The sequence below is a fragment of the Limosilactobacillus panis genome (assembly GCF_019797825.1).
GTDB classification, from domain to species: domain Bacteria; phylum Bacillota; class Bacilli; order Lactobacillales; family Lactobacillaceae; genus Limosilactobacillus; species Limosilactobacillus panis_A.
In genome coordinates this window covers 2,015,875-2,071,550 of record NZ_CP081855.1, presented here as the reverse complement: position 1 = coordinate 2,071,550, position 55,676 = coordinate 2,015,875, and the positions used below count along the sequence as shown (strand labels likewise).

Genomic DNA, 55,676 nt, shown 5'->3' with positions numbered 1-55,676 from the left:
AATAATTCCTCCTAATATTTAAGTCCAACGGGTATTTTATCATTCTCTAAAAAAGTTTTCCACAGGGTAGTCGATGGAATAAAAAATTTACACAACTCTGTGTGTAATTCATTGTTATAGGATGTGGAAAAGGTGGAAAGAAGCAGATAAATGATGGCTATTAACAGCTGGCTGTGGATAACTCATTGCTGTTATAGCGGTGATTTATCGACCTTTCAACAGAAATTAACAGGCCTGTGGATAACTTGATAACAGGGTGTGAATTTGGGGATGACCAGTGCAATTTCCTGTGTAAAAATTATCCACAGGGGGAGCTTTTACACAGTGCTGTGGATATTTTTTAACTCTCTGTGGATAACTAAAAAAATTAAATAAATTTTGGCCGTTTATTAATCCTGAAAAATATGTTATACTGCCAAAGTATGTTTGAAGAAAGATTAGAAACAATCCCATTTATAAAATAGGAGGTGCAATCGCATGAAGCGCACGTTTCAACCAAAGAAGCGTCACCGTGCACGTGTCCATGGCTTCCGTAAGCGCATGAGCACCAGCAATGGCCGTAAGGTATTAGCACGTCGGCGTCAAAAGGGCAGAAAAGTATTATCTGCATAACCACGGCCACTTTTATAGTGGCTTTTTTTATTGTATAGGGGCGGGCAAGCAATTCAGCGAACAACGATCGTTGGCGTTGTTGTTTGCCGGGCCCTTTTTTAGTACCGAAACAAGTAAGGCTGGAGATTAGACATCATGAGAAAGTCATACCGAGTAAAAAAGGAAAGTGAGTTTCAACGGGTTTTTGAGACTCACAATTCCGTTGCGAACCATAAATTCATCATTTATCAGATGGCTAAGCCAGGCCAGAAGCATTTCCGGGTCGGAATTTCAGTTGGGAAAAAAATCGGTAACGCGGTTCACCGTAACTGGGTTAAGCGGCGCATTCGCCAGACCCTCTTAGAGGTAAAACCCCAATTGCGGTCAGATGTTGACTTTTTAGTGATTGCCCGCCCGGCTGCTGACGGTTTGGAAATGGCAGAAATAAAGAAAAACCTGGTTCACGCTTTGAAGCTGGCCAAGTTAATTAATGAAAAGTGAGGAACAATAGCGTGAAAAAGAAGAAAAAAGCCCTGAGCTTAGCGGCTGTTGCTAGCTTAACAATGCTGCTGGCTGCATGTTCTAACAAGCCGGTAACGAGTCACAGCACCGGATTTTGGGACCACTACATCGTTTATAACTTCTCGCAGTTTATCATCTGGCTTTCCAACCACACCGGTGGCTACGGGATGGGGATCATCATCTTTACAATCATTATTCGGGCCCTCCTCTTACCACTGATGTTCTACCAGACTAAGTCCATGATGAAGACCCAGGAATTAACACCAAAGTTAAAGGCCATTCAAAAGAAGTATTCATCACGTGACCGGGACTCCATGATGAAGATGCAAGAAGAGACCCAAAAGCTGTACAAGGAAGCGGGTGTCCACCCGATGGCCTCAATGTTACCGCTCATCATCCAGCTGCCAATCATGTGGGCCCTGTACCAGGCAATCTGGCGGACCCCTGAATTGAAGCATGGGACCTTCCTTTGGCTGCAGTTAGGGCACACTGACCCTTACTATGTAATGCCAATTTTAGCGGCGGTCTTCACCTTCATTAGTTCCTGGCTGGGAATGGCCTCCATGCCAGAGAAGAATAGCATGACAACGATGATGACCTGGTTCATGCCAATTATGGTATTCTTTATGGCTCTTGGTTTCTCGTCCGCCATTACCCTTTACTGGGTGGTTTCTAACGCCTTCCAAGTTGTCCAGACCCTATTAATTCAAAACCCATTCAAGATTCGTAAAGAACGGGAAGAAAAAGAACGGGCTGAAAAAGCGCGGAAGCGGAAGTTAGCCAAGGCTAAGCGGCGGGCCTACCAAAGTAAGCGTAAATAGGTAAAGCCCCCAACTTAAATTTTTAATATTAAAATCACGACCTAGTTCAAAAAACGGGGTCGTGATTTTTTTTTAATAAACAATTACTGATAAACGCTTGTCAATAGGCCCCACACGGTGTTCCTTGTGAGTAGCCATGCCGCTTGGCCCACTCCTTCAGGTAGGCCTCCTTCTTCGGCCCCATCTTAGCCAGGACCAGCACGTTATTGATTTAGTTTTACAGAAGTTTCCGGACCAGTTTACTGACGAACGGGCCGTCCGCAATCACCTCTATACCGTGGTCGCCCAGGGCTTTGTTCGCTACCGCTGGCTGTTGACCTACTTATTTGGGGCCAGCCCGGTGGCCGAGGCGGGCTACTTTGATAAGGATGACTTCCTGGCTTACCCCCTCCGTAGCATTCGACAGAGCAAGTATGGTTTTGGAACCAAGTTCAAGGGGGACTACACCAACCTGACGGCCTATATTAACCGGATTGAAGAGGGGGTTAAGCAGGGAATCCTGACATCAGACTACGAGTTCCACGGCCCCGTGCGCTTTAAGGGGAACCGTAACCTAAAGGAATTACCGAAAAAGGGGATTGAGTACCTTAAAAGGGGATTGAGTACCTTGAATTGCGGATGCTGGACCTTGACCCGAGTAGTTCGGTAGGGATCCGCACCGGGACCGTTCGTTTTATCCGTCTACTGGCAAGTTACTTTATCATGCACCCGGCGATGAAGGAATCAGAAGTTGCCCCCCTGCTTGATAAGGCCACTCAGATGAACCAGATTACGGCGGCGGAGGAACCGACCGCCCCGAGTAGGTACCAGGCGACCGCATTAGCAGTCATTCGTCACCTGGAACACTATGCTAACCAGATCCAACTGGGGCCGGAGTATTCGGAAATCCTAGAGGACCTTGAGGACCGGGTGGTGAACCCGATGACAACACCGAGTGCCCGCCTGTTGAACTATGTTAAGGACGGGTCACTGGAGGAATATGCCCTGCGTCGGGCTCAGCGTTACCAGCGGGCCGCCTTGGAGACCCTCCACCCCTTCCGTGGCTTTGAGGACGGCCGGATTTATACTGCAGATGAGTTACGTAAAGAATTGGCTTGGTAAGAGAAAGCATCAGAATGCCCCGTAACATCAAGGTTACAAGGAGCGCTCTGATGCTTTTTCCCATTTTAAACATGCTCTAGCACGGTCCACAAAGAGGCCTTTAGCACGCGGATTTTCGGGTACTAAAGGCCTCTTTACTGATACTATTAATTATTGTCTAGCGGCAGCAGCCCGTTGGATGAGGTCGGAAAATAGGTTCTGAGAATACTGGTAGTGCTTAAACATATTTTCTGGGTGCCACTGAACAGCTAAGACCTGGTCATTGGCCGTTGATTCGACCGCCTCGGGCACCTGATCGTCGGCAACCGCGGTGACGTGGAGGGTTGGGGCAATCTCATGAAGGGCCTGGTGGTGACGGGAGTTGACGTAGGGGCGGCGGCCGACCAGGTTGAACAGGCGGCTGTCTTCATCAACGGTAACGTGGTGGGAAGGCAGGTTGCCCGGAGCGTCCTGGGTGGGCATGCTTGAGCGTCTTTTTGGGGTCTTCAGAAAGGTCCTGGTAGACCGACCCCCCAAAAGCAATGTTGATCAATTGCATCCCCCGGCAAATGCCCATGACCGCCTTGTCTGCGGCCAGGGCTTGCTTTAAGAGGGCAATCTCAAACAAGTCCCGTTTCCGGTAGGTCGTGCCCAGTTGCTGGTGAGGTTCTTCATTGTAAAAGGTCGGGTCGACATCGGCACCGCCGGCAAAGATAATGCCATCAAACAGGCCTAGGTAATCTACGGCTAATTCAGGTTCAACAATCGGAAAGATGACGGAAACCCCACCAGACTTAACGATGGCTTCAATCAACGGGCGGGGCGCAAAGGCGGCGTTTCGCTCGTTGATAATGTTGGTTGCTTCAGTTAAGGTATCAGCAGGAATGGCAATTCGTGGTCGCATAGGCGCCCTCCTTTGTTTCTAATCAAAATTTAATGTTTATTATATAATGAAAATACGGACCCTGCAAAGGATGTATTTCCCGGGAAATGAAATTTTGAAAAGGTGGTATCCTTAATAAAGGATACTAATTCGGGGAGGAAATATTTATGGTCGTTTATACGGGCAAGACAGTTAAAGAAGCGATTCAAGTTGCCAGTCGGTCCCTACACAAGCTAGAAAAGGAATTAAAGGTCGAAATCATCGACCAGCCGCGGAAGGGATTTTTGGGAATTGGCCGGCGCCCAGCAAAGATTGAGGCAACGGTGAAGCCACCCGTTGTCAAAAAGGTGACAACCACAGTTAAGACACCAGCAGTCAAGAAGCCGCAAAAAAATGCGGGAATGCAGGCACCAGTCGCCAAGGAAGTCGACGTCCCAACTAACGATGGCAAACGGGGAAGCGACCAGGACCCGGCCGTGATTGCAGCCCGGCACGAAGCCAACGTTCGCCACACCAGAAATACCGGACAGCAGCTGACCGTTTACCTCAAGAAAGTTTTTGCAACACTGGGCATTGAGACTAAACCCGAAATCAGCAAGGTGGCCGCCCATGCAATCACAATTGACATCAAGACGGGACAATCTGGTAAGGTGATTGGCCACCACGGCCGGCGGATCAACGCGATGGAACAAATCAGTGCTGCTTTTATGAACTACCACGGGGCCCCCAAGACAGCAGTCATTTTAGACACGTCTAACTATCGTCAACGGCGGCAAGCAGCCCTCCACGAAATTGCGGAACGGGCGGTTACCGAGGTGGTTGCTAGTGGCCAGGCGGTTTACCTGGACCCGATGCCGGCGCGGGAGCGCAAGCAATTGCACCGGGAATTAGAGGACAACGACCACGTACGGACGTATTCACACGGTCGGGACCCCTACCGGAGCGTTGTAATTGCGCCTAAGGACTAGTTTTCGATTGACAATCGGTCACGAAGAATTTAGAATATGGGCGATTATAAAAATTGAGTTGTTAAAGTAGTGAAAGTGCTTTGACCATGTTTGCTGTAGCTGACGTGGACTAGCACTTTTTTTAGTGAAGGGAGCATCGACTAGTGGCGAATAGTGAAAATGATACGATCGCGGCGATTTCAACCCCAGTTGGTGAGGGTGGTATCTCAATTATCCGGATCAGTGGGGATGACGCGATCCCAGTGGCCCAGAAGATTTATAAGGGAAAGAACCTGGCCAAGGTCCCGACCCATACGATTAACTACGGGCACATCATTGACCCCGATACCAAGGAAGAAGTAGACGAGGTCATGGTGTCGGTAATGCGGGCTCCGAAGACCTATACCTGTGAGGACGTTGTTGAAATCAACTGCCATGGTGGCCTTTTAGCAACTAACCGGATCTTGCAGCTGGTCTTGAGTTACGGTGCCCGGATGGCCGAACCCGGTGAGTTTACCAAGCGGGCCTTTCTAAACGGGCGGATTGACCTTTCCCAGTCAGAAGCGGTCATGGACCTGATCCGGGCCAAGACTGACAAGTCGATGAAGGTGGCCTTAAACCAACTTGATGGGGATCTCTCCCGGCTGATTCGCCACCTTCGTAAGGATATTCTGGATGTCCTCGCCCAGGTCGAGGTCAACATTGACTATCCAGAATACGACGCGGTAGAGGAAATGACCACAAAGATGTTGAAGGAAAAGGCCATCGACATCCAACAACGGATTCAGGCCCTTTTGAAGACGGCCAAGCAGGGTAAGGTCTTAAGAGAAGGGCTGGCAACGGCCATTATTGGCCGTCCCAACGTTGGCAAGTCCAGCCTGCTGAATTCCCTACTGCACGAGGATAAGGCCATTGTGACTAACGTGGCGGGAACGACCCGGGACGTCATTGAGGAATACGTCAACGTCAACGGGGTCCCCCTCAAGCTGATTGACACCGCAGGAATTCGCCACACGGAGGACACGGTCGAAAAGATTGGGGTCGAACGGAGCAAGAAGGCCCTCGATGCGGCCGACTTGGTCCTGCTCCTCATCGACAGCTCATCCCCGTTGACCGCAGAGGACCGGGAACTGTTGACCGCTACCAAGGACAAGAAGCGGATCGTGATTCTTAATAAGACGGACCTGCCGCAGAAGGTCGACTTAGCGGAACTGAAGCGATTAATCGATGGCGCGGCCCTGGTGGAAACTTCGATTGTTAAGCATGAGGGGATGGACAAGCTCGGGCAAAAGATCAGCCACATGTTTTTCAACGAGGGGATTGAGAGTGGCCAAAACACGGTAATGGTCACCAATGCCCGCCACATTGGCCTCCTCCACCAGGCCAACGACGCTTTAAACGATGTGTTGAAGGGAATCAACGACGGGATGCCAGTTGACCTGGTCCAGATTGATATGACCAGGTGCTGGGACCTCTTGGGAGAAATCACCGGTGACTCTTACCAGGATGAGCTCCTTGATCAATTATTTAGCCAATTCTGTCTAGGAAAGTAGGGAAGATTGTGAAGTCAAGTGAATCATTGAAAACCTCAGATGCCGTCCAGTATGAAGGCGGTACTTACGATGTCATTGTTGTCGGTGCCGGCCATGCCGGAAGTGAGGCGGCCCTGGCGGCGGCCCGGATGGGGAACAAAACCCTCCTGATTACCATTAGTCTGGAAATGGTCGCTTTCATGCCATGTAACCCGTCCGTCGGGGGACCCGCCAAGGGAATCGTGGTCCGGGAAATCGACGCCCTCGGTGGTGAAATGGGCCATAATATCGATAAGACTTACATCCAGATGCGGATGCTAAATACCGGTAAAGGCCCAGCTGTCCGGGCATTACGGGCCCAGGCAGACAAGCACGCCTACCACCGGCAGATGAAGTTAACCATGGAACGGGAACCAAACCTGACTCTTCGTCAGGCAACCGTAGACCAACTAATTGTTGAAGACGGTGTCTGCAAGGGGGTAGTCACCAATACCGGTGCCCGCTACCATTCGAAGACCGTTGTTCTGACGGTGGGAACGGCCGCCCGGGGAAAGATCATCATCGGTGAATTGCAGTACCAGTCGGGTCCTAACAATTCGAAGTCTGCAGTTAAGCTTTCCGAAAACCTAGAGCAGCTTGGTTTTGACCTGGAACGGTTCAAGACTGGGACACCGCCGCGGGTCAACGGGAACACCATTAACTTTGACGAGACGGAAGAGCAGCCGGGGGATGTCGAACCGCACCACTTCAGTTTCGATACCCCAGATAGCAAGTATATCGCCGTTTCCGACCAGCTAGCCTGCTGGTTGACCTACACCAACCCGACGACCCACGGGATCATCCGGGCCAACCTGAACCGGGCGCCAATGTTCTCCGGTGTTATTAAGGGAGTAGGGCCCCGCTACTGCCCATCGATTGAAGACAAGATTGTGCGCTTTGCCGATAAGTCCCGTCACCAGGTCTTCTTGGAACCAGAAGGCCGGGATACGGACGAGTACTACCTCGACGGGGTTTCTACTTCGATGCCCGAAGAGGTCCAGCAAAAGATTGTGCACTCCATCAAGGGACTGGAGAAGGCCTCACTGATGCGGCCGGGATACGCCATCGAGTATGATGTCGTAGCCCCTTACCAGTTGCACCCGACTTTGGAAACGAAGCTTATCAAGAACCTCTACACTGCTGGTCAGACCAACGGTTCTTCCGGTTACGAGGAGGCGGCTGGACAGGGAATCATCGCCGGGATCAACGCGGGACTCCGGGCCCAGGGCAAGAAGCCGTTTGTCCTCAGCAGGGCCGATGCCTACATCGGGGTCATGATTGATGACTTAGTTACCAAGGGCACTAAGGAACCGTACCGTCTACTGACGAGTCGGGCGGAATACCGGCTAATCCTCCGCCATGACAATGCCGACTTCCGGTTGATGGAAAAGGGCCACGCGATTGGCCTGGTTAGTGATGCCCGCCTGGCAAAGATGGAAGCTAAGAAGAAGCAGGTGGCCGACGAAATTAGCCGGCTGAAGGCCATCAAGTTCAAGCCGAGTGATGACCAGGTTAACGACTTTATCGAAGCCCACGGTGACAACCGCTTGAAGGATGCGGTCACCGCGGCCGACTTCATCAAGCGCCCCTACGTCAACTACCAGACCCTCCTGCAATTTATCCCGGCCCCGGCTGAAAAGCTGGACCGGCACGTAATTGAACAGGTAGAAATCCAACTCAAGTACGCCGGCTACATCAAGAAGGAAGAGCAAAAGGTTGAACGGATGAAGCGGATGGAAGCCAAGCGGATTCCAGACGATATCGATTATGAAGACATCGATGGTCTGGCAACGGAAGGTCGTCAAAAGCTGGAGAAGATTCGGCCGGAAACTTTGGCCCAGGCTTCCCGGATCTCCGGGGTTAACCCTGCTGACCTAGCAATTTTGAGTGTCTACATTCGTCAGGGGAAGTTCTCCAAGAAGGACCACGAAAAATAATTTCCCGGGAAATAGAAGCTGAAAAAAGCAACAGAGTGCTCCGTATGGCTAGTATAGGACGGAACGGGTCAATGATTGTCCGTAATCAATAGACTTGCTTCGCGGCGCTAGCCACTAGGAGCACGCTTTTTTCGCGATTACTATGTAATATTCGGAAAGCTGAATGAGACTGGTGAGAAAACAAAATTTCCTCCCAGCTTCTTTTGGGCTTACGTGGATCTTAATATCTGGTGAAACTAAGGATGAAATCCCTTGATGTTGGGTTGAGTATGTTATAATTTAGTTTCGAGCTAATCCATGACGAAATATTTTAATTCTGAAGAAAGAAGAGGGACTTTACAATGTGTGGAATTGTTGCGTTTGTTGATAACGAAAAACCACAACTAAAAGATACTTTAATCAAAAAGATGAAGGATCGAATTATCCACCGGGGCCCCGATGCCGAGGGGCAGTACGTGGATGACGACGTGGCCCTCGGCTTCCGGCGGCTCAGCTTCATTGACGTGAAGTCTGGTAACCAACCCATCTTTAACGAAGACAATACTAAAATCATCGAATTTAATGGTGAAATTTACAACTTCGAAGAGTTACGGGCCCAACTGATTAAAAAGGGCCACACCTTTACCACCCACGCCGATACGGAAGTAATCCTTCATGGTTACGAAGAGTGGGGGAGAGACATCTTGCAAAAGCTGCGGGGAATGTTCGCCTTCATCATCTGGGACACGAAGAAGAAGGAGATGTTTGGTGCCCGGGATCACTTCGGCATCAAGCCGCTCTACTATGCTCAAATGAATGGGACCTTCTTTGTCGGTTCTGAGATCAAGGCCTTTCTTGACCACCCGAACTTCAAGATGGAGTTGAATAAGCGGGCACTGAAGTCCTACATGACCTTCCAATACAACGTTACCCAGGAAACCTTCTTCAAGGGTGTTTTCCGTCTGCCAGAAGCCCATTACTTCACTTATAAAGACGGTAAGTTCGATATGGAACAGTACTGGGATGAAGACTTTGACCCGAAGAAGGAGAGTTTTGACGAGGCCGTTGACAATATTGATGACGTGGTCAAGAACTCCGTTAAGGCCCACACCTTTGCTGACAAGGGGATCAAGGTTGGTTCCTTCTTGTCTGCTGGGGTTGATTCAAGTCTGGTAACCGCCCTGATGCGGCCAAATAACACCTTCTCAATTGGGTTTGACAGTGGCTACGATGAGACTAAGCAGGCCCGTGAATTGGCTGCCAAGCTGGACCTCAAGAACACCGACAAGCTCCTGACTGATGAGGAGGCCTTTAAGACCTTCCCACTGATCCAGTACTATTTGGACGAGCCCGACTCTAACCCATCGGTCGTGCCGCTTTACTTCTTAAACAAGTTGGCTAAGGACAACGGCTACAAGGCCCTCCTGTCCGGTGAAGGGGCCGACGAATTGTTTGCGGGATACACGGCATACGGCTTTAACACTAAGGTTAAGTTCATTCGCTGGATCACTGACCAGCTGAAGAAGCTACCGAAGGGAAAGCGTTACAAGCTCGGTGAATGGCTGGAAGGCAAGCACTTCCACGGGTCCGAACACCTCTACCGGAACCTGGCCCCGGCCCGGGAGACATTCATTGGCCAAGCTTACATCTTCAGTCCGGAAGAAGCGAACGAATACCTGAAGCCAGAATACCAAGATGGCCCATCTATTGTCGACCTGCTCAAGCCACTCTACGACAAGTGTGACGAAAAGAAGGACATGAACGAAGTAGCAAAGAAGCAGTACGTTGACTTGCACCGCTTCATGCCTGGTGATATTTGCTTAAAGGCCGATAAGATGAGCATGGCTAACTCCGTGGAGATCCGGGTGCCACTCCTTGATAAGGAAGTAATGAAGGTTGCGCAAACGACGCCAACCAACTACCTCTTTAACTACAAGGGGACTAAGTGGGCATTCCGGATGGCCGCCAACCGTCACCTACCTGAGGAATGGGCAACTCGACCAAAGCTTGGCTTCCCAACCCCAGTTCGGGAATGGTTACACGAAAAGAAGTACTATGAAATTGTGCGGAAGATGTTTGAGCAGGATTTTGTTAAAGAGTTTTTCGACCAGGACAAACTGTTGAAGCTGGCAGATGACAACTTTGCGGGCAAGATTGACGGCCGACGGAAAATCTGGACAGTTTACACCTTCTTAATTTGGTACAAGCTGTACTTCATTGATAACTTCAAACCTGATGAATCAGGAATTGACAAGGCCAAGGCAACGGCTGCTGAAGCTTAAATAACATGGCTGGGTTTAATCCCGGCCTTTTTTGTTTAGGTGCCATTCACATTTAACAGAAAAAATGAAATAATATAGTTTTAAGAGAGAAAATCAAGAGGGGGCAATAATATATGGAATTGCATGTTACGCCTGCACTAACGCTACTGCGCGAGCACCATTTATTGGAACATATTAGTAACTTAACTGATTTTACCGCCACGAATGTATCCTATGATTCGCGGAAGGTGACGCCGGGAACCTTATTCTTTTGTAAGGGCAACTTCTTACCAAAGTATTTGACGATGGCTAAAGAAAAGGGTGCTATTGCCTACGTTGCTGAACAAGAATACCCTGAAGGCGGTCAATTACCGGCAATCATTGTTAATGATGAGCAGAAGGCAATGGCTTTGCTGGGAGCGGCCTTTTATGGCTACCCGCAAAATGACCTGCAGATCATCGCAATTACTGGGACGAAGGGGAAGACCACAACGGCCTATTTTGCTGACCATATCCTGGCCCACGCGACAAAGGACCACGTGGCGCTCTTCTCAACGCTTGACCGGGTATTAGGCAATCAGCCGGGCGACCGATTCAAGTCAGACCTAACCACTCCTGAATCTTTAGACCTCTTTCATGATATGCGGGCGGCAGTTAATAACGGGATGACCCACCTGGTGATGGAAGTATCATCACAGGCTTACAAGAAGAACCGAACTTATGGCCTCCACTTTGATGTTGGTATCTTCTTGAATATCACGCCGGATCACATTGGCCGCAATGAGCACCCAACCTTTGCGGACTACCTCCACTGTAAGGAACAGCTGCTGGTTAATTCGAATGTTTGTCTAATCAATGCCGAAACCGATCACCTAGCTGATGTTTACTATGCGGCCAAGACTACAACCCAGCCAGAGAATATCTACCTCTTTGCTCGGCATGGGGCGGACGTCGATCTGCCAGAGGGAGCAGTGATTGACTTTGAGTACCGCAACGACCTAGAGGACCTCCACGAGAGTGAGTTTGAACTGCGGGCCTGCTCAAAGAAGGGGCAGCGGTTTGCTCTTAACGAGCGTTACACGACGAGTGTTCCCGGTGATTACAACGAAGGAAACGCTGTTGCGGCAATTATTTCGACGGTCTTAGTGGGGGCTAAAGCAGATGATGCCCTAGCCACCCTTGATCACGTTCACATTAAGGGCCGGATGGAGATGCAGAAAACCCAACGCCATGGGACGATTTACATCGATTATGCCCATAACTATGCCAGCCTGAAGCGGCTTCTGGCCTTCTTAAAGCGGCAAACGGATGCCGGTAAGGTGACAGTTGTCTTGGGGGCCACTGGTGACAAGGGGATTTCCCGTCGTAAAGGATTCGGGAAGGCCCTCTCGGAAGAGCACCCCGACCGGATTATCCTTACGACTGATGACCCTGGTTTTGAAGACCCGATGAATATTGCCCGGGAAATAAATTCCCATATTGAGCATTCACAGGTCGGCAAGGTCCAATACGAAATGGACCGGGCAACTGCCATTAAAAAGGCGATTGACAACAGCGGAAATGATGATATTGTTGTTCTTGCCGGGAAAGGTGAGGACCCTTACCAAAAGATCAAGGGTGTTAACACCCCGTACGCGACTGACAGTAAAATTGCCGCCGATTATGTTCGGCAAATTGAAAAATAATTTACAGGAGAGGCACAGGTTATGAAAGCATTTCGTGAAACGATGAGCTGGATTGTTCCCATCGTTATTGGATTATTAATCGCACTGCTGATTAAGCAGTTTGTTTTTCAAATTGTCCGGGTTGATGGACCATCAATGGAGCCGAACTTGGTTAACAATGAGCGGGTCTTCTGCCTGAAGACCGCAAAAATTCGTCATGGCAGTGTCGTTATTTTCGATGCCAACGGGGTGGATCCCCAGGTTGCCCAGAAGACGGATTATGTGAAGCGGGTGATTGGGTTACCCGGTGACAAGGTGCGGTCAAAGAACGGTAACATTTATGTTAACAACAAGAAAATTGACCAAAACTACATTAGTAAAGACCAACGAACCGCGGGAACGGGGAATTGGACTTTGAAGAGCATTTCCGTCCAGAACAGCTGGTTAAAGCATAACGGAGCAACGAAGGTACCAAAGGGTGAATACTTCGTCTTGGGAGACCACCGGAGTGTTTCCAATGATGGTCGTTACTGGGGCTTTGTTCCGAAGAGTAAGATCGGTGGAGTTGTCAAAGTGCCTTCCTGGTCTGGTAATAAGACAATGCGTCAAAACGTCAATAAGGAGTGGCAACACTTCTACGATAAGTAAACTAAAGGTGTCGCCTGTTTGTTAGATTGTTGTCTAATAAGCAGGCGGCATTTTTTGTTGTGGCTTGTACCTGAAATTTTTGGGTGGTGGGGGAAGGCCCCTTTAAAAACTATTATTAGTCCAAAATTAAGACGTTTTGACATATCCATCTTAATTTTAAATGAAAATATTACTTTTAAAGAAAGGAAATCGCTATAATAAAAGCCAAAGAGGTGGCAGTGATGGCTAATAATAAGAAGGTAGTAGACAGGTTAGTCCGTTTTAGACAATTATCCTTTATTCAAATAATGCAACGGACGATGGTGACTCTTTTCCCGGTGGCTTTAATTGGTAGCTTTGCGGGAATTTTAAGCTATGTCTTCTTTTCCCCAAGTGGCTTTTTGGGGAGTGTCCTTTACGTCAAATACTGGCTTTTTCAATATCATTTTTTACAAAACCTGTTTGGCGACGTCAGTGTTGTTACCGTTGGCTTTTTAGCGCCTTATGCAACATTTGTTAGTGCCCAATTAACTGTCCACCAACACCACCGGGAAATTCCGGCGACGGGAATCATTGCAATGGCCTGCTACGTTCTGATTTTTTACCATAGTATTCGACCTAACGGTAATACTATCGATATGCGGTACTACACAGCTAACTGGTTCGTGGTGGGGGTTATCATTGGTTACCTGGTGGGGCTGATATTTGTAAAATTTGGCCACCAGACTTTGATTAATAATTTTGATGTTAAAAGTAACGATATCCTAAAAAGTACCTTTACCAACCTGGTTCCTATCCTGTTAGCCCTGTTTATTGCCTTTTTATTTCACCTTGGCTTTGCCCTAGCAAGGGTATGGGGACTTGATACCGTGATTAACGAAACAATAACCGCCGCCATGGACAGCCATAGTAATTACGCTGTGACCATGCTGATAGCGATTTTAGCAACGGCTTTGACCTGGTTGGGCTTTGCTGAGTCCATCAACATTTCTAATGAGATGTTTAAAAGCGAACTCTTTACCAACCTTAACTATGCTTTGACCCATAAGACAAGTCTGAATGTTCCCCACCCCTTTACTCCCGCGGCCTTATACAATGGCTTTGGCCAGTTTGGCGGGGTCGGGTTAGCCCTCGCGTTATTGATTGCAATTCTGTGGGTTAGTCATCACGAAAACCAGCGGGCGGTTACCAGGGCTAGTGCTGTTCCCGTCTTTTTTAATACTAACTTACCTTTAACGATGGGGTGTGTGGTAATGCTTAACCCTATTTATGTTCTTCCCTTTGTTTTCTTGCCCCTTCTCAATATGGTCCTGGCAAGTGGGCTGATCATGTTTCATATAATTCCCCCGTTGGTTTATCCAGCACCGTACGGAACCCCAGGGATACTTGCGGCCCTGATTGAAACAGGAGGGAGTTGGTGGGCCCTATTTTGGTCACTAGCTTTACTGGTGGTCGATGTGCTGGCCTACATTCCCTTTGTCAAACTAGCCGACCAAGTTGAAAAACGGTTGGCAATTCAACGAAAAGCAGGTGGAAAAGATGAGAAGGACTAGCCGCCGGCGCTGGTGGGTAATAATTTGTTTTACCCTCGCAATCGGCCTTTTTGCAATACTGGCGGGCCGGTGGACAAAACACAATGTGGATTTAATGGAAACGCGGCAACGGTCAACCATGTCACCGGTTATTATGATTCCCGGAAGCAGTGCGACTGTTAACCGCTTTGATACCTTAGTGCGGAAGCTCAATGCCCTCGACCACCAGAACCATAGTCTCTTGAAGGTAAAGGTTTATAATAGTGGGCGGATCACTTACACTGGTAAAATTCGGCCACGTGACCGGGAGCCATTTATCGTTGTCGGCTTTGAGAACAATCACGATGGCTATGGTAATATCAAACTCCAGGCGAAAATGTTTAGTAAGGCTTTTAACCAGTTGAAGGGCCATTACGCTTTTAATAATTTTAAGGGGATTGGTCATTCGAACGGGGGCCTTATTTACACCTATTATCTTGAGCACTACTTTAAAGAACGCCAGATTAAAATTACTCGTCTGTTGACCATTGCCAGTCCGTTTAACTTTGCGGAACCGACGAACCGGAAAACGGAAATGCTCCGCGAATTTGAAAAAAACCGGGACGAGCTCCCCAAGAACATGGTCGTCTATTCGATTGCGGGTTCGGAAAATTACATTCAAGATGGCCTCGTTCCGGTTAGCAGTGTCGAAGCTGGTAAATATATTTTCCAGGGTGTTGTTAAAAATTATACTCAGGTTACGGTAACGGGAAAGTTAGCTCAACACTCAGCGTTACCGCAAAATAAACAGGTTATTGTACTCATCCGCCGGCACGTGTTAAAACATCAACACCCCCACCCAAATCGGGGGATGCCGCCGACAAATAACAATAATGATTGAAAATTAAAACTCCTTCAGCCTTTATTTGCTGGGGGAGTTTTAATATTTTTTATCATCGTGATATATTTTATATTGTGAAAGCGCTTTAATTCTGCTGAGCTATAATTGTAGAATGATTCACAAGTCCTAAGCAGGAGGTAGTTTATTATGGTAATTGATAAGCAGCAGCTATTGCAAAAGCACCCTGATATCAAGGACTTCCTGGACCTTAAACCGACCTTATGGTTGAATCCGCATGCCCTTTCAAATAATCAGATTTGGCAGCATGAACAGTTTACGATTGAGGATATTGAGGCTGCTGATGCAGACCTGCACCGCTACGCACCATTGCTGGAAAAGGTCTTTCCGGAAACGGTCAAGACCCATGGAATCATCGAATCACCGTTGGTAGCGGCTGATAAGATGGGACAAGTCCTTGCTACAAAGCAGAACTTCAATGGTCACCTACTGGTAAAACTTGATTCTGAGTTGTCGGTTGCCGGATCAATCAAGGCCCGGGGAGGAATGTATGAAGTCCTCAAGTTTGCTGAAAAATTAGCCTTAGAAAACGGCATTATTGAAGATAAAGCTGACGATTACACTAAGCTCGCTAGTCCGAATGCCCGGTAACTCTTTAATCAGTATAAGGTCCAAGTTGGTTCAACCGGGAACCTGGGCTTATCGATTGGGATTACCGCTGCTGGCCTTGGCTTTAAGGCGATTGTCCACATGTCCGCGGACGCAACCCAGTGGAAGAAGGACCTTCTGCGAAAGAAAGGGGCCAAGGTGGTCGAATACACTGGTGATTACAACACGGCAGTTGCCCAGGGGCGGCAAGAATCAGATGCGGATCCCCATAGCTACTTTGTTGATGACGAGAAATCTGCCACCCTCTTCTTGGGTTACGCAGTGGCGGCCCTGCGGATGAAAAAGCAACTTGCCGATCTTAATATTAAAGTAGACAAGGACCACCCGATGTTCATTTATAGTCCATGTGGTGTTGGTGGATCACCAGCGGGTGTTTGCTACGGAATGAAGATTCTCTTTGGTGATGCCGCCCACACATTCTTTATTGAACCGACCCACTGTCCAAGTGTCGGCCTCGGAATGGCAACCGGCTTAAACGAAAAGATCAGCGTTACGGATGTGGGAATTGACGGGAAGACCGCTGCCGATGGCTTAGCCTGTGGCCGGCCATCCGGAATCGCGGGACGAATCATGAAACCAATCTTAGCAGGGGACGTTACGGTAGATGATGCAAAGCTCTTTGACTACATGCGGCTTCTTCATGACACCGAAGGCCGCATTATCGAACCATCTTCCTGTGCAGCCTTTGCCGGGCCGGTAATGTTATATAACACGGCGGCCGGGAAGAAGTACATGGCAGAACATGGCCTAACTCCTGAAATTATGAAGAACAGTATCCACGTTGCCTGGGCAACCGGGGGAAGTAAACTTCCGGAAGACGTTGTTAAAAAATACCTAAATACCCACCTGGATTAATTCAAAGTGACCTCACCGGCGACATTGGTGTTAAAGAACTTGGCAACGGCCGCGACATCCATCCCTTGCCCAAGGGCCCACATCAGTTTAGTGATTGCACTCTCGGAGGTCATGTCGTGGGCACTGATGGCCCCTTGTAGGAGTGCTTGCTGGCCAACCTCATACTTTGTTAAATCGCTCCGTTCATACAGGCATTGACTGGAGGCAATTACCGGAATGCCCCGTTGGATTAGTTTACCAACGGCAGCGACCAGGTTGCGCCGGATATAGGTCATGCCGCCAAGTCCATATGCCTCAATCACGATTCCGTGACAACCGCTCTGTGCCATTGCGTGGAGAAGGCGGGGGTCAAAACCAGGAAAAAGCTTAACCAGAGAAACGTTTGCGTCGATGTTAGTGTTTAGTACACACTGACCGTTGCTGACCTTCTCTGGTTTTTGGATTTCAAAGCCGTCTGAGGTAACTCTGGCGACAGGGGGAACGTTGACACTCTCAAAGGCATTGAAGGAGGTTGTCCGGACCTTGACGCTACGGCAGCCAAGGATTACCTGCCGTTCAAAGGCCAGGTAGATTCCCGGGGCGCACTTGGCAGCGGCCGCAAACGCAACCTGCAGATTACCAGGAGCGTCACTCAAAATAACGTTCATCGGTACCTGACTACCTGTCAGGACAACGGGGAGATTGATATTTTGCAACATGAAGGTTAGCATCGAGGCGGTATAGGCCATTGTGTCTGTTCCATGTGAAACAACAATTCCGTCGTAGTCGTTACGGTACTTGTAGATTTCCCGGGCAATCAGTTTCCATTCCTCCGGCTGAATGTTGGACGAGTCGAGTTCAAGAATGTCCTTGACAACGATCTTATAGGGGATGCGCCCGAGCATCTTAAGCAGGGCCTCGCCAGATTCACCGGGTACCAGGCCAGAATCAGAGACGACGGAGGCAATCGTGCCCCCGGTTGATAATAGTAATAATTTTTTAGTGGTCATTTTTTCACCAACTTATCCTTTTTAATTGATATTTTAGTGAGCAATTATTCAGGTGACAAGTCCTAACTTTCCCCGACACTAGCGAATGGAATATGGTAAATTAGGTATTAAGAAAAACCGAGGAAGGAATCGTGGATGTTTTACTTTATTACTAGTCGTCAGGACATGTTAACCTCAGCGATTGAGCTGGCTCAGGTGCGGCGGCTCAAAATCTTTGATTATTTGAAGCAGCCAGCCAAGATTGTTACCTTAGAATATAACCATGCTCACTACGAAGTGGAAAAGAAGCTTGGTATTACTGGGCGGGTAATTAATCTTTTCCAGTATTTTCAACAGTTACCGTATCAAAAAGTGGGAAATGACCAGGTAATCATTGATAAAATCTTGCACCAACCGGGATTTACAGTTCAAGATTTTGTGGCCAAACGCGACGGTAAGGAGCGCATTAAGGTTGTTTTGAACGGTAACCGTCTTTACTACGTTGACTATTTGGACCGCTTTGGTTTTACTGACCGGCGGGACTTTTATGACCAGGGTTGCTTATCCTATACGGAGTTCTTTGAAGACCGCGCCCGGGTGGTAACGCGTCAGTACTATGATGGTCAGGGACGTGTAAAGCTGGTTTACCATTACCGGGGTGGTGAAAACAATATTGCCGTGTTGACCCTCATCCAGTTGAATAACCAGGGGAGTACACACCAATTTGATAACGAGATGGCCCTGCATGCTTACTTTTTGGACCGTTTAATAGGGGAAACGGCGCACCCCGTTTTAATCAATGATCGGTCGGACGCCGATTTTGCTGCCTTCAAGTTAATGAAAGGACACGTGCCATGCTACCAGGTCTTTCACTCTACCTATACTGTTGATGGACAACCCGATAGTAAATTATTTGAAGTCTATGAACCTTTGGAAAAGATGCTTCAGGAGGGGCAAATCAGCGGCCTGATCTCGGCAACCAAGCGGGAAGCCCGGGATGCGGCCCAGCGATTTAAGACGTCTGCTAGTTACGGTATTCCCGTGACCTACTTGACTGACAAGCAGCTTAACAAGCAGATTCCGTTCAGTAAGCGACGACCGGGTCAACTGATTGCCGTGGCCCGGTTGACGAATGTTAAGCGCCTGGACCACATCATCAATACGGTTATTCTTCTCCATGCGAAGTACCCCCAGGTTGACTTGAAGATTTACGGCTTCGATGATAGTTGGGATAATTACGCAACGTCTAATTCACTGAAGCGGTTGGTGAAGACCCGACAGGCAGGAGAATACGTCCACTTCTGCGGTTATCAGCATGATCTGACGAAGGTTTACGAAACGGCCCAAATTGAGGTACTAACCAGTTCGTACGAAGGGTTTGCAATGGCCCTTCTAGAAGCCCAGGGACACGGCTGCCCAGTAGTTAGCTATGATATTAACTACGGACCCGCCGAAATTATCAATGACCAGGTCAGCGGGCGGTTGTTACCTGCGGGGGACCCTCACGCCTTGTACGTTACCCTGGAAGAGCTATTGACCAATCCTGCTAAATTGGAATATTATGCTAGCCATGCGCAGGCGGCGGCTGCCAAGTTCTCCTTTACTAACGTTACCCAGCAGTGGGCTAACTTCTTGAACAGTGAAGGGATAAGAGAATAATTTAGAAAAGGACCCGAAAAACGGTGAAGTTTTCCGGATCCTTTTTCTACGGCAGAAAAATTTCCGCGAGCTGGTGCAGAACCGCCTGGTCATTGTTGGTGCCGATAATCTGAGTTGCGGCCGCCTGCACGTTGGCCGGGGCGTTTCCCATTGCGTAACTTGTGTTGGCAAGGTCAAACATCTCCAGGTCGTTTTCCCCATCACCAAACACGGCCAAGTCTGCTGGGGTCAGATGCCAGCGCTTGAGAAGGAGCTTGAGGCCATAGGACTTATCCATTCCCGGGATAATCAGGTCCACCGCGCCATAACCACTGGCAGTTGCCCGGACGATTCCCGTAAACCGGGTGTTGATGTTGTGGATGAGGGTCGCCTGCTGGTCGTGGGGGACATTCAGGGCGAATTTGAAGATAAAGTCATCGTCAACGTTATTCACGTCGTCAACGGTCTTGATCCGGGTGTAGAAGTTGGGAATGATCCGCTTAAAATTGTCGTCAGCTCGGTTCAAAACATAGACGTACTGGCGGCCACTTGCGCAGTAGTTGATTCCGGGGAGGGTGTCCAAGTATGTCGTGATCTTACGGACATTTTCTGCTGATAAGCGGTCGCAGGCGAGCTCCTCGTTTTGGTCAATGGTCAGCACACCATTTTCTGCAACATACGCAAGCTGGTCGGCCTGGTCAGGGAAAAGGGACCGCAGAAAGTAATACTGGTCCCCACTAGCGATAATTAAACGGGCCCTCTGCGCTTGCATCGCCGCATAGACTTGAGCGAAAAGCTTCCGGTCATACGTCCGGTCCTGACGTAGAAACGTCCCATCAATATCTGTTGCCACTGCGCGAATCATACCGATTCCTCCTTAAATTACTTGTTTACTAATATCATACCGGTGGGGACGACAAAAGTAAAAATAATCGCAACGATACGCGACAGTACTGTACTCTGAAACATAATTATCAAAAAATTGAAATTTCGTGTCGCTTGGGCTTGGCAGACATGAGCTTGATTGCACCAACGGCAGTCAGGTAGTCAATTGCTCGCCGGGTCTGAGCCTTTGTAATCCCCTTTTGCTTATTATTGTCAATAATTTCATTGTCCCGAATCCCCAGGGCGGTCTGATATGAGAAGAGTTTTGACTGGGCAAGCGAGAATAATACCTGACCGACTAGCTCAGGTGATATCTTTTCAGGAAAATGTGCTTGGTGGTGTTCAATCCACTGACGGATTTCCCGTTTGGCATTGTCTAGTTTTGTCATCGATTGACGTAAGTTAACAAGGTTCTCTTGCTGCTGACTCACGAGAATATCAAGAAGGGACTCAATAAAAGAGGTTAAGTCGGCACGGTTCTCCGCATTATCGGCTTCAGTGAAGACCTTGTAGTAGTGCTGGACGTTTGCGTGAATGGCCGTTGCCACTGAAAGGCCAGTAAAGCGGTCAAACTTGCTGGAGATATAGGAAGAAAGTAGGTACCGTCCCATCCGTCCATTGCCGTCTAGGAACGGGTGGGTGTTTTCAAAGAAGAAATGGGTGATGAGGGCCTTAAAGAGAGTGGGCATATGATCGTCATTCATGAACGTAATCAACGTGGTCAACGCCTGCTGGATTTTACTTTCGCTAACGGGTGGTCGGTGGACGACCTTAGTGGCGGAACTAATTGTCAGGGCTTCACCGTTTGGTAGTTGGTCCCGGAAAATTTGGCCATCGGGGAGTCGGTCCGCGGTGATTTCACCCTTAAGAAGAATATCGTAAATCTTTCGAAAATCGTGAAGGGTACTAATGTGAATTGGCTTACCATGTTGCGTTTGCTGGTAAAGTTTAATTGTTGAGCCGAGACGTCGTTTAGAAACGTTATTTTGACGATGGGCAATCAGGTTATTCTCTTGAATGACCGTCCCAATTTCAATTTGGCTGGTTTTGACGCTTTCAATTTCATTGGTGTAGAAAATCTCAGCAATGAGAAGTCGCCCCTCTGCGGGGGATTTTGCACTTCTTATTAACGTGCTACAAGCCGCCGGGCCTGAGTGTCCAGTTACGAAAAATGGCTAGCCCGTATCCGTGCTAACCATTTTCCTATACTGGCCATCCGGCCCTAATACGCGGCTTTCCGCACTTCTGTTAACGTGCTGCGTGGCAGTGGACCTAGTGCCTAGCACACAAAAAGGCCCGCCGCATGTTGCGCCAGACCTTTTTGCGATGCTAGTCATCCGGTCCACTTCTGGCCACTTCGCACTTCTTTTTTATGGGTTCAAGCGGTTAAGCATCCGTGGGAATGGGATGTTTTCCCGGATGTGGTCTTGCAAGGTTACCCATGCTAAGAACCGTTCCAGACCCATCCCAAAGCCAGAGTGCGGTACTGAACCGTACTTGCGGAGATCGTCATACCAGCCGTACTCTTTCTTGCTTAGGCCGTTTTCTTCCAGATTATTGGTGATGTATTCGTAATCGTATGAACGCTCCGAACCACCGATGATTTCACCATAACCTTCTGGGGCCAGCAGGTCGGCACAAATAACCTCGCGGTCATCTTCAGGATTAGATGGCATGTAGAAGGCCTTGATTTCTTTGGGGTAATTCTTAATGAAGACCGGTTTCTTAAATTGGTCCGCCAAGTAAGTTTCCTCCGGTGAACCAAAGTCGTCGCCGTACTTAACATCAATGCCACCTTCTTGCAGCATTTCGATGGCCTTCTTGTAGGTGATCCGTGGGTATGGCAATTCAGTAAATGGCTTCAAGCTTTCGACGCTCCGACCAACCATTTCCAGTTCCCGTGAGCAGTGGTCAATCAGGTCCTGGATCATGTAAGCAACGTATTGTTCCTGAATCTCTTCACTCTCTTCTTCGTGGCACCAAGCCATTTCTGGTTCAATCATCCAGAATTCCATCAGGTGCCGCCGGGTCTTGGACTTTTCGGCCCGGAAGGTTGGGCCCATTGAGTAAACGCGGCCTAATGCCATGGCCCCGGCTTCTTCATATAATTGACCAGATTGTGATAGGTATGCACTACGGTCAAAGTAGTCCGTTTCAAACAGTTCCGTCGTTCCTTCTGGAGCACTTCCCGTTAATTCAGGAGCATCGAACTGGGTGAAGCCGTGCTTGTCGAAGAATTCCATTGTGGCCAGCTTTACCCGGCTCCGGATCCGCATCAAAGCCCATGGCTTGCGGCTCCGCAACCATAAGTGACGGTTGTCTAACAGGAAGTCAATCCCGTGTTCCTTGTTACCAATCGGGTAGTCTTCACTCTTGCCCACAACTTCAATTTCTTGAATGTGAATTTCGTACCCGAATTTGGAACGCTTATCTTCGGTAATTTCACCGGTAACGTAAAAACTCGTTTCCTGGTGTAAGTCGTGCTTTGCCAGGTCAAATGTTTCAGGTGAAACATCGTTCTTCCGGATGATTCCCTGGAAAAATCCCGTTCCGTCACGGAGCTGTAGGAAGGCAATCTTCCCACTTGACCGTTTATCAGTTAACCAAACACCAATCTTGACAGTTTCACCCATGTGCTTTGGGGATTCGCTGATCGTAATTGTCTCCATCTAATACTCACTCCTAAATTAAGATTACAGAATCTGAATGTGTGCGGCAGCGCACTTGTCTAACATTTCTTGTGGCCAAACACTGGCTTGAACTTCACCAACGTGGGCTTTGCCAAGGAGCAGCATGCAGAGCCGCGATTGACCAATCCCACCACCAATGGTGTATGGTAGTTCACCCTTCAGCAACATTTGGTGGAACGGTAGCTTTTCCCGATCTTCAGCACCGGCCTTTTGCAGCTGTTCCTTCATTGATTCAGGGCTAACCCGAATCCCCATGCTGGAGATTTCCAGCTTCTTTTGAAGGGGCTTGTACCAGAAAATAATATCACCGTTGAGTTGCCAATCATCGTAGTCGGGTGCCCGGCCATCGTGTGGCTTGCCGCTGCGCTTCAGCTTATCACCAATCTTCATTACGAAAACGGCACCAAGTTCCTTAGCAATTTTATCTTCCCGCTCCATTGGGGTCAAGTCTGGCCAGCGGTCTTCTAATTCCTGAGTTGTAACGAAGTGAATTTCGTCTGGCAGTTGGTAAACAGCGTCCGGGTAAAGTTCCCAGAGTTCACGTTCAATTTTCTTGATGACCTTGAAAATTTGCCGAACGGTGGCCTTCAAAGTCGTTTCTGTCCGTTCTTCTTTGGCAATGATCTTTTCCCAGTCCCACTGGTCAACGTAGATGGAGTGGAAGTTATCGAGATCCTCGTCCTTCCGGATGGCGTTCATGTTGGTGTACAAGCCTTCGTGCATTCCGAAACCGTACTTCTTCAAAGCCATCCGTTTCCACTTAGCCAGGGAGTGGACCACTTCAATGGTTTCGCTTGGCAGACCCTTCATGGAGAAGGAGACTGGCTTTTCAACCCCGTTCAGGTTATCGTTGAGCCCGGTGCCCTTTTCAACGAACATTGGGGCGGACATCCGTTGCAGGTGTAGTTCGTGGCCGAATTCATCCTGGAAGTTCTCCCGGATGAACCGGATAGCTGCTTCGGTGTCACGGATAGATAACTTTGGGTCGTAGTCTTGTGGAATAATCAAACTCATAATTAACACTCCTCGTAATTAGATTTGGAGATAAAATAAAAAGCCTTTCATCCCCCGTAAATCGAAGGGACGAAAGGCTTTATTCCGCGGTACCACCCAAGTTGCCTAAAAATATTAATTTTTAGACCGCTCTTCGAACGCAAACACGTTCTACCGGTGTGGTAACGTACCGGGGACGGCTGAGCCTACTTTAATCTAGTGATTATTTGGGTCAGCGGCACTGCGAGAAAGTGTTTTTCAAACGTCCAGGGTCGGCTGGTCTCTCACTGTCACCAGCTCACTTTACGAATGCGACGTTTTACTCTTCTTTCTCATCGCTTTTGAAATCTTTAATGATATTCTAACCTGCTTTTTAGAAATTGCAAGACTTTTTAGAAATAAATTTAGGAATAGCTGCTATTTATGAATTATTAAGTTAATTGAATCCACTGTAAACCTGGACGGCCTTTTCTTACAATATTGACAAAGTAACCGGGTCTGGTATGATAAAAAAAGTTCGCGAAAATATTAGGGGGAAACAACGATGAAAAAAATGGTTTTATTGTGTACCGCCGCGTTAGCAATGACAATATTGGTAACGGCCCCGTGCGCTCACCAGTCGACTAATAGCGGTAATATTGTCATGGCAGCCAGCAAGGATCGGCTTTCTAATGCCGAATATGCCGTAATGGGCTTTTTGCAATATAGCAAGCAACAAGTTGATGCTGTCCAGGACGGTTCACTTCAGTTGGATAAAGATGGTGACATATACACGTTACGCGTGGTGCTAGTGAAACTTTTCTAGACAATACTCCATATTAGATGCTAAAATTGCCACTTCTAACCGTTCTTGAAAGCCTGCTAAACTTCGCGCACGATTATTTTCGGCATTATAGTATTTTAATAACGAAAAGTCGGTCTCAATCGTTCGGCGAATTGCTTTTAGGATTCGTGAATTATGCTTCTTAGCGCCAGCCATGTTTTGACGAAATGGAGTCCAAAGCTCATAGCCATCACTAACTAGGTCGGTATGAAGCTGACGGCTAACATAGCCAACATCTGCTAATAAAAAGTGCTCAAGTGGCATAGTGTTTAAGATTAATTCTTCGGCGACCTTACTATCATGGACAGAAGCTTTAGTAACGATGTAGTTGAGCAAGTAACCATCACTACTAACAATCATGTGGACTTTAAACCCATAGTAATACTGTTTTTTCGTAGCGTTATAGCCAATATCAGTACTTCCCCGAAAAATCTTGGCTCGATAATTGCGAACTGGATGACAAACTGGTACTGGAAAGCTATCAATAATTAGGAATTGTCCATGTAAATCAACATCTTGGTTTAGCTTTCGCCTAATTAAACTGAGTAACGGTAGTAATTGGCGAGTGCGACGGTTGAAACGTGACCGAGAAATGGAGCTCACCAAGATCATACAAAAGCGTCGTTGCGATTCGATTCCTAACTGAGTTTGGCAAATCAGAAGGGCTATTAGGGTACTATCATCAACTTTAACTTGGTTGATGTTCGGTCGTTGAACGAGCTTTTTAGGTGCATAAAGCTTATACCAGCGATGGCAGGTACGGTTTAATTGAGCAAAATTAACTTGTAAATGATGGCAATAGTGGTTAGACTTAAGAAGGTTCAACATGATTAAGGCTCTTTTCTATTTAAGTTTTGTATCACTTAATAGTCTAACCATGTTGGGCTTTTTTTGTAAAATCAAACATACTAATGAGTACTAGCACCACGCGTACACGTTAAATGATGGTAATAACCAATTTAATATTATGGTTTCAAAGAAAAAGGTTACTGTAAAGTCCACTGATCAAAATAACACGGAAAAGAAGCATATTTATAGCAAGGCACTGCTGCGTAAAAAGTTTAAGGGGCAGGCTGCAGCAATTAAGACTAAGGTTAACAACCAGACCGACCAATCAGCCGCACCGACCACTACTCAACAGAGTGAGCAGCAAGCTAACCAATCAGCGGCCAGTGATACCGCTGATCGGAACAATAATAGTGGCCAGCCGGGAATGATTCCAGAAAACGAATGGTACCAACGACTGATTGCGGCTGGCTGGGATGAAAATAGTCAAACTGTTGACTATTATAGCCATAAGGCAGGCCTAGATGGGGTCCCAGTTGCTCCTCAATAATTAAATAATAAAATCGACACCGCTCATAAAAATAAGAGCGGTGCTTTTTTATACCAAAAAGAAGAGGGTAGGAAAAAAACGGATGCCTTTTCCTACCCTCTATTTAATATTATACAGTAATTACGGGAAGTCGTGGGCGACGAAGCGTACTCTAACACTTTGTCGTACTTTCTTGCTATATGTTGTAAGCATAATTTGTTATTTTACCGGTCCAAACGTAAGTTAATTCGTGACAATTGCCGCAGGATAATCAGGACTAAGATAGCTTCGAGCGGCCAGGAGACAATCTCCTTTGGCAAGCGAATCGCTAGCAGGGCGGTAAAGGCCCGGCCGGTACTGGACGAGGTCATGCTCATCAAGTAGACCCACAGCGTCGTGAAGAAGACGTTGGTCACTAGAATCTGGAAAAATTCGTAGATGAAGATCCGCTGCCAGGTGATTCTCTGGTTGTACAAGAACATCCCGGCAATCACTCCGGAAACAAAGGCGGAGAAGGTAAAACCGGGGAAGAACATGCTTCCCGTATTCAAAATAGTGTTGCTAACGAGGTCGTTAACAACCATTGCGGCGCCCCCAATCCAGGGTCCTAAGTAGTAACCGATCAAGGCCGTTGCGATAAAGCCGAAGCTAAATTTAAGAACGGCCGGGTCACCTACCGAGAGCTTGCTCAGGATAATCTGAAGGGCGACTAACAGGGCTGCTAAGGTCATGTGGCGGGTCGTAAAACGGGGCCCGGCAAAAGATAGTACTGACATCATCAAGACACTCCCTAAAATTTATTTGTTAGGGAACCATCGACGGTTGTCCGTGGTGAATGCGGAAAACCAAAGCAGCCAAGTAGCCTCCTTCCAGCGTTCACATTCCGTTCCGCTGGACAATAACTCTGGAGTTCCTACCCCAACACAGGCAGTATACGATAAATACGGATGATTAGCAATACTACTGCTTATGAATGGGACTAAACAAGAACTTTTGTGCTTAAATAGCTATATTGTTCAATGCTGTACAAGTAATCACTAATTGAAAAAAAGTTATAAAACGAAGGAAATAGTTATAAAAAGTTATAAAATGAGGTGATTAGCGTGGACAACCCTTTTAACCCGAGTTTCGGGACTGTACCAAGCGTTTTCCTTGACCGAAATGCATTGAATCAGCGTGTAATTGATGAATTGAATCGTTCTAATTCACCTTTCTGAACCTCTTTGATTTATGGTCAGCGTGGCGCTGGTAAGACTACGTTGATGACTGATGTTGCAAACGAATTAGCAAAAAGAAACAATTGGCAAGTTGTGAATTTGATACTGGATGATGACTTATTAGATTCCCTTTTAACTCAGTTACGTGAAAAAATAATCACGCTGAAAATCTTTAAGGATTTTGATTTGAAAGTAGAATTTAAAGGGATTCAACTTAGTACCGGAATTGGGGGCTCTGATGAAGATGGGGAATTTCTGTCCAGGTTCCACCAATTGCTACAGAAGTTTACTGAAAAAGGAATTAATATTCTCATTACTATTGATGAGGTCAAAGCAACCCTAAGGGGGCAAATCGAATAACGCTTAATCCGCTTGGCGTCGAAAGTATCAAAGAGAGCTATGCGCATATTTTTCGGAAAGCAGGCTACCAGGTTGACTCGACAACACTTCTTTACATGACAAAACAGACAAAGGGTTTTGCCTATGCCTTCCAGCTACTTGGTTACTGGGTCTGGCAGGAATCTCACAAGCAGTCAACTAGCCGAATTAGTAAGGAAACGGTTGATGGAATCCTTGACCACTACACCAGTGACCTTTTTAGAAATGTCTACTACAAGGTCTACCACGAGATGTCAATGAAGGAGCGCGAGTTTGTTCAGGCCATGGTCAAGTCTGGCCAGCAAAAGGTTAAGGCCCAGGATATTAGCCAGATTATGGCCAAGGCACCTAACTATATTTCGGTTTATCGGCGCAAGTTAATTGATGACCAAATTATTATGCCGGCGGGGTATGGTTATGTTCAGTTTATGCTGCCATTCTTTGACCAGTTTGTTCAGGAGCAAATAATCCTTGATGAATTCTAAGCACTAATTTAAGAGGGCGGGAAGAACTGCGACTTTCCCCCATCCTCTATTCAGCTCTTGAATATTATATTTAAATCGTGTCACGGGGAAGCTAATGGACCAGCTTTGTGTTAAAAGAAGGCCTCTGATATCTACGCTGCGGAGCAAATTTATTAATTGCGAACGATTGTTGGTCTTATCGGATCAACGAACGTCCTAACTAGCCATACGGAGCATTCTGATGCTTTCTCGGCTTCCTTATTCACTGTTACATTTTTGTTGTTAAGTCAAAGATTTTAGTTATCGCTCATGTCGGTAGTATGCATATTATTAACCACGTCGTCGATAATTCCCTTATCATTATCAGATGAGTAATATTTTCTTATTAATGAATTGATGGCAACAGTTTTACCACCTTTGTAATCGTTGCTGCCGTCTTTGACTACCACTTTTTGTCCCTGAATAAGGTAGTTCAAAGTACCATCTTTAGTGCCGAAACCAGCCTGGTAGTCATTATCTTTTTTCATAATCATAAATTCAATCCGTTGGTGTTTTAACGCACTGATTCCCCGGCCATTAGCAAGGACTAGTGCCCCAATCATTTTCGGGTTACCGATAACGTCGTTTACTGTAGGATTATCAGGTTGGGTATAACCATTTTGCTGAATATCCTTTTGCGCAGAAATCTGGGCTTTTCTAAACATCGTCATGTAATCGGAATGCGTCATTGCAACTTTGGTGTTGTTGTCGGCATACCAGCGAAATTTTGCATCCCTTGCATTAGCATCAGTGTGAAGTCGTTTACCATTTAGTTGTGCTTTGAAGGAGTAGTAGTCATCATCGTAAACACTCCGCATTTTAATTTGAAACTGGTTGTGTCCTAATGCCTTCCAGGTTCCACGTGAAACATCGCCATAGAAATACGAGTCGTCACCTTTGACGCTGTTGACCTGGGGACTGCAATACATAAAAGTTCCGTTCTTTTTGAAATAATAATATGACGGTTGAATTGTCCCGTCATCTTCCTTGTTGTACGCATCATTACTACGGTAGACACCTGATAAAGTTTGCTTATGTCCGCAACCGGTCAGACCAATTAAGAACAGTAAGCATAGCATGCCGAAAATAGTTTTATAGTGTTTCTTCATTTTTAATTTCCCCCAAATCATTGCTTTTTAATTGTCCCGTTAGCGTAAACGTAATAAATATTCCCGTCGTTATCTGAAATGGAGGCATGCGGATTATCCGATTCCCCGAAGGTTCCACCGTTTAGTTTGAAGCCATGGTCACCACGTTGCTTTTTAATGTATGCAAGAGCTTGATTACCATTACTGATGGTTGTGGAACTAATTGAATTATCGTCTTGGTTGTCAGAACTATCATTTTGTTGCATTTGCAGTGTCGACTTCCGTGCCCGCTTAAACATTGATTGGTAGTCAGAAAAGGTTATCTGTGGCTGGTAATAGTTGTCATCGGCAGACCAATCATGGTTCTCGTAAGTGTGGAGTCGGTTGCCGATTTTCTTGGCTGTAAAGGTGTCACTGTCGTTGGTATAAAGGTATTTTATGTGGACACGGTACCTGTTGTTGCCTAAAGATTTCCAGGTTCCTCGTCCTGAATCACCATAATCACCATGGTCACTATCACCTGTTTCCGGCTGGGCCCACAGGACGGAGCCATCTTTCTTAAAATACCAATAGGCCGGCTGAAGATTACCCTGGCTATCAATATCCGCATCCTTTTGGGAAATTTATATGCTCCATGTAGCGATTGATTCTGGTGGGGATGCCCACAGCCAGCAGTCATTAAGAGGGTCATAATTCCTAATATTCCGACCCAAAAATGCAATTTTTTCATAATTTTTTCTCCCTCGTGTTGCAAACCTCACCATTATATCATTTTCAAAAACTAAACAATCCAGGATGACATTATTTTGCCATTCTGGATTGTTCGTTTAACAGTTATTTATAATGTTAGTCCGCAATTGCCGCGTTTACGGCGGCAGCTTCCTTTTCCACCAGGGCAACCTTGCTCTCAATGATGCGGATGTCCATCGTGATCTCCCGGGTCAGGCCTGGTGTATTGATCTTTGGTTCAAAGAATTCCTTGAATTCAGCTAACCGTTGCGGCGTGTGGAAGATGCTTGCGGAAACGGTGATGTAAGAGGCAAATTCCATGTCGCCACCAACCGTGTCGTTAAGCCACTGCCATTCGTTGCGCAACCAATCCCAGGCTGCCTTTTGTCCAGCGTTGTTAGCCAGAACACCGCGGTACCATGCGCGAAGGTCTTGGGGCTTGATCACTTGGGCGTCCTCGTAATGACCAATGATCAACTTGATCAGTTCAGGATCAGTCGTGGTTGGAATTGCCATCCGCAAGTCGGCCTTGTAACTCGGGTCCGCCGTTTGCTGATAGGCGGCAAGTAGCTTATCGAAGAGGTCCCGGCTACCGTAGTTTTGAACTTCACTCTTTAAGACCAGTCCCCGGATATCGGCGGACAGGGCACCAAGTTTATCCTGGTTATCAAGGAAAATCTGGTGGGCCGCCTTGATTGCATCTTCGTTGTGGGCATAAAGGGCCGCGTTGAGCACGTATGGCCGTACCAGCTGGTCGTCGTTGCTTTCACCCGCCTTAGGTAGCCAACCGAGCCGGGCAACCTGGTCCTTACTCAATTGGTTGAAGAACTTCTTCAGGTGGGCTTCTTCAGCCGAACCAGGCTTAACAAACATCTTGAGGCTGTTGGCGATGTGGTAGAGCTCAGCGTTCACGATTGCTGAATGACTGCCAGCAAACCGGGTCAGCAGTGGAATCAGGCTAGCGTAGGAAATCTGTTGCCCTTCCGCAAGCAGGCGCAGGTCTTGAAGGAGCTGGCGTTGACTGATGCTGTCCAGGTCAGTGGCGTGGTCAAGGATATTTTTCAACAGCTGGTCGTCATACTTAACGATGAAGTGGGAGTTGTTGCCGACATTGAGACGGAACGGCTGGCCCGCTTGCTTCCGCAGGGTCGCATAGTCACCGAGGACAACTGTCTTATCCGCCATAATTTGTGGGGCCACGTCGTAGTTGCTGTTCAACGGGATTTGCCAGGTCCGGCCCTTGTCCTTACCGTCACCGATAAAGAACTGCTTCTGGCTAAGAACCAGTTGTCCCTGGTCGTTGACCGTGGCGGAAACTACGGGGTAACCCGGTTGATCCAACCAAGACTTCATGATTTCACCGATGTTCAGGCCAGATGCGTCGCCGAGGGCCTGCCAGAGGTCATTACCAGCCGCGTTGTTGTACTTGTGGGCGGCAAAGTAATTCTTTAGGCCGGCACGCAGGGCATCGTCACCGAGCAGGGACCGGACCATGACCAGCATCCGGGAACCCTTGGCGTAAACGATCGCCGGGTCGAAGATTGAGTCAATTTCGGCCGGATTGTTAACCTCAACGTGGACGGGCTGAACGCCATCAGTAGCATCCCGTTGCAAAGCCATTGGTGCTTCGGAGGTTTGGAACAGTTCCCAAATCTTCCATTCAGGGTGGATGGCGTCAACGGAGACGTATTCCATCATGTTGGCAAAACTTTCGTTGAGCCACAGGTCATCCCACCACTTCATCGTTACCAGGTCACCAAACCACTGGTGGGCTAGCTCGTGGGTGATGACGGTGGCAACCAGTTGCTTCATGTCGAGGGCGGTGTTATCAGGGTTCAAGAGGAGGTAGGCTTCACGGTAGGTTACCAACCCCCAGTTTTCCATGGCCCCGGCTGAGAAGTCTGGCAGGGCCAACTGCCAGGAGTGCGGCAGCGGGTACGGAGTGTGGTAGAAATCTTCGTAAAATTCGATGGCCTTCTTCGCAATCCCAAGGGCGAAGTCGAGTTCCTTTGCTTGGTGGGCCTTAGTTGCAAAGACCCCGACCTTAACGCCAGACTTGGTTTCTGTCATCTTGCTTTGCAACTCACCAAAGGCGAAGGCAACCAGGTAGGTTGACATCTTGACGGTCTGGTCAAAGTAGTGGACATCATCTTTAACATGGTTTTCCGGCATGTTGGCGATGATTGTCTCCCCAGGATGTTCATCAAACTTGATGGCGAGGGAGAAGGTGGCCTTAGCGGCAGGCTCGTCGACACACGGGAAGGCTTGCCGGGCCGCGGTCGTTTCAAACTGGGTCCCGATGATTTGCTTTTGTTCGCCGTTAACCTTGTAATAAGACGGGTAAATTCCCATCATCGTGTCGGTCAGCGGTGCTGTGTAGTCGATGCTCAGCTTAACGTCGCCAGCAGCGGGGAGGGTGATTTCAACCGCTTCCTCATCGTCCTTGACGGTAAACGGCACCGGTTTGCGGTCCACGGTGACGTCATTGATGTGTAGGAATTTTTGGTTAATTTTAATTACGGGTTGGTTAGCGTGCCCAGCGATGGTCGTCGTCCCCGTGATCAGTTTCTTTTCTCGGTTAATGTTGAGGTAGAGGTCGTAGTGGTCAGGTTGGAACATACTTAATAATCGTTTCTTATCTGTCATTAAAAAATTCACTTCTTATTTTTAGGATAGTTTAATTATAAGGCGAAACTAGTAGGGAGCAAAGGAATTACTCTGCGATGGGCCTTTATTTATCGGTATTTTTGACCCGAAAATTGTGCGTGAGGCCATGCCAGATGTGCCGGTCAAAGAAGCCAATCAGTGGACCGTTAGCGAGCAGGGCAAATAGCGTCCCAATATTGATCGCGTACAAGCGTCCGCTGATTAAGAAGGTTATTACCATGATAATAATGGGCGGAATAAAGTTGACCAACTGAGCGACAATCACCCGGTTGTGGCAATAGAGGAAGCGAAGGATGTTAGTCGTGTCGTCATTTGGGTGCATAATCAGGTTGGCCCGCTGGTAAATCGAGATGGCACAGCAGAAGGTGGCGACCCCGATGAAGCAAAGAATGGTCCGGATTAGGAACGGAAAGTGGGGCACGCCAAGCCAGGTGAAAAGGGCCACGAAAATATCGACAAAGTAACTGAAGCAGGCGATAAAGCCGAGTTCGCCAAAGAAGCGTAGTTTGTCCCATTGACGGATGAGGAGCTGGTTGACGATTGCGACAAAAGAGCCAACGCAAAATATCGGTATCCCAACTGAGGTGCCAATGAGGTTAGCAATGTTAACTTCTGAGGCGGTCCAAGGGCTCGTCCCGACACTAGTCGCAACCGTTAGCCCGTTACCGAGCGCGTTAATGACTAGGCCAGTAATTAAGGCGAGAATACGGGTTGACATTGGGTTGTTATGTTTTTGAATAATGATTGCCTTCTTTTCGCTTAGGGTTAGTGATTATAATGCTCCTTTTCGGTGCAAAATAAATGTTTGGGGGGATCCATAATGATTTAGTAGTGCTTTTTTGCTCCTCCATTGGGGCTAAAGTAGAAATTATTTCCCACTGGGCAAATATCAGTTGCTACTAATAGTAATGAAGCAGTACCAAAGGGTAGTTTATTAGAACAATTATTTAAATAACAGAATAAAAGTCCGAATTATAATTCTGATTCAGAATCGTAATTCGGACTTTTAGTTTAAGGCCAGTGTTCTAATAAAGTTTGTAATTTTGGCCCCCACCAAAGGATTGATAGTACAAACACCCCAAAGCAGCAATAGAAAATACCTAGTCCCCTGTGATGCTTTTCGACATTATCATCGCTATCGCCAAATATATTGCCAGCAATAAAGTGATAGAATTTCTTGTTTCCCCGATAAATTTCATTGCCGAACCAAAAGAAGAACAGGGCGATTACACATGCTAAAATCATTGAAATCACCGCCTTTGAGCTCAAACATGATTAAAGAAGCTGCGGATCGATTTTCATTTTGCCGTGGTAATACTGTCGATCATGGTCGCCGATTGGGCGGACAACTTTAGCGGGAACCCCGACAGCGACCACGTTAGCTGGCAGGCCCTTGGTGACGACGGCGCCGGCCCCGACCACGGTATTATCACCAATGGTTACACCGGGAACAACGATAACGCCGGCCCCGAGCCAGCAGTTTTTGCCAATATGGATTGGTAAGTTGTACTGGTAGCCCTTTTTCCGTAATTCTGGCATGATGGGGTGGTTGGCTGATGCCAGGGTAACATTGGGACCAATCATAGTATGGCTGCCGATATAAATGTAGGTATCATCGACCACGGTTAGGTTAAAGTTAGCGTAAATGTGGTCGCCAAGCATGACGTGCTTACCGCCAAAGTTAGCGTGAAAGGGTGGCTCGAGATAACAGCCTTTACCCACTTTACCGAGCATCTTTTTCAACAGGCCTTGACGTTTGGCCCTCTCAGTGGGGAGGGTGCGGTTGTATTCGTACATGGGGAGCTGAGCCTGGGTTTGTTTTTCCAAAATTTCCGGGTCGTCTGGATTATAAATTTGCTGGTCATGAAGTGCCATACGGAGGGCTCCTTTCTATTTATTACCTTCATTTTAACTGATTTAATAGGAAGCTTGAATGTCCACCTCTAGCTGGTGGACAGTTTGTTCACGATCCAGGTAAATCTTAGGGACCCGGCCAAAACTGGGGTAAAGGGATTCTTCATTTTGTCCGCCCTCCGTTATTTTTATGCTCTTTTATACTTTTGATTTCGTTTTATACTTCTTTATACTTTTTCAAAAAACGGCGCCAGCCCGCAATTGAGGCTGACGCCGTACTTATTAGTAAATAATTACTGGTTCACCCTTGGAGAGGGCGTGGGAACCTATTCCGGCATTTTCCGGGTGCATGTTAATACAGCCGTGTGAACCACCACCAGTTTCCTTGTAGGCCGTCTTTGACCAGTCATGACGCCAACTGGCATCGTGGAAACCACAACCGGAGAGGGTAAATGGTGACCAGTACTGTACTGGGCTACTGTACTTGGAACCATTGTCGTTGGTACCCCGTAAAACGGATGGGCTTTGTTGGTACATGATATACCAAACGCCCTTGGGGGTCCGGTTACCGGCGTTATTAGTTCCACTGACGATATCGGTACTCAACACACACTTGCCATTCTTATAGAACCAGGCGTGCTGTTTGGCGAGGGAAACCGCCACGTAGGTTTTTCCAATGCCGTCGTTGCTGGTGTTATTGTACCCCGTCCCGAGATGGCTGTAGCCCTTGCCGTAAATGTCGTTTGCGGCGTTGACCTGCTTCTTATTGGCAACCAGGGCACTTGCCAATGACTGGCCGGCCTGCTTGCTGCTGATCTTCCAGCCGTAAGTCCCGGTATTCGTTGTGGTGATTGCCTTTCCGGAAGTCGTCTTGAACCTGAAGGACTTACCCAGAGTAGCCTGCTTCCGGTTAATCTGGTTGATCTTGGCTTTGACCGGTCTCGTCTTAAAACTGTAGTGGCCATTTTGGTAGGTAGCCCGGGCAATAACACCAGCCGTGGTGAACCGGTAGTCCTTATTTTGGACCCGGTAAGTCACGCTCCGGCCCTCTAGCTTGGTAAGCTGCTTCTTCTCGTTTTGCACAGTTGCACTGTTTGCGCTGAGGGGTGTGATGAACTTTGGCTGTAAGTGGACGGTCCCGTTGACGAATTCCCGACTGACGGTTTTGGTTAACCCCTTGCTACTGTACTGGGTACCCTTGACGGCGGGGATGACTTTCACCTTGCCATCCTGGTAAACGGCGTAGGCATCGTGGGGTGCCCGTCGACCGCGATTGAGCTGTTGAATTTGGTTATTGACGGCCGCGTCAATGTCACCAAGTGCCGACTTATCAAGATTTGCCGGCTCAACAAGCAGGTTGACTCGCCGCCTGGACGGAAAGAAAGTGTACTGCTCATGAAGTGCCTTAATGATTCGCCCCTTGTCACTGGCAGTAAAGCCTGACCGGGTTGGCTTCCCAACGTAAACAAGCTGGTTTTTAACGTAAATCTTCGACGTTTGCTTCGCCTTTTTAACTTTGTCATAGGCTTGCTGGGCGGTTAAGCCGCCGACCGCAACGTGGTTAACGGTGACGTTGCGGTTGAAGTGGTTTCGCTGGTGTAAGTGAACGCCCAAGAGCAGCACCAGCAAAACGACCAGTATTCCAGTAATGACCTTTTTTAAACTTAGTTTTTGCATCGTTCAATCCTCGGTTACTTAGATTTACTAGAATTACGCGTGGTGCTAGTGAAACTTTTCTAGACAATACTCCATATTAGATGCTAAAATTGCCACTTCTAACCGTTCTTGAAAGCCTGCTAAACTTCGCGCACGATTATTTTCGGCATTATAGTATTTTAATAACGAAAAGTCGGTCTCAATCGTTCGGCGAATTGCTTTTAGGATTCGTGAATTATGCTTCTTAGCGCCAGCCATGTTTTGACGAAATGGAGTCCAAAGCTCATAGCCATCACTAACTAGGTCGGTATGAAGCTGACGGCTAACATAGCCAACATCTGCTAATAAAAAGTGCTCAAGTGGCATAGTGTTTAAGATTAATTCTTCGGCGACCTTACTATCATGGACAGAAGCTTTAGTAACGATGTAGTTGAGCAAGTAACCATCACTACTAACAATCATGTGGACTTTAAACCCATAGTAATACTGTTTTTTCGTAGCGTTATAGCCAATATCAGTACTTCCCCGAAAAATCTTGGCTCGATAATTGCGAACTGGATGACAAACTGGTACTGGAAAGCTATCAATAATTAGGAATTGTCCATGTAAATCAACATCTTGGTTTAGCTTTCGCCTAATTAAACTGAGTAACGGTAGTAATTGGCGAGTGCGACGGTTGAAACGTGACCGAGAAATGGAGCTCACCAAGATCATACAAAAGCGTCGTTGCGATTCGATTCCTAACTGAGTTTGGCAAATCAGAAGGGCTATTAGGGTACTATCATCAACTTTAACTTGGTTGATGTTCGGTCGTTGAACGAGCTTTTTAGGTGCATAAAGCTTATACCAGCGATGGCAGGTACGGTTTAATTGAGCAAAATTAACTTGTAAATGATGGCAATAGTGGTTAGACTTAAGAAGGTTCAACATGATTAAGGCTCTTTTCTATTTAAGTTTTGTATCACTTAATAGTCTAACCATGTTGGGCTTTTTTTGTAAAATCAAACATACTAATGAGTACTAGCACCACGCGTTAGAATTATCTTACTGCTAATTGGCCAAATTACAAGAATTTAGTTTGCAGGTGATCATTGACCGATTGGGAGCGGTTAGTGCCCATCACGTCAAGGATGCAAGTAACTCTTGCTGGTCAAAATACCATTAGTTTTATATTATCACTAAAATAATTTTCAGAAATGAGGAAACAATGATGAACTTTGGTCAACAGATCCGTGAGCAACGAAAGCGGCTGGGCTTGACCCAGGCCGCCGTAGTTTACAGCGAATGTGTTGCCCCATTTTTCTTAGGCATCAGCACCAAAATATATAACCGGCTTGGCCACCGTCCGGACCAGCGGCTGTCTTTACTGTGGAAGGGATGGTTAGTCGTGATAGTGGTGTTGGTAATCAGTGGGTTACTGTTATCCCAGGTTCTGATTATCCGTCAGTACTTTTTTCAACGCTATTAATTGCCGTGGGGGTCAGTCAAATCCTCCAGAAGTACATGTGGAAAGTGGACTAATTTAGCTTAAATGTTAAAGAAAGCCTTTACAAAAAGTTAGTAAGCACGTACACTATAGATAAATTGAAAGTTAGTTTTCTTCGGGGCCGGGTGAAATTCCCAACCGACGGTGACAAGGCAACTTGAAGTCCGTGACCCGCTAGTCGACAGTGACCAGTGGTTGAACCAGTGCAAGTCTGGTACCGACAGTATAGTCTGGATGGGAGAAGAAAAACGCTGTATTACACTAGCAGTTTAAAATGACCCCGGATGACACCTTTGTTATCCGGGTTTTATTTTTACCCGCAGTGCCGTCAAAAGTGAAAGTTTAGCGCCCCAAGAGAAATCCTGGGACGCTTTTTTGTTGGAGGGTGATGGAAATCAACGATCAATACTTTATGAAAATTGCCATTGACCAGGCTAGGCAGGCGACGGGGACCTGGCAGAACCCCCAGGTGGGTGCTGTGGTGGTCAAAGATGGTGAAATTCTCGCGACCGGGCATACCCAGCGCTTTGGTGGGCCCCATGCGGAACGGGACGCCTTAACCAAACTCACGCCGGCACAGACGCTGGGGGCCACCCTTTACGTAACTCTGGAGCCCTGTAACCACTACGGCAAACAGCCCCCCTGCACCCAGTTGATCAGCGACCGGGGGATCAAGCGGGTGGTAATTGCCGAGACCGACCCCCACTCCCTAGTGACGGAAAAGGGGATCGCCCGCTTACGTCAACACGGTATTACGGTCGTGACCGGCGTCAGTGATCAGGCCGCCGCCCGGGTGAACCCCCACTACAATTTCTTTTTCCGCCACGGCCGTCCCTGGATCACACTTAAACAGGCTATCAGCCTCGACCACCGCGTCAGTGCGGGCCCAGGTCAGCGGACGGTGATCACTAACCGGGCGGTCTATGATCGGGTCCACCGGGAACGGGCCAACTTTCAGGGAATTGTTATTGGCAGTACCACGGCGATTGTTGATGATCCGACATTGGTTCCCCAACCACAGCCGGCCTTCATGCCCGTACGGATTGTCCTCGACCGGCGGGGGCGGTTAGCCGACCATCCCCAGTTGAGGCTCCTCCATGATGGCCTGGCACCGACCTGGGTATTTACGGCCAGCCCGACCCTCGCTGACCAGCTCGGCGAGACCACCGCCCGAGTATTCTGCCTGCCGACTGGTGGAGTAAAAGAGGTCGTTGCGACAGTTGCCAAGGAAGGTCTCCAATCGTTGTACGTCGAAGGGGGCCCGACCATTCACCGGGCGTTTGCCGTGGCTAATTTGGTTGAAGAGGTGGTTACCTACATTGACCCCCAAATGTTGGGACAAAACGGGGTCGCTGCCTTTACTCCGCCGGTCCCGTGGCGGTTTGCAGACCGGCAAGTAGAGCTGTTAGGGGATAACGTTAGGGTTACAGAAAGGAAGCAAAACAATGTTTAGTGGCTTAGTTCAGGGAACCGGGAAGGTCCAAAAACTGGAAAAGAAGGGTGAAACGATTGAACTGACAATCGCCCCGACCAGCCCGGTACTATTAGAAGAGTTGGTAATTGGGGATTCGGTCGCCATTAACGGGACCTGCCTAACCGTGGTCGGACAAACGGGAACAGGTTTTCACGTCACCCTCATGCCCCAGACCTTTGAGAAGACAACGTTTAAGGACCTCCAGCCCGGCGACCTGGTCAACCTCGAACGGTCTCTGCAGGTCGGTGACCGTCTGGAAGGGCACATTGTGACGGGCCACGTCGATGAGGTGACGGTGGTCCAAGCAATGGCGCCCAACGAGAACGCCATTGAGGTCCGCTTTGCCCTGCCGGTCCGCCTGGCTAACCAGGTGGTTCCCCAGGGAAGTGTTGCCATCAACGGGGTGAGCCTGACTGTCATGAACACTGGTGCGGACTGGTTCTCCGTCGGCCTGATTCCCCACACCCAAACGGTGACCAACCTGGATGACCTCCAGGTGGGCAGCCGAGTCAATTTAGAAACCGATATTTTAGGAAAGTACGTTGCCGCAAATTTGCAGAAAGGGGCACAATGATGGACGTTAAAAAGATTCAAGCCGCAATTGACCACCTCAAGAAGGGTGGATTGGTAATTGTCATGGATGACTTAGACCGGGAAGCTGAAGGGGACATGATTGGGCTAGCAAGCAAGGCCACCCCGGAGAAGGTCAACTTCATTACCAAGTATGCCCGGGGGCTGATGTGCGTCCCCATGGCGCCAGCGGTTGCTAAACGGCTGGCCCTGCCCCAGATGACGGCGGACAACACCGACCCATTTGGCACGGCCTTCACCATTAGTGTGGACCACAAGTCGACGACTACCGGGATCTCCGCCTTTGACCGCTGGCGGACGATTACCCACCTGGCCGACCCGCAGGCCACCAACGCAGATTTCTATAAGCCCGGCCACATCTTTCCGCTGGTTGCCAGGGAAGACGGGGTGCTGGAAAGAGACGGCCATACGGAGGCGGCCGTTGACCTGGCCAGGTTAGCCGGTGAGGAGCCCGTTGCTTATATTTGTGAAATTTTAAAGGCTAACGGGGAGATGGCACGGTCTAAGGAACTCCACGAGAAGGCGGCTGAATTCAGCCTGCCAATCATTACCATCAAGGACCTCCAGGAATACCGGCGCAGTCGGGTTAGCCAACCTACGAAGGAGGTCCACCTGCCGAGTGAGTATGGTGATTTCCGCCTCCGTCACTTTGCCGGGGATAATCTGGCCCTTATTAAGGGCAATATTTCTGGGGACGAACCAGTGCTGGTCCGCCTGCATTCCGAGTGCTTCACGGGAGATGTCTTCGGCTCTTTGCGTTGTGACTGTGGACCCCAGCTTCACGAGGCCATGCGGCGGATTAACGCGGTTGGCCGCGGGGTCGTCCTTTACCTTCGCCAAGAGGGGCGGGGAATCGGCCTTGAGAATAAACTGCGGGCGTACCACTTGCAAGAAGAGGGTTACGACACGGTTGAGGCAAATGAAGAGCTTGGCTTCAAGCCGGATGAGCGCAAATATAAACTAGCCGCGCAGATCCTTCAGCAGCTAGGGGTCACCAAAATTGACCTATTGACCAATAATCCAGATAAGATTGACCAGCTAGAGGAAGCAGGGATTACGATCCATGACCGCCTGCCCTTAGAAATTCAGGCAAACAAGTATGACCGGCGCTACCTCGCAACGAAGAAGGACAAGTTCCACCACCTATTAGATTTGGAGGCATGATCATGGAAGAATTTACGGGAAAGTTTAACTACAATAATGCACACGTAGGAATCGTGGTTGCCGACTTCAACGGTGCCGTCACGAGTAAGCTGGTTACGGGGGCCGTAGCCACGCTCGCCAAGTTTGGCCTAAAAGATGACCAGGTGGCCGTTTTTCACGTTCCGGGCGCCTTTGAGATTCCCTTTGCGGTTAAGAAACTCCTGGATAAGGGTGAATTTGACGGTATCATGACCCTTGGAGCGGTAATTAAAGGAGAGACCGACCACTACGACTTGATTTGTCAGAACATGGCTCGGGGAATCATGGAACTGAACCTCCAGGGGAAGGTCCCAGTAACCTTTGGCATTCTGACGACCGATAACATTGAGCAGGCAATGCAACGGGCAGGCCTGAAAATGGGCAATGAGGGCGCTAGCACGGCTCAGAGCCTGCTAGAGATGATGTCACTGAGTGAGCAAATCAATTGATGTGTTTCACATGAAACAGCAAAGGACCGCCATTGCTCGAGTTTTCTGAGTATGGCGGTCCTTTATCGTTTTAAAGCCTAACTACGTGTCAGAAAGGACTAGCATACTAATCCACTATTTCACTGCTGCTACCGCGTCCGCAATTGGCGTATCACCACTGCGCATCATGATGACCTTACCGACGGTGTTATCAGCCGTCAGCACGCTGGCCAAGACGTGAGCAACATCCGGAATCGGGTTCGTGGTGTCGTTGCCTTCCCCGAAGCGGACCTTACCAGTGGCCGCTTCTTCGGTCAATGAAGCCGGCTGGATAATTGTGTAGTCCAGGTCAGTGTTGCTGATCAGGTAGTTATCGGCGAAGAACTTGGCAATGTTGTAGTCGGTAATCGAAGCCAGCGCCGGGTAGTCGGCCCACTTTTCGGGTCTAAGGGCGTACATGGAGCTTAGCATAATGTAGCGCTTAATACCGGCCCGCTGTGCTGCTTGCATTGTTTTGACCGCCCCCATGGCATCGGTTTGTAAAAGGTCTTTGCCCCGGGACCCGGCAACAAAGTAGACCGCGTTACTGCCGGCCATTAAAGTGGCAATCTTAGCGACATCGCCATGAAGGTCCAGGGAGACTGGCGTAACCCCAGCTAGTTTGATGATTTTTTTGAGGTGACGGGCGCCCGCAACAACGTCGTTTCCAGCAGCCACCAGGTCCTTGATTAAGTCGGTTGCGACCCTGCCGGAGCCGCCCGCAATAAATACTTTACTCATGAGAATTCCTCCCTAGTCAAGTTATTCACTATCATTTTACCTTACTAAAGATAAGCTAGCAAAGGAGAAACACTTAGTGGAGGACCCACAATGATATAATGGGCAGAAAGGAGAATTTACGATGGATGAACAACTAATCAAGAAAGTCCTGGCAACGGTCAACGCTGGTGAACCTTACGACGACGTTGCCCCAGAAATCACGGCGGTCCGCAACTGGGCCCTCGACTTGTGCCGGCAGTACAACTTTGAATATTACCGGACGGGGAAGGCCGACTTAGCGATGTTGAAGACACTCTTTGCTGTGACGCCTGCCCAACTTTCATGTTGAGTTTGGCCGTAACATCTTTTTGGGCCGCAACTTCTTTGCTAACTACGACTGCTTTTTCATGGACTGCGCGCCGATTAAGTTTGGCGATGAGGTCAAGATTGGCCCTAAGTGCGGCTTTTACACCTCTAACCACGTTGAAGACGCGGTCGGTCGTCGAGCGGGCTACGTTGAATCGCGCCCCATCACGGTAGGTAATAACGTCTGGTTTGGCGCTAGTGTAAACGTGGTCGGCGGGGTTACGATTGGTGATAACAGCATCATCGGTGCCGGGAGCGTGGTAGTCGATGACATCCCCGCCAACGTCATCGCCGCCGGTAACCCGGCAAAGGTAATTCGGCCCCTCCCCCTCCGGACTGATGACCGCTACCAGGGACTGGAAAACCGGACTGGCGATTACCATTACGGCGAATAGATTAATATTGATGTTGCCCCACCATAAATGCGCTATGATAGTAGTAAATGTTTTAATTAAGAAGGGATTATTGTGGCAAAAGAAAGCCAGTTAACAACAGCAATGGTTGAAAAATACCAGAAAAATTTCCACGCCCGCAAGGATGCAGCAGTCATTTCCCGGGCGGTGCAAAAGAACGGGATTAAAAACGCTAGTGAGGATCCAATCGCCAGCCAACGCCTTCACCGGGCCTTTTCCTACGAAATCAAGACGGGGAAACCCAGCAACCAGCGGCATAGTGGCCGTTGCTGGTCATTTGCGACCCTGAATACCCTCCGGCACAAGTTTGCGAAGAAGTACAATTTTAAGGACTTCGAGCTTTCCCAAAACTACCTTTTCTTCTGGGACCGGATTGAACGGGCCAACATGTTTTTCCAAAAGATTATTGAGACAGCTGACCGGCCCCTCCATGACCGCCTGGTCGACTTCTACCTTAGTTTTGCCCTGAATGACGGTGGTCAGTGGGCCAACGCCGCCGCTATTGTTGAAAAGTATGGGGTCGTCCCGGAATACGTCATGCCCGACACTCACAATACCAAGGACACTACCGACGTGGCCGAGGTAATGAACTACCTGATGCGCAAGGACGCCTTGAAACTCCGCCAGTTGGTTGACGACGGTGCTAAGGAGGCGGATCTAGCGGCAGCTAAGGAAGAGATGATGGCCGACGTTTATAAGGTGGCGGCCTACTCCTTTGGTGAACCACCGGTTAAATTTGACCTGGAATTTAAAGACGACGACAAGAAGTTCCACCAGGTCCTGGGCTTAACACCACTAGACTTTTACCACCAGTACTTTGACACCAACTTCAACGACTACGTGGTGGTCACTAACGCACCGGACCACGAGTACGGCAAGGTCTACTCAATGCCAACCCAGGATAGCGTGGTTGGTGGGGTGCCAATCAAGTTTATGAACGTACCGTTTAAGGACCTCCAAGCCGCCGCAATCAAGCAGTTGAAGGCCGGGGAAACCGTCTGGGTCGGTAACGACGTTCTCCAACAAATGGACCGGAAGCGGGGCCTGATGGACGCCAAGCTTTTCCACCGCGCCGAGCTTTTGGATGTGGACTTTACAATGGACAAAAAAGACCGGCTGGAATCCCGGCAGGCAATGGTGTCCCACGCCATGACCCTGACCGGCTTCGACCTGGAAAATGGTCAGCCGACCCGGTGGAAGATTGAAAACAGCTGGGGCAAAGATAACGGGGACAATGGTTACTTTGTGATGACCCAGGACTGGTTTGAGGAATACACCTACGAAGCAGTAATTGATAAAAAGTACCTACCAGCCGACCTGCAGAAGCTGGCAGCAAGTGAACCGGTCGAACTAACGGCTTGGGACTCACTACAATAGATTTGGCATTTAAAAAGGTTATGCAATTGGGCGTGACCTTTTTTGACACTTGTTGAGAAAACGTTTTCAATATAGTATCATTTAAACAGATATTTAGATGCTGATCATGAAAGGATGGCTGAAGATGACTGATTACAAGCAAGAGTTAGCCGAAGTAATGGCAAACAATAAGAACCTCTTTTCCAGCACAGGAGCAACGGGAAAGGCCTTCTTAAACGTCCACGATGAGGCAATCAAGGCCGGGGCCTTAGATGGCAAGACAAAGGTCTTAGAAGCATTGGCGATTGCAATTCGCTGCGAGGGCTGCATTGTTCAACATGTCAAGGGCGCCATTAAACTAGGTGCCACGCGGGATGAAATTGTCGAAACCATCAATGTTGCCATCATGATGGGTGGCGGTCCATCGACGGTATACGGCGGTAAAGCATTAGCGTGTGCTGATCAATTCCTTGAGGATAAGTAGTAAGAACCTAGCGCGAGCGTACGAGCAAACCCGGGCGCTCGCGCTTTTTTGGTGCTGGCTAAAATCTTAAGATTCGCCAAGAAGGTTAACTAAAGCGTAAGGTCATTGTCAAAAGATTGTACCGTATAGGGGGCCTTGATAAACTATAATCAGCAAATGTCACTAGTCACCGGGAGAAAGGCCCGAATTGTCGTGTCACACAAATGGACAACATAGAAAGGTTGATTGCGATGGTTAGCGATAAACACGGATTGAAGGACCAGCTTGCTGGCAAGTTCAAAGAAGTCAAGGGGAAATTGACCAATGACAAATGTGAACAAGCGGAAGGCAAGGTCCAGAAAAATTTTGGCAAGGCCAAAGATAAGATACAAGATGCTAAGGATGAGTTAAAGGAAAAGGAATAATAAGGAGGGAACGCAATGCATTGGTTATGGGTATTAATCGTTGGTGGCGTAATTGGACTGATTGCCGGCGCAGTCACTAGACGTGGTGGATCCATGGGAGTCATCAGTAACATTATTGCCGGACTGGTTGGATCAGCACTAGGGGAAGCAATCCTTGGTAGCTGGGGACCTCAGGTGGCCGGGATGGCAGTTGTCCCGTCAATCATCGGTGCAGTGATCCTGGTATTGATTGTTTCCTTGATCTTTGGCGTCCGACCAGAAAGGTAAGTTACCAACTACAAAAAGAAGAGCTTCTCAGTACCCGTTATTAGTTGGGTAGTTGAGCAGCTCTTTTACTTTTTCTTTGAATGGTTAGCGATTTTTAGAAAATCTGATTAGATAAGTTTCACATGAAACATTATTTCTGCTTAACAATTTCTTGCTTCCAGTGGTGGAGGTGCTGCTTGGTGATGACGCAGAGCCCGTCGTCATCAAGCTCTTTCATTTTTTCGGTACACATTATTTTAACGTTAGGGTCCGTTACTGCCTGCTGCTCACCCCAGTAGTTGAGGTAACGCAGTGCAGCGTAAAGGTTTTCCCCCGCGGCGGTCAGTCGGTATTCGACGTGGGGCGGCATTGTGTTGAAACTCTTTCGACTAACGATTTCGGCATCCATCATTTCGCGGAGTTGGTCGCTAAGGACCTTATAAGATGTACCAAGTTGCTTCACTAGTTCGCCCGTTCGCCGGGGATGGCCAGCAAGGAGGTACAAAATAACGGGTTTCCACTTGCCGCCGATGATGGAGAGGGCATATTCAGCACCGGTATTAAACATCTTAGGAGTGGTCATTGTTCTCCTCCTTCCTGGGGATTAACCACGAGTTTAAAGACCTTTTCCGGGTGACCATTTAAGTAGTTGACAATATTTTGGCACGAAATCCTTTGCAAAGTAGTTGTTGAGTCAATACTGTAAAAGGCAGTGTGGGGCGTAACCAGAACATTTTCCCGCCCGACTAACGGATTATGTGCGAGGTCGGGAAATTCGGTTGCCAAAACATCCAGGGCTGCACCCCTAATTCGCTTCGTATCGAGTGCCTGAACCAAGTCATCTTCATTAACCTCACCACCCCGGGCCATATTCAAAAAGTAGGGGTGCTTGGCCATCTTTTGGAAGCGGTCCGCAGTAAAGAAGTTACGGTTGCTGTCATTAAGATTCATGTGGTTAGTAATTACGTCTGCTTGAGCCAGGAGATCGTTAACGCTGGTTAGCTTAACCAGATCGGCAACTTTAGCATAGTTCTCTTTGCTGATGAAGAGGTCATTAGCGATGACTTTCATCCCCAATGCGGCCGCCTTTTTCGCAACAGCGCGGCCAATTTTACCGAGGCCGAAAATCCCCAGTGTCATGTTGCTAAGCCGGCAGTTAGGCTGGGCGTAGTCATAGCGCCACTCGTGCTGGTGGTCAACGTCGCCCAGGTAGGCTTTGAGATTGCGAACGAGGGCAAGCATGGTTGTAATAGTAAACTCGGCGACGTCTTCAGTGCAGTACTCACCAACGGGGCAAACAGCAACGCCATGCCGTTTAGCAGCGGTCAGATCAACATTATCATAGCCAGTAGCGTTGATAGAAACCACCTTAAGCTGTGGCGCCGCTTGAAACACTTCTTCATCAACCTTGATAAAGGCGGTGAGGAGCGCATCGGCATCGTGGATTTCCTCTAGAAAAGCTGTCCGGCGGTCATCCTGGTAGGGGAAGACCACGACTTGGCAGCCGGGAAGGCCCGCCTGCAGGACCTCCTTTTCCAGCTGGTGGCTTTTCATCATCGATTCAGGGTAGTCAGCAATTACAATTTTCATGAGCGCGCCTCCTTTTCCCTATTATAGGGCAAAAAAGGTGAATTGCGCGAGTACCCAGCACCCAACGGTATCTTACCCGTAGGTAACTAACTTACCCAAAAGTGCTTACTTTTAATAAGCTATAATTCTACTATACTAGTAAGTGAACTAAGAAAGAGGAGGACGATAATAATGACGAAACAAGTTTTGATTCTCGGTGCAACCGGTAAGATCGCGGGGCACGCAATTACGGACCTACTAAAGAAGACTGACGACCACCTGTTGCTCTTTACCCGCCATCCCCAGAACTTAACCAATGTTGATGATACCCGGGAGACGGTAATCAAGGGCGACACACTGAAGCCGGCGGAACTAAACGCAGCGGTTGCCAAGGCCGATGTGGTTTATGCTAACCTGCGCAACCCGCAGATTGAGCAGCAGGCCCAAAACATTGTTAAGGCAATGGACCAGAACGGGGTCAAACAACTCGTTTGGATTTCATCAATCGGTATTTATAATGAGGTCCCTGGTAAGTTCGGTGAATGGAATAACGAAATGCTCGGTGGCGGCCAAGAGGACAGTTACCTGGGTACTTACCGCAAAGCCGCCGATGTAGTTTCGGCCTCTGACCTTGACTACACCATTATCCGGCCGGCCTGGTTAACTGATAAGGATGAGGTCGATTACGAAACGACCAAGCGGGGCGAATCCTTTAAGGGGACTGAGGTTTCAAGAAAATCAATTGGCAACCTGGTTGAGAAGATAATTGCCCACCCTGATAAGTACGTCCGCCAGGACCTCGGTGTCAACAAGCCGCACACCGCCGGTGATAAGCCTGCCTGGTACTAACCGCCAGTCTTGCCGCCTTTTTTACTGTTAAATCATGGAAACTTTCAAATAATAAGTGTATATTAGAAGATAATTAGAAAAACATGATAAAAGTATGGAGGCATGTGGAATGAGTGCAAAGTTAAAAGTCGGTGTGATTGGTGCGACGGGAATGGTTGGTCAACGCTTTGTTACGTTGCTTGCTAACCACCCCTGGTTTGTAGTGACGGTCGTTGCTGCCAGCAAGCACAGTGCTGGTAAGAAGTACGGTGAAGCCGTTAAGGACCGCTGGAAGATGGGAACGACGCCAATTCCGGAAAACGTGAAGGACTTAACCATCCTTGATGCTGAAGACGTTGATAAAGTAGCTGACCAGGTTGACTTTGTTTTCTCCGCGGTTCATATGGATAAGGGCGCCATTCGTAATCTGGAAGATGAGTATACTAAGCATGAAACACCGGTTGTTTCTAACAATAGTGCCCACCGGTGGACGCCAGATGTCCCAATGGTGGTTCCCGAAATTAATCCAGACCATATCGAAGTCATTAAGTACCAGCGTGAACGGCTCGGGGTTAAGCATGGCTTTGTGGCAGTTAAGCCTAACTGTTCAATCCAAAGCTACACACCGGCCCTAGCGGCTTGGATGAAGTTTGAACCGACTCAGGCACTGGCATGTACCTACCAGGCCATTTCTGGTGCTGGGAAAACTTTAGAAGATGCACCGGAAATTCAAGGAAACGTTATCCCATATATTCCTGGCGAAGAAAAGAAGTCTGAAGATGAGCCACTGAAGATCTGGGGTCACGTTGATGATGAGCAGAAGGCCATTGTGCCAGCCAAGTCACCAATAATTACCAGTCAATGTCTACGAGTGCCAGTATTATACGGGCACACCGTGGCGGCCTTTGTTAACTTCAAGCAAAAACCAAGTAAGGAAGATCTAATTAAGGCCCTGGAAGATTATAGTGGTGAACCGCAAAAGCTAGGGTTGCCAAGTGCCCCTAAGCAGTTCATCCAATACCTGGATGATGATTTTCGGCCACAAGTCCGCTATGACGTTAACTTTGAGCACGGTATGGGAATTTCAATTGGTCGTTTACGTGAGGATAAGCTCTTCGACTGGAAGTTTATCGGCCTGTCCCACAACACCGCCCGTGGTGCTGCTGGCGGTGCCATTGAATTAGCCGAATTATTGAAGGCAAAAGGGTATATTGAGGCCAAATAATATCAGAAAACATTTGGAAAACAAGACGAGGCTGGTGAGAAAAGATTTTTTTCTCCCAGCCTTTTCAGCTTCTATATTTCAAATAGTGAATATATGGTTTGATATTAATAATTATATTATCATTAATGTAAAGATAGGATATAGTTCAAAGAGCGACCACTAAAGAAGGGGAGAAAGAAAATGAAGATTGAAATCAAGCGGGAAGGACTTACGCTTCGCGGTGTTTTAGAGGGAGCGACCAGTCTAGAAAATGAGCAGGTAGTAATCTTAATGCACGGCTTCCAGGGCAACCGTGGCTATGAAGCGGGGAACCTCTTGTATGATTTAGCTCATGCCTTAAATGCGGCGGGTCTGGCAACTCTTCGAATGGATTTTGCTGGTTGTGGGCAAAGTGACGGCGACTTTGCTAACATGACCGTATTAAGCGAATTACTCGATGGAATGGCGATGATTGACTTTGTGCGGGCAAAGATGGGGGCCAAAGTTATCGACCTAGTGGGGCATTCCCAGGGTGGGGTGGTTGCCTCAATGTTAGCAGCCTACTACCGGGACGTAGTTGATAAACTTGTCCTCCTGGCACCGGCTGCTACCTTAAAGGATGATGCCTTAGTAGGCGAGTGCCAGGGGACTAAGTACGACCCTAATCACATTCCAATGAAGGTCACGGTACATGGTCAGGACGTTAGTGGGCAGTATTTCCGGACGGCCCAGCTACTACCAATTTACGAAACTGCTCAACATTTTGCGGGCCCCGCCCTTATTATTCATGGCCTGGCTGATAAAGTTGTTTCGCCAGAAGCATCGCGAAAGTATAACGTAATTTTGCCGGAAAGTAAGCTTTACCTAATGGAAGGTACGGATCATAAGCTGACAGGGGCCAAACGGGGTGAGATTCTTACAACGGTAACCCAATTTGTTAAAGACTAGTATTTTATAGTTAATCCTACCATTTGAAAATTAGGATTGGAGGAGGAAATACCAATGAGTGACTACCAAGCAGCGTTAGCCGGGGCCAAGACAGTGGCAGATTGCCAGCGAGCATATGAAAAGCAACTAGCTATTAAGCAGCAGGAATATCGCCAACGTTATCCAGAAACTTACCGGCCATTGGTAGCGGCCCATGAATTGGACTACTGGATCAAAGCAGAAAACCGGGCGAAGGTGATTGAGCGGGACCAGCACTCGTATGGTAATTTGATTCATCGACAGATAAAGTTATAAAAAAGTTCTTGCTTTTTAAATTAAAATTTATTAAAATGATTTGTGCTGTCGAATGACCCGTTAGTCAAGTGGTTAAGACACCAGCCTTTCACGCTGGTATCGTGGGTTCAAATCCCGCACGGGTCACTTTATTGGGCTATAGCCAAGCGGTAAGGCAACGGTTTTTGGTACCGTCATGCGCTGGTTCGAATCCAGCTAGCCCAATCAGCTTAAAACGCTCAAGATGGAATCTATATCCGTCTTGAGCGTTTTTTATTATTGGTATCCATATTTTGGTAAACCGTTGGCGAATACCATGAAAATGACATCGTAAAAGTAACTTGCCGATAATTTGATTACCTAGTTTATAATTTGTCTCTTCTTGGTACTGATTAACTTTTTGGTTTAGTCGTGATAGTAATTCGCCCTCATGCTCCAAATTAACAATTTCACTAATTGCCAATTGCGGATTAATTACAAGGCTATCTTGTCCAGGAATATCGGTGATGAACCCCCACCGGTAAGAAATAATTTTCTTTGACGTAGATAAACTACAGCAGAAGCAGGCTTCCTTATTCGCTTTGTATGGGGAGTTGAACAGGACTCCGTGGGGCGAGTAATCAGTTAAGTTATTAATTATTAGTCTAGGGCAGGTCTCAATTTTAAATGTCTTATTGATTCCCTTTTGGGCCTGCTGAATTTTACCAACAATACTGTCAATCTGCATGTTTAGTGATTGAAGATGATTAATTTTTTCTTGCAGTTCATGTTTCTTTTGCAAGAGCATTGATTGGTAATCATCCGGGTCACCTTTATTTAAAAGAGTATTAAGTTCCTGCAGGTTAGAACCGAGAGGATGAAAGATAGCTAAGTCGAAGATTTGATTGATATCCTCATAGGTATAGTAGCGATAGCCGTTTTGAGAGTCACGATGACTGTGGATTAGGCCTTTATCTTCATAAAAACGGATTGTTTGTTTGGGAATGGAAAAATATTTTGAAATATCATTAACGCTATATTTTTTAAACATGGTAGATTGCAAGAAATAAAAATAACCCGTTACCAAGTGATAACAGGTTACTTTGGCATAATTTTAATTTTCGTAAACGGACCGTTCCAAGATTCCAATGTAGGGGAGGTTACGGTAGAGACCGCTGTAATCAAGACCGTAGCCAACGATGAATTCGTTGGGGACCTTAAAACCAACGTAGTCTGCCTCAACGTTCACTTCTCGGCGGTTGGGCTTATCGAGAAGGGCACAGATCTCGATACTCTTTGCTCCCCGCCCCTTTAACAGGTTGGCCAGGTACTTCAAGGTATGACCGGTATCGATGATGTCTTCCATAATGATGACGGGTCGCCCTTCAATGCTTGATGACAGGTCCTGAACAAGTTTGACCTTTCCGGCATGGGTACCGTCGGCATAGCTAGAGACATCAACATAGTCCAGGTTGAGCTTAAATTTGAGCCGCTTGATCATTTCCACCGTGAAGACAACTGCTCCCGTCATGACGGAAACAATCAAGGGGCATTGGTCCTGGTACTTAGCCGTTAGTTGGCTGGCGATTTCGTCCATTCGGTGGTTAATCTGTGCCTGGTTGTATAAGACTTGTTCAATATCGTTATTCATCAAATTCTCCTTCTGTCGTGACGCTGCCCGCCAAAACAATGTTCGTGTTTTACGGAACAATTGCTTTGCTGAGTCCTTTTAACTCTTGAATTTTAACATAAATCTGAACTATTTAAAGGGCGACTGGCAAATTTGACCAAAAAAGGAGGCTGGAAAGCTCCCCGGTGACCTGTATGGCTAGCATAAGACGGAGGATAGGCGCTAAAAGTGACGACCTTCGTTCATAGCTAGACACCAGGAGTGTCTTAATGCTTTCCAGCTTTTTTTTCGTTATTTAACGTTTGTTGAGGATGGAACCGCCGACGCCAGTCCCTCCGCGGTGCTTATTGTTCAAAATTGCGCCGCCAATCCCGGTTGATTGTTTTCTTTGACTGTTCAGGGCGTTGAAGAGCTCGTTTAGGTTAGCAATGACTTCTTGGTCCCCGGCTTGGTAGCGCTGAGCAAGTTTTTGGACGTCAAATTGGTTGCTAGTCATCTCGAAAGGGATCCGCTTATCCCGCTGGACCCGTTTGAGGTAAATTTTAATACCAGTGGTAATGTCGAGCCCCATTTCATTGAAAATGGCACTTACGTCATCCTTTAACTGGTCATCAACTTTAATATTAATCTGCGCCATATAAAGCACTCTCCCTTGATTGTATACTATTTTATATAAAATAGTATACAATCAATTAGTGCGGCGGTCAATTATTGAACCCCACGAAATGTTCCCTTTTACTCACGATTAATCAACGGCAAAAGCGCTTTCACCAGCTAAAATAAAGCTAAATTTGTGAAGAGAGCACGATATAATGCCGATCAAGTACCACCAAACGAGCCAGGAATTTCACCTGTACAATGACCATATTAGTTACATTATTAAGCTACTAAGGAACGGTCAGTTAGGCCAACTTTACTTCGGTGCCCGGGTTCCGGACCGGGCTGACCATGGTTATTTGGTCGAAAATGGGTACCGACCGATGATGAGCTACGTCTACGATGACTACAAATTCTCCCTCGGGAACGTCAAGCAGGAGTACCCGTCCTACGGAACCAGTGACTACCGGATGCCAGCGGTGGAACTCAAGCAACCCAACGGTAGCACGGTGACGAACTTCCACTATATCAGTCATCAAATCTATGCGGGGAAGCCAGCCTTACCCGGCCTTCCCGCTACGTACGCCGAAGACGATAGTGAAGCTACGACGCTGACGGTTACCCTTCGTGACGACCTTACCGACGTTGAAATGATCCTCTACTATACCATCTTCACGGACCACAATGCGATTGCCCGCAGCGTTCGCTTTGTTAACCAGGGGACAGCAGCCCATCAACTGACGACGGCGATGAGTATGAACCTGGATCTGCCGGACGACGACTACGACTGGGTCCAGTTCTCCGGTGCCTGGGGTCGGGAACGGCAAAAGAAAGTGGCCCACCTCCGTCCCGGTATCCAGTCTGTGGGTAGTACCCGGGGCGCTTCGAGTCACATGCAGAACCCGTTTGTGATTTTAAAACGGCCCCACACCGACGAATTCCAGGGTTCAGCATATGGCTTTTCACTCATATACAGTGGCAACTTCCTTGCCCAGGCGGAGGTGGACGCTTATAAGGTGACCCGGGTCCAAATGGGAATTAACCCCTTCTACTTCTCCTGGAAGCTCAAGCCGGGGGAGTCGTTCCAAACTCCCGAAGCGGTGATGGTCTACACCAGTGAAGGCCTGAATAGTCTCAGCCAGGCCTTCCACCGTCTTTACCAGACCCGCCTTGCCCGAGGTTACTGGCGTGACCGCGAGCGTCCTATTCTAATCAACAACTGGGAAGCTACCTACTTTGACTTTAACGAAGAAAAGCTACTAAAACTCGCCAAGCAAGCCCAGCAACTTGGAATCGAACTATTTGTTCTCGACGATGGCTGGTTTGGGGAACGGACAAAGGAAACGGCCGGCCTGGGCGACTGGTGGGTCAACCGTGACCGCCTGCCTGACGGAATTAGCGGCCTGTCGAAGAAAATTCACCAGCTGGGGATGCTGTTTGGCCTGTGGTTCGAACCGGAAATGGTCAATAAAAATAGTGACCTCTACCGTAAGCATCCCGACTACATCATCCAAACACCAGATCTGCACCCATCCCAGGGCCGCCGGCAATACGTTCTCGATTTTTCCTGGCCAGAAGTGGTGGATTATATTTACCGACTAGTTGCTAAGGTTATTAAGGACGGGCACGTTGACTACGTGAAGTGGGACATGAACCGGAATATCACTGAATGCTACTCCGCCGCCTACCGTCCGGACCAGCAGGGAGAAATCTTCCACCGCTACATCCTGGGAGTCTACAAGCTCTATGACCGGCTAACCAAGGCCTTCCCGAAGGTCCTCTTTGAATCGTGTGCTTCTGGTGGTGGTCGCTTCGATGCGGGGATGCTGTACTATGCACCACAGACCTGGACAAGTGATGACTCTGACGCAGGCAAGCGGCTGAAAATCCAAACGGGCACCTCATATTGTTACCCGACCAGTGCAATGGGTGCTCACGTTTCGGTATGCCCTAACGAACAGGTCAACCGGATAACGCCATTAAAGACACGCGGGGACGTGGCCTTTTTCGGGGACCTGGGTTACGAACTCGACCTGGGGAAGTTAACCGATGATGAGTTAACCCAGATTAAAGCCCAGGTTAGCTTCATGAAGAAGTACCGGCGCCTATTCCAGTTTGGGCGCTTCTACCGGTTAAAGACACCGTTTGAGGGGAATTTCACTGCCTGGTTGGTGGTGTCTTCCGACCAACGACATGCCGCACTGGGCTACTTCAAGATGCTCAACGATGTTAACGCTGAGTACCGCCTGCAGCGGATCCCAGGCCTCCTCGCCGACCAGGAATACCAGGTTAAAGAAGAGAGTGGCCAGGATTGTGGTTGCTACTATGGTCAAGAGCTTGCCAATATTGGCCTTGTAGTTTCCGATGCGGAGTCGGAACAGTCAGCTGCCACCAAGCAGGTAACTGACTTTTACAGCCGCCTATTCACCTTTGAAGCAAAATAATGAAAAAAAGGTCGTTAGTATCCGCGATTTCGGACTAGCGACCTTGTTTGTGTTCTCCCTGAGCCTGCTTGCGGTATTCACGCGGGTTGAGGCCATACGTACGTTTGAAGATCCGGGAAAAAGAATTAGCGTGCTCGTAGCCACTGGCCTGGGCAATCTCGTCAATCGTCAGTTGGGAGGACTCCAGTAAGTGGCGGGCCTTCGTGATGCGGAAGTTGCGGATATACTGACTGGGAGTCAGCCCGGTCGTCTTCTTAAAAAGGCCACTGAGGTAACTGCGGTCCAGGCTGACGGCCCTGGCCAACTGGTCGGTCGATGCCGTGGCAATGTGGGTACTCAGGTAGTGAATCGCCTGGTCAACGTACTGGTTCTTTTGCAAAATTGTGTGGGGCGCGTTAATGGGCTTCGACCGGGCGATAAAGCTGAGGAAGCGCAAGAGGTAGCTGTTGGCGAGCAGCTCATTTTCCGGCTTGTCCGGTGGTAACTTCATGATGTGATTGATGCAGTCGACCAGTTCGTAGGAGTACTGGTTATTAAAGGTCGGCAGGTCTTCAGAAAGGCCTAACTGGTCGACCAATTCATCAGCATACTTACCGGTAAAACCAACCCATACGTAGGACCAGGGGGCGTACTTGTCCGCAACGTAGTAGGTCTGGTAATTGGGCTCAATTAAAAAGCCCTGGCCGGCATGAAGGTGGTACTCAACGTCGCTTACCCGGAAGATACCCGTACCGGCGAGGATATAGTGGATCAGGTAATAGGGACGGACGGCGGGACCGTAATGATGGCCAGGCAGTGTATCGGACCGCCCCAGGGATGTGATCCCCAAGAAAG

Annotated in this window: 54 protein-coding genes, 2 tRNA genes, 4 pseudogenes, 2 riboswitches and 1 other annotated feature (1 of these 63 running past the window's edge); of the genes and pseudogenes, 37 read left to right on the top strand and 23 right to left on the bottom strand. The window is 48.2% G+C overall.

All coding sequences use genetic code 11. The features are described 5' to 3' along the window. The first annotated feature begins 477 nt into the window (after nucleotides 1-477). The 4 genes and pseudogenes from rpmH to KZE55_RS09865 all read left to right on the top strand — a co-directional run. Nucleotides 478-612, top strand: coding sequence for a 50S ribosomal protein L34 (gene rpmH / locus KZE55_RS09880; RefSeq protein ID WP_003665227.1), 135 nt, complete (start codon nucleotides 478-480; stop codon nucleotides 610-612). Nucleotides 613-747: 135 nt separating this feature from the next. After that, the gene (gene rnpA, locus KZE55_RS09875) at nucleotides 748-1,092 is read left to right on the top strand and encodes a ribonuclease P protein component (RefSeq protein WP_222258329.1); all 345 of its coding nucleotides are present in this window, start codon (nucleotides 748-750) and stop codon (nucleotides 1,090-1,092) included. Nucleotides 1,093-1,154: 62 nt separating this feature from the next. After that, a complete protein-coding gene (gene yidC / locus KZE55_RS09870) occupies nucleotides 1,155-1,934 on the top strand; it encodes a membrane protein insertase YidC (protein WP_222260014.1) in 780 nt (259 codons plus the stop codon). 181 nt (nucleotides 1,935-2,115) lie between these two features. Beyond that, a pseudogene (locus KZE55_RS09865) lies at nucleotides 2,116-3,035 on the top strand (glutamate--cysteine ligase); the annotation flags it as partial. 150 nt (nucleotides 3,036-3,185) lie between these two features. Here KZE55_RS09865 and KZE55_RS09860 read toward each other — a convergent pair. After that, nucleotides 3,186-3,918 (bottom strand): annotated as a pseudogene (locus tag KZE55_RS09860) (gamma-glutamyl-gamma-aminobutyrate hydrolase family protein). 146 nt (nucleotides 3,919-4,064) lie between these two features. Here KZE55_RS09860 and jag point away from each other — a divergent pair. From jag to KZE55_RS10380, 10 genes and pseudogenes are all read left to right on the top strand, one after another. After that, nucleotides 4,065-4,865: an RNA-binding cell elongation regulator Jag/EloR gene (gene jag, locus KZE55_RS09855; RefSeq protein ID WP_222258328.1), complete on the top strand. Its 801-nt coding sequence runs from the start codon at nucleotides 4,065-4,067 to the stop codon at nucleotides 4,863-4,865. 143 nt (nucleotides 4,866-5,008) lie between these two features. After that, nucleotides 5,009-6,397, top strand: a complete 1,389-nt coding sequence (gene mnmE / locus KZE55_RS09850) for a tRNA uridine-5-carboxymethylaminomethyl(34) synthesis GTPase MnmE (RefSeq protein ID WP_222258327.1) — start codon at nucleotides 5,009-5,011, stop codon at nucleotides 6,395-6,397. Between the two features lie 8 nt (nucleotides 6,398-6,405). After that, the gene (gene mnmG, locus KZE55_RS09845; protein ID WP_222258326.1) at nucleotides 6,406-8,352 is read left to right on the top strand and encodes a tRNA uridine-5-carboxymethylaminomethyl(34) synthesis enzyme MnmG; all 1,947 of its coding nucleotides are present in this window, start codon (nucleotides 6,406-6,408) and stop codon (nucleotides 8,350-8,352) included. Between the two features lie 341 nt (nucleotides 8,353-8,693). Further along, on the top strand, nucleotides 8,694-10,613 hold the full coding sequence (asnB, locus tag KZE55_RS09840) for an asparagine synthase (glutamine-hydrolyzing) (protein WP_222258325.1): 1,920 nt from the start codon (nucleotides 8,694-8,696) through the stop codon (nucleotides 10,611-10,613). Between the two features lie 113 nt (nucleotides 10,614-10,726). Beyond that, nucleotides 10,727-12,277 carry a UDP-N-acetylmuramoyl-L-alanyl-D-glutamate--2,6-diaminopimelate ligase gene (locus tag KZE55_RS09835; RefSeq protein ID WP_222258324.1) on the top strand — a complete coding sequence of 517 codons (1,551 nt, stop codon included), beginning with the start codon at nucleotides 10,727-10,729 and terminating at the stop codon, nucleotides 12,275-12,277. Between the two features lie 21 nt (nucleotides 12,278-12,298). Then, a complete protein-coding gene (lepB, locus tag KZE55_RS09830; RefSeq protein ID WP_222258323.1) occupies nucleotides 12,299-12,904 on the top strand; it encodes a signal peptidase I in 606 nt (201 codons plus the stop codon). Nucleotides 12,905-13,125: 221 nt separating this feature from the next. Continuing rightward, nucleotides 13,126-14,436: a PTS transporter subunit EIIC gene (locus tag KZE55_RS09825; protein ID WP_222258322.1), complete on the top strand. Its 1,311-nt coding sequence runs from the start codon at nucleotides 13,126-13,128 to the stop codon at nucleotides 14,434-14,436. Further along, nucleotides 14,423-15,295, top strand: coding sequence for an alpha/beta hydrolase (locus KZE55_RS09820; RefSeq protein ID WP_222258321.1), 873 nt, complete (start codon nucleotides 14,423-14,425; stop codon nucleotides 15,293-15,295). The genes KZE55_RS09825 and KZE55_RS09820 overlap by 14 nt, the downstream gene beginning before the upstream one ends. A 147-nt stretch (nucleotides 15,296-15,442) precedes the next feature. Further along, on the top strand, nucleotides 15,443-15,904 hold the full coding sequence (locus KZE55_RS10385; protein WP_261313253.1) for a PALP domain-containing protein: 462 nt from the start codon (nucleotides 15,443-15,445) through the stop codon (nucleotides 15,902-15,904). Between the two features lie 12 nt (nucleotides 15,905-15,916). Continuing rightward, nucleotides 15,917-16,777: pseudogene (locus KZE55_RS10380) on the top strand (D-serine ammonia-lyase); the annotation flags it as partial. Here the strand turns inward: KZE55_RS10380 and KZE55_RS09810 are convergent. Beyond that, complete coding sequence (locus KZE55_RS09810) at nucleotides 16,774-17,766, bottom strand: asparaginase (RefSeq protein ID WP_222258320.1); 993 nt, start codon at nucleotides 17,764-17,766, stop codon at nucleotides 16,774-16,776. The pseudogene KZE55_RS10380 and the gene KZE55_RS09810 sit on opposite strands and share 4 nt — an antisense overlap. A 135-nt stretch (nucleotides 17,767-17,901) precedes the next feature. Here KZE55_RS09810 and KZE55_RS09805 point away from each other — a divergent pair, with 135 nt between their 5' ends. Next, on the top strand, nucleotides 17,902-19,404 hold the full coding sequence (locus tag KZE55_RS09805; protein ID WP_222258319.1) for a glycosyltransferase: 1,503 nt from the start codon (nucleotides 17,902-17,904) through the stop codon (nucleotides 19,402-19,404). Nucleotides 19,405-19,450: 46 nt separating this feature from the next. Here KZE55_RS09805 and KZE55_RS09800 read toward each other — a convergent pair whose 3' ends face one another. The 4 genes from KZE55_RS09800 to asnA form a co-directional block, all read right to left on the bottom strand. After that, nucleotides 19,451-20,248 carry a Cof-type HAD-IIB family hydrolase gene (locus KZE55_RS09800; protein WP_222258318.1) on the bottom strand — a complete coding sequence of 266 codons (798 nt, stop codon included), beginning with the start codon at nucleotides 20,246-20,248 and terminating at the stop codon, nucleotides 19,451-19,453. 109 nt (nucleotides 20,249-20,357) lie between these two features. Next, complete coding sequence (locus KZE55_RS09795; RefSeq protein ID WP_261313322.1) at nucleotides 20,358-21,125, bottom strand: Fic family protein; 768 nt, start codon at nucleotides 21,123-21,125, stop codon at nucleotides 20,358-20,360. 513 nt (nucleotides 21,126-21,638) lie between these two features. Next, a complete protein-coding gene (gene asnS, locus KZE55_RS09790) occupies nucleotides 21,639-22,937 on the bottom strand; it encodes an asparagine--tRNA ligase (protein ID WP_222258317.1) in 1,299 nt (432 codons plus the stop codon). A 24-nt stretch (nucleotides 22,938-22,961) separates the two neighbouring features. Beyond that, complete coding sequence (asnA, locus tag KZE55_RS09785) at nucleotides 22,962-23,972, bottom strand: aspartate--ammonia ligase (RefSeq protein WP_222258316.1); 1,011 nt, start codon at nucleotides 23,970-23,972, stop codon at nucleotides 22,962-22,964. Nucleotides 23,973-24,034: 62 nt separating this feature from the next. After that, nucleotides 24,035-24,296 (bottom strand) — a binding site (T-box leader). A 199-nt stretch (nucleotides 24,297-24,495) separates the two neighbouring features. Between asnA and KZE55_RS09780 the strand changes: the two genes are divergently transcribed. Further along, nucleotides 24,496-24,756, top strand: coding sequence for a hypothetical protein (locus KZE55_RS09780; RefSeq protein WP_222258315.1), 261 nt, complete (start codon nucleotides 24,496-24,498; stop codon nucleotides 24,754-24,756). Here the strand turns inward: KZE55_RS09780 and KZE55_RS09775 are convergent. Then, nucleotides 24,739-25,599 (bottom strand): IS982 family transposase, encoded by an 861-nt coding sequence (locus KZE55_RS09775; protein WP_222259876.1) that lies wholly within the window; start codon nucleotides 25,597-25,599, stop codon nucleotides 24,739-24,741. The two genes, KZE55_RS09780 and KZE55_RS09775, sit on opposite strands and share 18 nt — an antisense overlap. 142 nt (nucleotides 25,600-25,741) lie before the next feature. Here KZE55_RS09775 and KZE55_RS09770 point away from each other — a divergent pair, with 142 nt between their 5' ends. After that, nucleotides 25,742-26,110 (top strand): hypothetical protein, encoded by a 369-nt coding sequence (locus KZE55_RS09770; RefSeq protein WP_222258314.1) that lies wholly within the window; start codon nucleotides 25,742-25,744, stop codon nucleotides 26,108-26,110. Between the two features lie 203 nt (nucleotides 26,111-26,313). Here KZE55_RS09770 and KZE55_RS09765 read toward each other — a convergent pair whose 3' ends face one another. Continuing rightward, nucleotides 26,314-26,865, bottom strand: a complete 552-nt coding sequence (locus KZE55_RS09765; RefSeq protein WP_283621783.1) for a folate family ECF transporter S component — start codon at nucleotides 26,863-26,865, stop codon at nucleotides 26,314-26,316. 51 nt (nucleotides 26,866-26,916) lie between these two features. After that, a riboswitch (THF riboswitch) is annotated at nucleotides 26,917-27,012 on the bottom strand. Between the two features lie 339 nt (nucleotides 27,013-27,351). Between KZE55_RS09765 and KZE55_RS10375 the strand changes: the two genes are divergently transcribed. Together KZE55_RS10375 and KZE55_RS10370 are read left to right on the top strand one after the other, a co-directional pair. Continuing rightward, nucleotides 27,352-27,666 (top strand): hypothetical protein, encoded by a 315-nt coding sequence (locus tag KZE55_RS10375; protein WP_261313252.1) that lies wholly within the window; start codon nucleotides 27,352-27,354, stop codon nucleotides 27,664-27,666. A 95-nt stretch (nucleotides 27,667-27,761) separates the two neighbouring features. After that, nucleotides 27,762-28,169 carry a hypothetical protein gene (locus KZE55_RS10370; protein ID WP_261313251.1) on the top strand — a complete coding sequence of 136 codons (408 nt, stop codon included), beginning with the start codon at nucleotides 27,762-27,764 and terminating at the stop codon, nucleotides 28,167-28,169. Between the two features lie 275 nt (nucleotides 28,170-28,444). On the opposite strand, the gene KZE55_RS09755 is transcribed toward KZE55_RS10370, so the two are convergent. The 8 genes from KZE55_RS09755 to KZE55_RS09720 form a co-directional block, all read right to left on the bottom strand. Further along, nucleotides 28,445-29,296, bottom strand: coding sequence for a hypothetical protein (locus KZE55_RS09755; protein ID WP_222258312.1), 852 nt, complete (start codon nucleotides 29,294-29,296; stop codon nucleotides 28,445-28,447). 17 nt (nucleotides 29,297-29,313) lie between these two features. Next, entirely contained in the window at nucleotides 29,314-29,541 is a 228-nt protein-coding gene (locus KZE55_RS09750; protein WP_222258311.1) for a hypothetical protein, read from the bottom strand. 580 nt (nucleotides 29,542-30,121) lie between these two features. Then, a complete protein-coding gene (locus tag KZE55_RS09745; protein ID WP_222258310.1) occupies nucleotides 30,122-32,650 on the bottom strand; it encodes a M1 family metallopeptidase in 2,529 nt (842 codons plus the stop codon). Between the two features lie 85 nt (nucleotides 32,651-32,735). Further along, nucleotides 32,736-33,389 (bottom strand): YczE/YyaS/YitT family protein, encoded by a 654-nt coding sequence (locus tag KZE55_RS09740; RefSeq protein ID WP_222258309.1) that lies wholly within the window; start codon nucleotides 33,387-33,389, stop codon nucleotides 32,736-32,738. A 293-nt stretch (nucleotides 33,390-33,682) separates the two neighbouring features. Next, nucleotides 33,683-33,916: a hypothetical protein gene (locus KZE55_RS09735; protein ID WP_222258308.1), complete on the bottom strand. Its 234-nt coding sequence runs from the start codon at nucleotides 33,914-33,916 to the stop codon at nucleotides 33,683-33,685. Between the two features lie 30 nt (nucleotides 33,917-33,946). Continuing rightward, on the bottom strand, nucleotides 33,947-34,546 hold the full coding sequence (locus KZE55_RS09730; RefSeq protein WP_222258307.1) for a sugar O-acetyltransferase: 600 nt from the start codon (nucleotides 34,544-34,546) through the stop codon (nucleotides 33,947-33,949). A gap of 261 nt (nucleotides 34,547-34,807) precedes the next feature. Further along, complete coding sequence (locus tag KZE55_RS09725) at nucleotides 34,808-36,202, bottom strand: L,D-transpeptidase (protein ID WP_222258306.1); 1,395 nt, start codon at nucleotides 36,200-36,202, stop codon at nucleotides 34,808-34,810. A gap of 45 nt (nucleotides 36,203-36,247) precedes the next feature. Beyond that, the gene (locus KZE55_RS09720; RefSeq protein ID WP_222259876.1) at nucleotides 36,248-37,108 is read right to left on the bottom strand and encodes an IS982 family transposase; all 861 of its coding nucleotides are present in this window, start codon (nucleotides 37,106-37,108) and stop codon (nucleotides 36,248-36,250) included. Nucleotides 37,109-37,388: 280 nt separating this feature from the next. On the opposite strand from KZE55_RS09720, the gene KZE55_RS09715 reads away from it, so the two are divergent. The 5 genes from KZE55_RS09715 to ribH all read left to right on the top strand — a co-directional run bounded on the left by KZE55_RS09715 (nucleotide 37,389) and on the right by ribH (nucleotide 41,363). Continuing rightward, complete coding sequence (locus KZE55_RS09715; protein ID WP_222258305.1) at nucleotides 37,389-37,649, top strand: hypothetical protein; 261 nt, start codon at nucleotides 37,389-37,391, stop codon at nucleotides 37,647-37,649. Between the two features lie 125 nt (nucleotides 37,650-37,774). Beyond that, nucleotides 37,775-37,917, top strand: a riboswitch (FMN riboswitch). Nucleotides 37,918-38,061: 144 nt separating this feature from the next. Continuing rightward, on the top strand, nucleotides 38,062-39,120 hold the full coding sequence (gene ribD / locus KZE55_RS09710; RefSeq protein WP_222260010.1) for a bifunctional diaminohydroxyphosphoribosylaminopyrimidine deaminase/5-amino-6-(5-phosphoribosylamino)uracil reductase RibD: 1,059 nt from the start codon (nucleotides 38,062-38,064) through the stop codon (nucleotides 39,118-39,120). Further along, nucleotides 39,113-39,715 (top strand): riboflavin synthase, encoded by a 603-nt coding sequence (locus KZE55_RS09705; protein ID WP_222258304.1) that lies wholly within the window; start codon nucleotides 39,113-39,115, stop codon nucleotides 39,713-39,715. Before ribD ends, KZE55_RS09705 begins: the two co-directional genes overlap by 8 nt. After that, nucleotides 39,715-40,896 (top strand): GTP cyclohydrolase II, encoded by a 1,182-nt coding sequence (ribA, locus tag KZE55_RS09700; RefSeq protein WP_222260008.1) that lies wholly within the window; start codon nucleotides 39,715-39,717, stop codon nucleotides 40,894-40,896. The genes KZE55_RS09705 and ribA overlap by 1 nt, the downstream gene beginning before the upstream one ends. Nucleotides 40,897-40,898: 2 nt before the next feature. Then, on the top strand, nucleotides 40,899-41,363 hold the full coding sequence (gene ribH, locus KZE55_RS09695) for a 6,7-dimethyl-8-ribityllumazine synthase (RefSeq protein ID WP_222258303.1): 465 nt from the start codon (nucleotides 40,899-40,901) through the stop codon (nucleotides 41,361-41,363). Nucleotides 41,364-41,477: 114 nt separating this feature from the next. Here ribH and KZE55_RS09690 read toward each other — a convergent pair whose 3' ends face one another. Then, complete coding sequence (locus KZE55_RS09690; protein ID WP_222258302.1) at nucleotides 41,478-42,122, bottom strand: NAD(P)H-binding protein; 645 nt, start codon at nucleotides 42,120-42,122, stop codon at nucleotides 41,478-41,480. Nucleotides 42,123-42,243: 121 nt separating this feature from the next. Here KZE55_RS09690 and KZE55_RS10525 point away from each other — a divergent pair, with 121 nt between their 5' ends. The 6 genes from KZE55_RS10525 (at nucleotide 42,244) to KZE55_RS09660 (ending at nucleotide 45,391) form a co-directional block, all read left to right on the top strand. Continuing rightward, nucleotides 42,244-42,450 carry a maltose acetyltransferase domain-containing protein gene (locus KZE55_RS10525; RefSeq protein WP_222258301.1) on the top strand — a complete coding sequence of 69 codons (207 nt, stop codon included), beginning with the start codon at nucleotides 42,244-42,246 and terminating at the stop codon, nucleotides 42,448-42,450. A gap of 58 nt (nucleotides 42,451-42,508) precedes the next feature. Beyond that, nucleotides 42,509-42,862, top strand: a complete 354-nt coding sequence (locus tag KZE55_RS10520; RefSeq protein WP_222258300.1) for a DapH/DapD/GlmU-related protein — start codon at nucleotides 42,509-42,511, stop codon at nucleotides 42,860-42,862. A gap of 102 nt (nucleotides 42,863-42,964) precedes the next feature. After that, nucleotides 42,965-44,257 carry an aminopeptidase C gene (locus KZE55_RS09675; protein WP_396442476.1) on the top strand — a complete coding sequence of 431 codons (1,293 nt, stop codon included), beginning with the start codon at nucleotides 42,965-42,967 and terminating at the stop codon, nucleotides 44,255-44,257. Nucleotides 44,258-44,381: 124 nt separating this feature from the next. Beyond that, nucleotides 44,382-44,720, top strand: a complete 339-nt coding sequence (locus KZE55_RS09670; protein ID WP_222258298.1) for a carboxymuconolactone decarboxylase family protein — start codon at nucleotides 44,382-44,384, stop codon at nucleotides 44,718-44,720. Between the two features lie 203 nt (nucleotides 44,721-44,923). Beyond that, nucleotides 44,924-45,124 carry a CsbD family protein gene (locus KZE55_RS09665; protein WP_396442462.1) on the top strand — a complete coding sequence of 67 codons (201 nt, stop codon included), beginning with the start codon at nucleotides 44,924-44,926 and terminating at the stop codon, nucleotides 45,122-45,124. 15 nt (nucleotides 45,125-45,139) lie between these two features. After that, a complete protein-coding gene (locus KZE55_RS09660; protein WP_222258297.1) occupies nucleotides 45,140-45,391 on the top strand; it encodes a GlsB/YeaQ/YmgE family stress response membrane protein in 252 nt (83 codons plus the stop codon). A 130-nt stretch (nucleotides 45,392-45,521) separates the two neighbouring features. Here KZE55_RS09660 and KZE55_RS09655 read toward each other — a convergent pair whose 3' ends face one another. After that, nucleotides 45,522-45,953: a winged helix-turn-helix transcriptional regulator gene (locus KZE55_RS09655; protein WP_222258296.1), complete on the bottom strand. Its 432-nt coding sequence runs from the start codon at nucleotides 45,951-45,953 to the stop codon at nucleotides 45,522-45,524. Next, nucleotides 45,950-46,960, bottom strand: a complete 1,011-nt coding sequence (locus KZE55_RS09650) for an NAD(P)-dependent oxidoreductase (protein ID WP_222258295.1) — start codon at nucleotides 46,958-46,960, stop codon at nucleotides 45,950-45,952. Before KZE55_RS09650 ends, KZE55_RS09655 begins: the two co-directional genes overlap by 4 nt. Before the next feature lie 171 nt (nucleotides 46,961-47,131). Here KZE55_RS09650 and KZE55_RS09645 point away from each other — a divergent pair, with 171 nt between their 5' ends. From KZE55_RS09645 to KZE55_RS09620, 6 genes are all read left to right on the top strand, one after another. Then, a complete protein-coding gene (locus KZE55_RS09645) occupies nucleotides 47,132-47,788 on the top strand; it encodes an SDR family oxidoreductase (protein ID WP_222258294.1) in 657 nt (218 codons plus the stop codon). Between the two features lie 109 nt (nucleotides 47,789-47,897). Continuing rightward, on the top strand, nucleotides 47,898-48,992 hold the full coding sequence (gene asd, locus KZE55_RS09640; protein WP_222258293.1) for an aspartate-semialdehyde dehydrogenase: 1,095 nt from the start codon (nucleotides 47,898-47,900) through the stop codon (nucleotides 48,990-48,992). Between the two features lie 180 nt (nucleotides 48,993-49,172). Then, nucleotides 49,173-49,919, top strand: a complete 747-nt coding sequence (locus tag KZE55_RS09635) for an alpha/beta hydrolase (RefSeq protein ID WP_222258292.1) — start codon at nucleotides 49,173-49,175, stop codon at nucleotides 49,917-49,919. A gap of 54 nt (nucleotides 49,920-49,973) precedes the next feature. Continuing rightward, complete coding sequence (locus KZE55_RS09630) at nucleotides 49,974-50,213, top strand: hypothetical protein (RefSeq protein WP_222258291.1); 240 nt, start codon at nucleotides 49,974-49,976, stop codon at nucleotides 50,211-50,213. Between the two features lie 54 nt (nucleotides 50,214-50,267). Beyond that, nucleotides 50,268-50,339, top strand: a tRNA-Glu gene (locus KZE55_RS09625). Between the two features lie 6 nt (nucleotides 50,340-50,345). Further along, nucleotides 50,346-50,417 (top strand) — tRNA-Gln (locus tag KZE55_RS09620). Between the two features lie 604 nt (nucleotides 50,418-51,021). On the opposite strand, the pseudogene KZE55_RS10515 reads toward KZE55_RS09620, so the two are convergent. The 3 genes and pseudogenes from KZE55_RS10515 to KZE55_RS09605 all read right to left on the bottom strand — a co-directional run. Next, a pseudogene (locus KZE55_RS10515) lies at nucleotides 51,022-51,222 on the bottom strand (MerR family transcriptional regulator); the annotation flags it as partial. A gap of 63 nt (nucleotides 51,223-51,285) precedes the next feature. After that, a complete protein-coding gene (gene hpt / locus KZE55_RS09610) occupies nucleotides 51,286-51,822 on the bottom strand; it encodes a hypoxanthine phosphoribosyltransferase (RefSeq protein WP_222258290.1) in 537 nt (178 codons plus the stop codon). A gap of 274 nt (nucleotides 51,823-52,096) precedes the next feature. Then, nucleotides 52,097-52,438 (bottom strand): type II toxin-antitoxin system RelB/DinJ family antitoxin, encoded by a 342-nt coding sequence (locus KZE55_RS09605; RefSeq protein ID WP_222258289.1) that lies wholly within the window; start codon nucleotides 52,436-52,438, stop codon nucleotides 52,097-52,099. Nucleotides 52,439-52,613: 175 nt separating this feature from the next. Here KZE55_RS09605 and KZE55_RS09600 point away from each other — a divergent pair, with 175 nt between their 5' ends. Continuing rightward, on the top strand, nucleotides 52,614-54,842 hold the full coding sequence (locus KZE55_RS09600) for an alpha-galactosidase (RefSeq protein WP_222258288.1): 2,229 nt from the start codon (nucleotides 52,614-52,616) through the stop codon (nucleotides 54,840-54,842). 34 nt (nucleotides 54,843-54,876) lie between these two features. Here the strand turns inward: KZE55_RS09600 and KZE55_RS09595 are convergent, their stop codons facing one another. Beyond that, nucleotides 54,877-55,676: the 3' portion of an AraC family transcriptional regulator gene (locus KZE55_RS09595; RefSeq protein ID WP_222258287.1), read on the bottom strand. 43 nt of this gene lie beyond the right edge of the window; only the last 800 of its 843 coding nucleotides appear in the window; the start codon falls outside the window, past its right edge; the stop codon is at nucleotides 54,877-54,879.

Bases quoted from the DNA above. Each gene is read 5' to 3' on its own strand.
- rpmH (WP_003665227.1), top strand. From the start codon at position 478: ATGAAGCGCACGTTTCAACCAAAGAAGCGTCACCGTGCACGTGTCCAT.
- rnpA (WP_222258329.1), top strand. From the start codon at position 748: ATGAGAAAGTCATACCGAGTAAAAAAGGAAAGTGAGTTTCAACGGGTT.
- yidC (WP_222260014.1), top strand. From the start codon at position 1,155: ATGCTGCTGGCTGCATGTTCTAACAAGCCGGTAACGAGTCACAGCACC.
- jag (WP_222258328.1), top strand. From the start codon at position 4,065: ATGGTCGTTTATACGGGCAAGACAGTTAAAGAAGCGATTCAAGTTGCC.
- asnB (WP_222258325.1), top strand. From the start codon at position 8,694: ATGTGTGGAATTGTTGCGTTTGTTGATAACGAAAAACCACAACTAAAA.
- KZE55_RS09835 (WP_222258324.1), top strand. From the start codon at position 10,727: ATGGAATTGCATGTTACGCCTGCACTAACGCTACTGCGCGAGCACCAT.
- lepB (WP_222258323.1), top strand. From the start codon at position 12,299: ATGAAAGCATTTCGTGAAACGATGAGCTGGATTGTTCCCATCGTTATT.
- KZE55_RS09825 (WP_222258322.1), top strand. From the start codon at position 13,126: ATGGCTAATAATAAGAAGGTAGTAGACAGGTTAGTCCGTTTTAGACAA.
- KZE55_RS09820 (WP_222258321.1), top strand. From the start codon at position 14,423: ATGAGAAGGACTAGCCGCCGGCGCTGGTGGGTAATAATTTGTTTTACC.
- KZE55_RS10385 (WP_261313253.1), top strand. From the start codon at position 15,443: ATGGTAATTGATAAGCAGCAGCTATTGCAAAAGCACCCTGATATCAAG.
- KZE55_RS09810 (WP_222258320.1), bottom strand. From the start codon at position 17,766: ATGACCACTAAAAAATTATTACTATTATCAACCGGGGGCACGATTGCC.
- KZE55_RS09805 (WP_222258319.1), top strand. From the start codon at position 17,902: ATGTTTTACTTTATTACTAGTCGTCAGGACATGTTAACCTCAGCGATT.
- KZE55_RS09800 (WP_222258318.1), bottom strand. From the start codon at position 20,248: ATGATTCGCGCAGTGGCAACAGATATTGATGGGACGTTTCTACGTCAG.
- asnS (WP_222258317.1), bottom strand. From the start codon at position 22,937: ATGGAGACAATTACGATCAGCGAATCCCCAAAGCACATGGGTGAAACT.
- asnA (WP_222258316.1), bottom strand. From the start codon at position 23,972: ATGAGTTTGATTATTCCACAAGACTACGACCCAAAGTTATCTATCCGT.
- KZE55_RS09780 (WP_222258315.1), top strand. From the start codon at position 24,496: ATGAAAAAAATGGTTTTATTGTGTACCGCCGCGTTAGCAATGACAATA.
- KZE55_RS09770 (WP_222258314.1), top strand. From the start codon at position 25,742: ATGGTTTCAAAGAAAAAGGTTACTGTAAAGTCCACTGATCAAAATAAC.
- KZE55_RS09765 (WP_283621783.1), bottom strand. From the start codon at position 26,865: ATGTCAGTACTATCTTTTGCCGGGCCCCGTTTTACGACCCGCCACATG.
- KZE55_RS10375 (WP_261313252.1), top strand. From the start codon at position 27,352: ATGACTGATGTTGCAAACGAATTAGCAAAAAGAAACAATTGGCAAGTT.
- KZE55_RS10370 (WP_261313251.1), top strand. From the start codon at position 27,762: ATGACAAAACAGACAAAGGGTTTTGCCTATGCCTTCCAGCTACTTGGT.
- KZE55_RS09755 (WP_222258312.1), bottom strand. From the start codon at position 29,296: ATGAAGAAACACTATAAAACTATTTTCGGCATGCTATGCTTACTGTTC.
- KZE55_RS09750 (WP_222258311.1), bottom strand. From the start codon at position 29,541: ATGCAACAAAATGATAGTTCTGACAACCAAGACGATAATTCAATTAGT.
- KZE55_RS09745 (WP_222258310.1), bottom strand. From the start codon at position 32,650: ATGACAGATAAGAAACGATTATTAAGTATGTTCCAACCTGACCACTAC.
- KZE55_RS09740 (WP_222258309.1), bottom strand. From the start codon at position 33,389: ATGTCAACCCGTATTCTCGCCTTAATTACTGGCCTAGTCATTAACGCG.
- KZE55_RS09735 (WP_222258308.1), bottom strand. From the start codon at position 33,916: ATGATTTTAGCATGTGTAATCGCCCTGTTCTTCTTTTGGTTCGGCAAT.
- KZE55_RS09730 (WP_222258307.1), bottom strand. From the start codon at position 34,546: ATGGCACTTCATGACCAGCAAATTTATAATCCAGACGACCCGGAAATT.
- KZE55_RS09725 (WP_222258306.1), bottom strand. From the start codon at position 36,202: ATGCAAAAACTAAGTTTAAAAAAGGTCATTACTGGAATACTGGTCGTT.
- KZE55_RS09715 (WP_222258305.1), top strand. From the start codon at position 37,389: ATGATGAACTTTGGTCAACAGATCCGTGAGCAACGAAAGCGGCTGGGC.
- KZE55_RS09705 (WP_222258304.1), top strand. From the start codon at position 39,113: ATGTTTAGTGGCTTAGTTCAGGGAACCGGGAAGGTCCAAAAACTGGAA.
- ribA (WP_222260008.1), top strand. From the start codon at position 39,715: ATGGACGTTAAAAAGATTCAAGCCGCAATTGACCACCTCAAGAAGGGT.
- ribH (WP_222258303.1), top strand. From the start codon at position 40,899: ATGGAAGAATTTACGGGAAAGTTTAACTACAATAATGCACACGTAGGA.
- KZE55_RS09690 (WP_222258302.1), bottom strand. From the start codon at position 42,122: ATGAGTAAAGTATTTATTGCGGGCGGCTCCGGCAGGGTCGCAACCGAC.
- KZE55_RS10525 (WP_222258301.1), top strand. From the start codon at position 42,244: ATGGATGAACAACTAATCAAGAAAGTCCTGGCAACGGTCAACGCTGGT.
- KZE55_RS10520 (WP_222258300.1), top strand. From the start codon at position 42,509: ATGGACTGCGCGCCGATTAAGTTTGGCGATGAGGTCAAGATTGGCCCT.
- KZE55_RS09675 (WP_396442476.1), top strand. From the start codon at position 42,965: ATGGTTGAAAAATACCAGAAAAATTTCCACGCCCGCAAGGATGCAGCA.
- KZE55_RS09670 (WP_222258298.1), top strand. From the start codon at position 44,382: ATGACTGATTACAAGCAAGAGTTAGCCGAAGTAATGGCAAACAATAAG.
- KZE55_RS09665 (WP_396442462.1), top strand. From the start codon at position 44,924: ATGGACAACATAGAAAGGTTGATTGCGATGGTTAGCGATAAACACGGA.
- KZE55_RS09660 (WP_222258297.1), top strand. From the start codon at position 45,140: ATGCATTGGTTATGGGTATTAATCGTTGGTGGCGTAATTGGACTGATT.
- KZE55_RS09655 (WP_222258296.1), bottom strand. From the start codon at position 45,953: ATGACCACTCCTAAGATGTTTAATACCGGTGCTGAATATGCCCTCTCC.
- KZE55_RS09650 (WP_222258295.1), bottom strand. From the start codon at position 46,960: ATGAAAATTGTAATTGCTGACTACCCTGAATCGATGATGAAAAGCCAC.
- KZE55_RS09645 (WP_222258294.1), top strand. From the start codon at position 47,132: ATGACGAAACAAGTTTTGATTCTCGGTGCAACCGGTAAGATCGCGGGG.
- asd (WP_222258293.1), top strand. From the start codon at position 47,898: ATGAGTGCAAAGTTAAAAGTCGGTGTGATTGGTGCGACGGGAATGGTT.
- KZE55_RS09635 (WP_222258292.1), top strand. From the start codon at position 49,173: ATGAAGATTGAAATCAAGCGGGAAGGACTTACGCTTCGCGGTGTTTTA.
- KZE55_RS09630 (WP_222258291.1), top strand. From the start codon at position 49,974: ATGAGTGACTACCAAGCAGCGTTAGCCGGGGCCAAGACAGTGGCAGAT.
- hpt (WP_222258290.1), bottom strand. From the start codon at position 51,822: ATGAATAACGATATTGAACAAGTCTTATACAACCAGGCACAGATTAAC.
- KZE55_RS09605 (WP_222258289.1), bottom strand. From the start codon at position 52,438: ATGGCGCAGATTAATATTAAAGTTGATGACCAGTTAAAGGATGACGTA.
- KZE55_RS09600 (WP_222258288.1), top strand. From the start codon at position 52,614: ATGCCGATCAAGTACCACCAAACGAGCCAGGAATTTCACCTGTACAAT.